Genomic DNA, 57138 nt, shown 5'->3' with positions numbered 1-57138 from the left:
GAATCCATGATCGCAGCGGCTGCCGACCTGTCCGAGCGCCAGGCTGGCAGTGCTAAGGTCGGCGGTTGGCACGAGCGTTCCGGGATTTTCCGCGGGTAACGAGCTGCCGTCTTTCACGCCGCTCACTGGATTCACGCAGAGCATATCCTCGCGGTTGCGCGTGGCGCCGCTGAGACCGCGAGTTCCCACCCAGGCGTCGGTGACGAGCGACATATTGGCTGGCTCGCCAAAGCTCTGCCAACTCAACAGGCAGCCGGTTTCATCGGGCCGCGCGCAGGCGGAAAGTCCGGTTGCCGGCAGGTCCGCTACCACTCCAACCGGCCAACCGGCGACATAGGCGGCGATCAGCCGGCCCTTGATCTGCACCCTGCGGTCGGCAAGCAGCCGAAGCAGATGGAGCGAGCCCTGGCTGTGACCAGCGAGAATGATCGGGCCACTCGGATTCCGCCGCAGGAACTCGTCGAAGGCTGCCACGACATCGCCATATGCCAAGCCGAGCGCCTCGTCGGCATCCTCGCTCTTTAGCAGGAAGGCGCCGTAGGCAGCCTGGCGGTACTTCGGCGCCCAGACATCCGAGACGTCCGCAAATGCGCTTGCCTGACTTCGAACGAACAAGGTCGCCCGATCCTGGCTAGCCTTGTCGTCTAAAGGCGCGTTCCAGCGGTCTCGCTCGAGATAGGTCGTTGGATGAATGTAGAACGCCGCCGCCCTGACAGGCGGGGGCGTCTGGCCCATATAATGGTTCGGCGAATTTGTCGGACCGTTGAGATAGCGTTCAGGCGCCCAGGTCGCTGGATTGCCGGCGATATCCGGCCGCGCGATCCAGTATTCGACCTTGGAATAGTCCGGCCCGGCTCCCGCTTCCGTCGCCACAAAATGGCCCTGCGGCGTTGCGCTCTTGAGCAGCACATTCCCGCCCCATTGGTAGAGCGCGAACGCGCCCCCGACGAATATCAAGGTCAGGATGAAAATCAGCATCAGGAAGCGGCGGGCGCACATGGGGCGAAGCGGGTAGGGGAGCGCCCGGCAATTCGCAATTCAACAATTGCTCACCGCTTGCTCATTGCGGACGGAAACGGGGCCGCTAGGCTGCCTCTGACATTTTGGGGAGAGGGCATGTGGCAGAGCGTTTCGATAGCGAGGACCAGGACTGGCTGGCGCGGCCGTGGATCATGGCACTGGTTGGCGCGGTCGGCGGCCTGATCGTCCATCTGCTGACCGACCGGGCAAGTTACGGCGATCCGTTTCCCGTCTGGCGGCAGGCCGCGACCGCTTTCACCGTCATCGCCACGGTGAGTTTCCTATTGACGGTTGAGCTCCGCCGATGGACCTGGGCGATCGCTTTCGCGCTGGGGTGGGGCACGGTGATCGCGCTGGTCGGTTGGTTCACCGCCCAGTACAATCAGATCCCGGAAATCTTCGAATTCCCCTTTTTCTCCGGCATCCTCGCGGTGCTGATCGCGGCGCCGCTGTTCCAGACCATCCGCGACGAAGGCGCCTGGCGTTTCCCTTATGCGCGCCTCCACCGCCACGCCTGGACCGACGCAGTAATAGGCGCGGCAAGCCTGGCCTTCACCGGCATTACATTCTTGCTGGCATGGCTGATCGCCGGCCTGTTCGACGTGATCGGCATCGATGCGATCAAGGAGTTGCTCAAGAAGGAATGGTTCGACTGGATGCTGGCCGGCTTGGCGTTCGGCGGAGCGATCGGAATCCTGCGCGAGCGTGACGCGCTGGTCGCAACATTACAGAAGCTGGCAATGGTGATCCTGTCCGTCCTGGCGCCGGTACTGGCGGTGGCACTCGGCGCTTTCCTGGTCTCGCTTCCCTTCACGGGACTCAAGGGCCTGTGGGAGTCCGATATCCCGGCGACGCCGATGCTGCTCCTTTCCGGCGCCGGCGCGATCCTGCTGGCCAATGCGGTAATCGGCGATGGCAGGGAGGAGCGCAGCGGCAACATCTGGCTCCGCCGTGCCGCGCTGCTGCTGGTGGTTTGCGTCCTTCCGCTGGCATTCTTCGCCGGTCTTTCGATGGGGCAGCGGATCGGCCAATATGGCTGGACGCCGGAGCGCATCTGGGGCGCGATCGCGGTCGGCATTGCAATTGCTTATGGCGCCGCCGCCTGGTGGGCGGTGTTCAAGGGCCGCCTGGATTTCGACGATGCGCTGCGCCCGCTTCAAACCAAGCTGGCGATCGGTCTGTGCGGCCTGGCATTGTTCCTTGCGTTGCCGATCGTCGATTTCGGCGCGATCAGCGCCAACTCGCAGCTTGCCCGCCTGACGAGCGGCAAGGTCAAGGCCGAGGAGTTCGACTGGACCGCCATGGCGTTCGATTTCGGCAAGGCTGGCCGCAGACACCTCGACGCGATTGCGAAATCAGGACCCGTTGACCGGCGTAGGCTAGCCGACATCGCGCTTAAATCGGACAGTCGATGGGATTTGGCAGAAGAAAACATCGTTGCCGGACCAGAGCCGCAGGAATTGATCGTGACACCCAAGGGTGTCTCAGTCCCCGAAGAGCTTAGAGCCCAACTCCTTGGCGTGCCAGGGAATACCCAAGGGTTCTGTTCGTCGGGAGGCGCGTGCCGCGTCTTTTCGCAAGAAGGCGGGCGGAGTTTTATTGTTTTCATGGACGGTTGCGCCAACCTGTCGCCGGCGCAACGCAATGATCCGAAAAAGCGCTGCACTCGCTTGCCTGCGGTGTTCGAACAGGAAGGCAGTAAGTGGGTCAATGTCTATCTGCGCCGCTTCAAACCGGAACCACCGCTGAGCGATGCTGAGCAATTGGCCTCCCTGCAGCGCGAATCCGACGCGCTCGAACGGGGAGATGTGAAGGTCGCGCCGGTTAGCCAGCGTCGGCTGGTCGTCGGCGGCAAGCCTACAGGTGATATCTTCGAATAGGCGTTGAAGCGCCGCTAAGCCCCTGCTAGCCGCGCCCCCATGTCCGTAAATGCAGATCAGGTGCGGCACGTCGCCAAGCTCGCCCGCATCGCCATGAGCGATGCCGAGGTCGAAGCGATGGTGCCCGAATTCAACAATATCCTCGGCTGGGTCGAACAGCTGGGAGAGGTCGATACCAACGGCGTCGAACCGCTCACCGCGGTAATCGACAACCAGCTCCGGCTCCGCGACGACGTGGTCAACGACGGCGATTGCCGCGATGACGTGCTCAAGAACGCGCCGGATGCCCAGCACGGCTTCTTCGCCGTGCCGAAGGTGATCGAGTGATGAGCGAGCTCACCCTCAAGACGATCACCGAGCTGCGCGAAGGCTTTCGAGCCGGCGATTTTTCGGCGCGCGAGATCGCCGAGGCGTTCAACGCCGCGGTTGCCGCTGCGCGCAGTCTCAACGCTTTCACAGTCGAAACGCCTGAGCTGGCACTGGCGGCCGCAGACGCAGCAGACGCCGCCCGTGCATCCGGCGAGCTGAAACCGCTTTCCGGCATTCCACTCGGCATCAAGGATTTGTTCGCGACCAAGGGCGTTGACAGCACCGCGGGCTCGAAGATCCTCCAGCATTTCAAGCCGACCTACGAAAGCACCGTCTCGGGCAACCTCAAGGCGGCCGGCGCCGGCATGTTGGGCAAGCTCAACATGGACGAATTTGCAATGGGCTCGTCCAACGAAACCAGCGCCTATGGCCCGGTCATTTCGCCGTGGAAGCGCAACGACGGCGGCAACGCAGCGCTGACGCCGGGCGGCTCGTCGGGCGGTTCGGCGGCGGCGGTTGCCGCGGGAATCGCGCCAGGCGTCACCGGCACCGACACCGGCGGATCGATTCGTCAGCCTGCTGCATTCACCGGCATTTCGGGGATCAAGCCGACCTATGGCCGCTGCTCTCGCTGGGGAATCGTCGCCTTCGCCAGCTCGCTCGACCAGGCGGGGCCGATGGCTCGCACCGTGCGCGATTGTGCGATCATGCTTGAGGCGATGGCCGGCTTCGATGCCAAGGACGCAACGTCTCTCAACCTGCCGGTGCCGCAGTGGGAGGCCGGCCTTTCGGCCGACCTGCGCGGCAAGAAGGTCGGCATCCCGAAGGAATATCGCATCGACGGCGTTCCCGAAGAGATCAATGCCATCTGGGACCAGGGGATTGAGTGGCTCAAGGACGCTGGCGCCGAGGTTGTGCAGATCAGCCTGCCGCACACCAAATATGCGCTTCCGACCTACTACATCATCGCTCCGGCCGAGGCTTCGTCCAATCTCGCCCGCTACGACGGCGTTCGCTACGGCCTGCGTGAGATGGGGGTGAAGAGCCTCGACGACATGTATGCCGCGACGCGTGCTGATGGTTTTGGCGCGGAAGTAAAGCGGCGGATCATGATCGGCACCTATGTGCTGTCCGCAGGCTTCTACGATGCCTATTTCACCAAGGCGCAAAAGGTTCGCACCTTGATCAAGCGCGACTTTACCGAAGCGTTTAGGGATTGCGACTTCATCCTGACCCCGACCGCGCCCTCGGCGGCGTTCGGGCTTCAGGAGAAGATGAGCGATCCGCTGGCCATGTATCTGAACGACGTGTTCGCGGTTCCGGCCAGCCTCGCCGGCTTGCCGGCCATGTCGGTTCCCGGCGGACTCGACAGCCAGGGCCTGCCGCTGGGCATTCATTTGATCGGCCGCGAGATGGACGAACAGGGTGTGCTCAACGCCGGCCTCGCCATCGAGGAACGGGCAGGGTTCACGGCGAGGCCGAAGAAATGGTGGTGAAGCGCAACCTTCACCGTTCGTCCCGAGCGAAGTCGAGGGACGTTGGCAGGGCGTGTCTCGACTGCGCTCGACACGAACGGATTTTGTAATGGCAGATTTGAACGCACCATATCGCATCAAGGGCGAAACCGGCGATTGGGAGGTCGTGGTCGGCCTTGAGGTCCATGCCCAGGTCACGTCCAACGCCAAGCTTTTCTCCGGCGCAGCGACGGCGTTCGGGGCCGAGCCAAACAGCCAGGTGTCGCTGGTCGACGCAGCCATGCCCGGCATGCTGCCGGTCCCCAACCGGGAGTGCATCCGCCAGGCGGTGCGTACCGGAATGGCGCTGGACGCGGTGATCAACCGTTGGAGCCGCTTCGACCGCAAGAACTATTTCTACGCCGACCTGCCGCAGGGCTACCAGATTTCGCAGCTCTACCATCCACTGGTCGGGCCGGGCGAAGTCGAAATCCTGCTGGACGAGAAGGACGAGAACAGCGTCAAGCAGGTCGGCATCGAGCGCATCCATGTTGAACAGGATGCGGGCAAGCTGATGCACGATCAGCATCCGACCATGAGCTATGTCGACCTCAACCGCTCGGGCGTCGCGCTGATGGAGATCGTGTCGCGACCGGACATGAATTCTCCCGCCGAAGCAGGGGCCTATCTTCGGAAGCTCAGGGCAATTCTCCGCTATGTCGGCTCGTGCGACGGCAATATGGAAGAGGGTTCGATGCGCGCCGACGTCAATGTCAGCGTGCGCAAGCCCGGCGAGGAATTCGGCACCCGGACCGAAACCAAGAACGTCAACTCGGTTCGTTTCGTTATGGCGGTGATCGAACATGAGGCCCGCCGCCAGGTCGAGCTGATCGAGGGCGGCGGCACGGTCGCGCAGGAAACGCGGCTTTACGATCCCGACAAGAACGTCACCCGCTCGCTCCGCTCGAAGGAAGACGCGCACGACTACCGCTACTTCCCGGATCCTGACCTGCTGCCGCTCGAGCTCGACGATGCTTTCCTTGAGGAATGCCGCGCCTCGCTGCCCGAACTGCCCGACGCCAAGCGCAAGCGGTTCGAGGGGCTGGGGATCAGCGCCTATAACGCCTCGGTGCTGACCGCGGAGGTCGAGACGGCACGCTGGTTCGATGACCTGCTGACTGCAGGAGCAGAGCCCAAGCAGGGCGCCAACTGGACCGTCGCCGAGCTATTTGGTGCATTGAACCGCCGCGGCGAGACCATCTCGACCACCGGCATCTCGCCAGGGGAGGCCGCCGAACTGTTGAAGCTGGTCGCCGACGGTACGCTCAGCGGCACGCTCGGCAAGCAGGTGTTCGAGATCATGCTCGAAACCGGCGAGGCGCCGTCGAAGATTGTCGAGGAGCGGGGGCTAAAGCAGACCAGCGACACCGGCGCGATCGACGCGGAGATCGACAAGATCCTGGCCGCCAATGCCGACAAGGTCGAACAGTATAAGGCTGGCAAGGAGGCTTTGTTCGGTTTCTTCGTCGGCCAGACGATGAAGGCGATGGCTGGCAAGGCCAATCCGCAGGTGGTCAACGAGCGGCTGCGGGCGAAGCTCGGCTAATTCGTCACCATTTCGTCATCGCGAGAAGCAAAGCGACGAAGCGATCCAGTGGCGATGGCATGGCATGGATTGCTTCGCTACGCTCGAAATGTCGGGAGGTACGATGCGTTCAAAGATTTTCGCGGCAGTTGTGGCCACAGCGGTTGCGTCCACGGCCTGCGCTCAGACCATCGCCCAGCAGCCACAGACTGGTGCACCAAAGCTGATCGTCGCCATCTCCGTCGACCAATTTTCAGCTGATCTTTACGACGAATATCGACCGCATTTCACCGCCGGCTTGAAGCGACTGTCCTCGGGCGTGGCATTCCGCAACGGCTATCAGAGCCATAATGCAACCGAGACCTGCCCCGGTCATTCGACCATCCTGACCGGCAGCCATCCATCGCGCACCGGAATCATCGCTAATGGCTGGTACGACCTCAGCCAGGCGCGCAGCGACAAGAGCGTCTACTGCGTTGAGGACGAGCGCGTCCCCGGTAGCTCCTCGATCGCCTATACGGTCTCTCCCTATCACCTTCGCGTCCCGACGATGGGTGACCGATTGAAGGCCGTTTCGCCGACTAGCCGTAATGTCGCGGTTGCCGGCAAGGATCGCTCAGCCGTCATGATGGGTGGACGGGCGGTCGACCAACGCTGGTATTGGGACGGCAAGACCTTTTCGACCGATCTGAAGGGGGTGGCCACTCCGCGCTCGGTCACGGCGGGCAAGCTCGCAATCGCCAATGCGATAGCGCAGGACCGACCGCCGTTGGAATTGCCCGAATTTTGCCAGGGCAAGGCCAAGGATATTCCGATCGAAGGCTATGGGTCTCCAGTCGGCGCAAACAGCTTCGCCCGTAAGGCCGGCGACGTCCGCAGCTTCCGCGCAAGCCCCGAGTTTGACGGAGCAACGCTCGCTTTGGCCGCCGCGCTGATCGACGAGATGCAACTGGGCCATGGAACGGCTACCGATATCATCTCGATTGGCCTTTCAGGGACCGATATCATCGGCCACGGCTATGGCACCGAAGGCGCCGAAATGTGCCTGCAGCTTCTTTCGATCGACCGCGACCTTGGAGATTTTCTTCGGCTGCTGGACAGGAGGGGCATCGACTATTCGGTGATGCTGACGGCCGACCATGGCGGCCAGGACATTCCCGAGCGGCGGCGGCAGCAAGGAGTTGCTGATGCTGCCCGGGTCGATCCGAAGCTTACTGCCAAGGATGTCGGGGCGGCCGTCGGCACGCAACTTGGGCTCAAGGGACCCGTGCTCTACGGTGAGGGTTCGTTCGGTGACATGTACGTTGACCGGGCGCTTTCGCCGGGGGACCGGGCAAGGGCCATGTCGGCGGCTGTGGCAATGTTCCGTGCACATCCCCAGGTCGAGGCCGTATTCACGCATGAGCAGCTCGCCGCGACCCCGGTTCCAACCGAATCGCCGACCGGCTGGAGCCTGATTCAGCGCGCTCGTGCCAGCTTCGACGCCGAACGCTCGGGAGACTTCGTCGTGCTGCTGAAGCGCGATGTGAATGCCGCGACCCGAACACCTGGCTATGTCGCCACCCACGGCAGCCCGTGGGATTATGACCGGCGCGTGCCGATCCTGTTTTGGCGCCAGGGAATGCCCAGCCTTGCACTCGAATCGCCGGTCGAGACCACCGACATCCTTCCCACCCTGGCGGCGACCATCGGCCTTGCAATTCCGGCCGGCTCGATCGACGGGCATTGCCTCGTGGCCGTTGCGGGCGATCGGTGCACGCTCCGCTAACCATTTTAAATCACTTGCCTTTTTCTAACTGACTCGGCAGCGTTGAGTCTGCTGAACTGTGATCGGGGAGAGGGTCATGCGCCGTGTAGCCTTGGCGCTGTTGGGGTCGGTTGCGCTGGCGGGCTGCGTTTCAACCCGCCAATATGCCGATGTTGAATTTGCTCCACCGCACGGCGACTACAAGCTTCTCGTAATGCGGCCCGACGTCAGTGTCGGCTCGGTCACGACAGGCGGTCTGGTTGAGCCTCGGGCCGACTGGACCGAGGGCGCCAGGACCAAGCTGCTGGCCGCCTTGAAGGCGCAGCAGGCTGCCCGCGGCGGCAATGTGCTGATCATGGAGAAGCGCAATTCGCTCCCCGGGGTTGATCCGGAAACCATCGCCGAGCTTGAGCGCCTGCACTATGCGGTCGGCAGCTCGATCGCGCTCCACAAATATGGCGGGGCCTATCTGCCGACCAAGCGGGGCAAGGGCCTCGACTGGACGTTGGGTGAGGACGCCATCGCGCTCGGACGGCATACCGGTTATGACTATGCGCTGTTCCTTCACGCTGAGGATAGCTTCGCTTCGACCGGTCGTGTCGCGCTGCAGGTGCTGGGCATCGCCGGATGCGCTGTTGGATTTTGCGCTCCCACGATCGGCGGCGCTGGCCAGTTCGCCTACGCCAGCCTGGTCGACCTTCGCACCGGCGAAGTCGTGTGGTTCAACGTCGTTCAGGCAGGCAGCCAGATTGCCGGTATCAAGATGGGCGACATCCGCACGGACGAGGGCGCGGCGCAAATGGTCGACCGATTGCTCGACCGAATGAAGCCTGGCCGCAACGTGCAGCATCGGGAAAGGCAGCCATGAGCTGGTCGCGCCGGGCTGTCCTCGCCGCTGGCGGTTCGCTGGCTGCTGCCTCCTCGATCGGTATGGCCGACGCGCGAATCCTGCCCAAGGACATGGTGCCGCTAATCGGCCCCGGATACCGCGCCATCGACGAAGATGAAAAAGGCATGTGGCAGCTGATGGAGCGGGTCGAGGAGGAGGTCTCCGGCTCCAACCTGCTGATCAAGGACCCGGCACTAACGGCTTATCTGGGTGATCTCATCGGCCACGTCGGCGGACCGGCCGCCAAGGATATGCGGATCTACCTGGCTCGAATCCCGGAATTCAACGCCATGATGTTTCCGACGGGATTCGCCGTGGTATTTTCAGGCTTGCTCTTGCGGATGCGCAACGAGGCGCAGCTGGCGGGGGTAGTCGCGCACGAAAGCGCCCACTTCCTGCGCAAGCACCAACTGCGACAATGGCGTGACATTCGTCGCAAGACCGACATTTTTTCGTTCCTGGCGATGGGCGCCGGCGTCGCCGGCGGCGCCGCGGGCATATACGCCGGCGACCTGGTGCAGCTGGCCCAACTCGGCACCATCCTGTCGCTGCTGAAATATAGCCGCACCATGGAAGCCGAAGCCGACGCCATGGGCGTCCGGCTGCTGGCCGAGGCAGGCTACGACCCAATGGCGATGAGCGAGACCTGGGACCAGCTGATCGGCGAGCTCGATCTCTCCGCGAAATATCGCCGCAAGAAGCGCAGTCGGGATTTTTCGCTCTTTTCGACGCACCCCTCACCGGAATCGCGGATGGCCGACCTCAAGATTTCGGCGGCCGAAATGACCCAGCCGGGACGAAGCTACGACGGCTATCGTCAACGTTACCTGCAGGCCCTGGCCAATATCCGGCCAACACTGCTGGACGACCAGATTAAGCTCAACGACCCGGGCGCAAGCCAATATGTCGTCAACACATTGGCCAAGGATGGCTGGACCGGCCTGCTCCGCTTTTACGAAGGGGAGATTTGGCGGCTGCGTAACAGCCAAAAGATGGGCGATGAGGCGCGGGCGGCCCAAGGCTACGCGTCCGCAGTCCTTTATCCTGATGCGCCACCCGACGCCTGGCGTTGGCATGGCATCATGCTGCTCAAGAGCGGCCACAGGGCAGAGGCCAATGCCGCCTTTGCTCGATACCTGCAGCTGGCCCCAGGAGCGCCCGATGCGGCGCTGGTTCGCCAGATGATGACCGGTTGAGGAGAATAGGCATGTCTCGTTGCATTGGGCTTTTCCTGGCCACCTGCGCTCTGGCTCTGGCGGCATGCAGCTCGGTCGGAGGCGGAGGGTTCGGTTCGGGCGGCTATTCGCTGGTCCGCGTCACGGAAGTGCGCGTTGGCGACAATAGTCTTGCCGTGACGCCGCCGCGTGAATGGAACAAGATTTCGGGCAGTCTCTTTACCGATATCAGAACCGTCGAGGACTGGACGCAGAACGGCCCATACCTCGACGGGATCAGCTTCGTTACTGGCCTGAAGGACGGGAAAGCGCTGGTTTATCAGCGTAGCCGGGATGACCGGCAGGTCCCCAAGTTCCGAGCCAATATGACCCCGCCGGAAATTGCGGCGATCATCGAAAGCCTTTTTCGTGTGCGCGGCGGAGCGGTCGACTTCACAACCACCGCTCTCGCGCCCAGGCCTTTCCTCGGCGCCAGCGGCTTTCAGTTTGATTATGAACATCTCGACAGCGATGAGGTTCGGCGCAAGGGCCGCGCCGTCGGTGCGGTGATCGACGGCAAGCTGTACCTGATCCTCCTAGATGCAGCGCGATCGCATTATTACAACGCCTCGCTCCCTGACTTTGAAGCGATCGTCAATTCGGCGCGGCGCGTTTAGCCGGCAACGGGATCGGGCGCGGGTGGGGGCTCGGGTTCGCCAGGAAGTGGCGGAACATGTCCCGGCTCGTCAGCCGGTGGCGGTTCGCCCGGCCGAGGCGGCCGGCTAGCCACTTGCTGCGCCCAATGGCTGCGCGCCCGGTGCCGGAATATCGATGTCGGGAGGCGGTGGCGGCGCCTCCAAGGGTGGCGTTGTCGGCTGGGCCGGCTGACTCGGCGTCGCCGGTACGGGCGCGGGAGTTTCAGGCGGCGGGTTGGCCGGGTTGGGGACATCCTGCATGGAATGCTACTCCTTTGAATGAGATAACCCGGTTGGGACGATGCAGTTGCACGCCGCGTTGCTCTTGCCCCGGCGCTTATCCTTGCTATAGGCCGCGCACTTTCAGGCGTCCGCGCGGGCGTGGCGGAATTGGTAGACGCGCTGGATTTAGGTTCCAGTATCGCAAGATGTGGGGGTTCGAGTCCCTTCGCCCGCACCATTCCGCCACGCAGCCCGTCCGGGGGATGGGCGAGTAGCGGAATCGTTGCGCAGTCCATCCGGGGATGGGCGAGCAGCGGGATCGCCGCGCAGACAGAGATTGATGAACAGGAATACGGCCGTGACCATGAAAACCGTCGAGACGGAAAATAAAGGCCTGACGCGGGCCTATAAGCTGACCATTCCCGCCAAGGATATCGACGCCCGCGTCGATGGCGAGATCAAGCGCATCGCGCCCACCGTGCGCATGCCCGGCTTCCGCCCCGGAAAGGTTCCGCCGAACCTGATCCGCAAGATGCACGGCGAAGCGCTGATGCGTGATGCGCTCAACACCGCGGTCCAGGACAGCGTCCAGAAGCTTCTCAGCGACAAGAAGCTTCGCCCGGCGACGCAGCCGGAGGTCGAGCTCGACCAGGGGTACGAGACCGGCAAGGATGCCGAAGTCAGCGTCCGGCTCGAAACACTGCCTGACGTACCGGCGCCGAAGATCGACGACCTCAAGCTCGAACGCTTCAACGTCGAGGTCGACGAGAAGGCTGTTGACGACCAGCTCGACCAGCTTGCGAAGTCGCAAACCCGCTTCGACGACGCCAAGAAGGGCCACAAGGCCGCCAACGGCGACCAGGTGGTGATCGATTTCGTCGGTAAGGTCGATGGTACCGCTTTTGAAGGTGGTACCGGCGAAGGCATGGCCGTTGTTCTTGGTTCCGGCCAGCTTATCCCCGGCTTCGAGGATCAGATGGTGGGCCTCAAGGTTGGTGACGAGAAGCAGCTCAACGTGACCTTTCCGGCCGACTATCAGGCCGAGAATCTCAAGGGGCAGGCGGCAACATTCGACGTCAAGGTGACTGCGGTGAAGACCGCCGGCGAGACCAAGCTCGACGACGACTTCGCGAAGCAGCTTGGCCTCAATGACCTTGATCAGCTGAAGGGCCTGCTGCGCGACCAGCAGCGGCAGGAGCTGAATGGTCTGACGCGTACGCATATGAAGCGCCGGCTGCTCGACCAGCTGGCCGCGACCCATGATTTCGACGTGCCCCCATCGATGGTAGAAGCAGAATTTGAGAACATCATGGCCCAGCTGCGCCATGAGGCGAGCCACGAAGCCGAACCCGATGCCGCGCTCAAGGAAGTCGAAAGCGACGCAGAGGAATATCGAAAGATCGCTGTTCGCCGCGTCCGCCTTGGCCTTCTGCTGAGCGAAATCGGCGCCGCCAACGGCATTGAGGTCAGCCAACAGGAAATGAACCGGCTGATCGGGCAAGCCGCGGCCCAGTATCAGCCGAAGGATCGCGACGCCTTCGTCCGCTACATCCAGCAGAACGCGATGGCTGCCGCCCAGCTGCGCGCTCCGCTGTACGAGGACAAGGTCGTGGATTTCCTCTTCTCCAAGGCGGATATCAGCGACCTGACCGTTGCTCGCGATATCCTCGAGCATGATCTTGAGAGCGAGGAGGGCCACGTCCATGGCCCAGGCTGCGGTCATGACCACGGTGCGGCGAAGCCCGCGAAAAAGGCGGCCGCCAAAAAGCCTGCCGCCAAAAAGCCTGCCGCCAAAAAGGAGGCAGCTCCGGCCAAAACCGAAAAGCCGGCTGCCAAGAAGGCAGAGCCGAAGAAGGCCGAAGCCAAGCCAGCCGCCAAGAAGACAGAGCCGAAGAAGGCAGAAGCCAAGGCTGCCGCAGCCAAGCCGGCCGCCGCTAAAAAGCCGGCGCCGAAGAAGAAATAATCGTCATTCCCGCGGAAGCGGGAACCCAGTAAGAATCTTTCGCCAGGCTAGGTCCCCGCTTTCGCGGGGATGACGAAAAGGGGGGGGGCGTCTTGGACAGTTTGCGGATTGCCGTCATCCTGCCCTGCTACAATGAGGAAGCAGCGATTGCCGAGACGATCGCCGGCTTTCGCGCTGCCCTGCCTGCGGCAAAGATTTACGTTTACGACAATAACAGCCGGGACCGGACCGCGGAGATTGCCCGCCAATCCGGCGCGACTGTCTGCACCGAACGTCAGCAGGGCAAGGGGCACGTGGTCCGCCGGATGTTCGCCGATGTCGATGCCGATATCTATGTGATGGCCGACGGCGACCTGACCTACGACCCCAAGGCGGCCCCCGAAATGGTCCGGATGTTGATCGAAGAGCAGTTCGACATGGTTGTCGGCATTCGCCAGCACGAGGCGGCGGAAGCCTATCGCGGCGGTCATGTCATCGGCAACAAGCTGTTCACTGGCCTGCTGGCCAGACTGTTCGGACGCAGCTTCACCGACATTTTTTCGGGCTACCGCGTCTTCTCGAGGCGCTTTGTCAAAAGTTTCCCGGTGCTCTCGGCCGGTTTTGAGATTGAGACGGAGATGAGCGTCCACGCGCTTGAACTGCGCATGCCGATTGGCGAACTGGCGACGGCTTATGGCGCTCGACCGGAAGGCTCGTCATCGAAGCTTTCCACCTACAGAGATGGCTGGCGGATCTTGAGGACCATCGGCACGCTATACCGGATTGAGCGGCCGGTACTGTTTTACGGCGGGCTTGGTGCGTTGCTGGTGATCGCCGCGGTCATCCTCGCGATTCCGCTTGTCCTGACCTACCTCGACACCGGCCTCGTGCCTCGCTTCCCGACCGCGATCCTGGCGACCGGCATGGTTATCATTGCCGTATTGAGCTTCTTCGCCGGCCTGATCCTCGATACCGTGACACGGGGCCGGCGGGAGATGCGCCGCCTCGCTTACCTGGCCCATCCGGCGCCTGTTGTGGCCGAAAGGTAACAGTTTCTCCCTAATATTCTGGGTATCTGTTCGGCATACTGACTTGTTTGTTACTCTCCCGTTGCGGCGAAAAACCTTAACCGGTTTTCGTTAAACAGGGAGATAATTGATGGGCCGTTCTCAGGTAGCGCTTCGGGCAGGGGCTGGATTGCTCGCTTTGGTGATTGGCAGCGCCGCTGCCGCTCAAAGTAACGTCCCTCCACCCGACGCAGCTGAAGCTCCGGCCAGTGCAGCCGAGCCAACCAGCGGCGGCGAGATCGTCGTCACCGGATCGCGCATTCGCCGTGACCCCTTGAGCCAGGATGCACCGATTGTCTTCGTCGACCAGGCTGACATTGCCAAAACCGGCCTAAACTCGGTCAATGACGTGCTGCAGCGCCTGCCCAGCTCCGGCGGCGGCCTCAACAGCAAGTTCAACAACTCGGGCAACCTCGGCAACCCGCCCGACGGCGGCGGCGTCGGCGCCGGTTCCGCGGAAGTCGACCTTCGCTATCTCGGGTCGCGCCGTGTCCTCGTGCTGGTCGACGGCCTGCGTTACGTAAACGGCGCATCGGCATCGGGCGTCCCTGGCTCGACCGACCTCAACTCCATTCCCGACAGCATGATCGAGCGGATCGAAGTGCTTCAGGACGGCGCCTCGTCGATCTATGGGTCGGACGCGATCGCCGGCGTGGTCAACATCATCACCAAGAAGAAGCAGAAGGGCCTTCAGGCCGTCGCCCAGCTCGGCGGCTATGACCAAGGCGACGGCTTCACCCAAAATTACCAGATCAGCTGGGGAAATGGCGGCGATGGCCCGACGCAGTTCGTCGTCGGCGGCAACTTCGTGAAGCAAGGTGGAGTGAAATCCCGCGACCGGGACATCTCGGCATTTCCGAGTCCTTATGCCACCAGTTGCGCTGAAGGCGGCTGCTCGGGGACTGCCTTGTTCGGACAGTTCCGACCGTTCGGTGTCCTGGCCCCGGCGGACGATCCGCTGACTGAGGACGTCAACGAGAATCAGCCAATCCTTGCACTCCGCGACGTAGTCTTAGGGCGCCCGGTCTATAATCCGGCAAATCCGTTCGACCCTGCCAGCGACTACAAGCAGTTTGATTTCAATACCGACAGCTTCAACTTCGCGCCCTACAATTTCATCCAGACGCCGCTGAAGCGCTACGGACTGTTCGCCAACGTGCGCCAGGAGCTGGGCGAGAACATCAATTTCTCCGCCAAAGCACTCTGGAACAAGCGCCAGTCGAAAAACCAGGCAGCGCCGCTCCCGTTGCTGGTCGGACAGGCCGCCGGCAACCACAACTTGCTCGACACGATCGAGATCGACGCAGACAACCCCTACAATCCATTCCTGGTCGACCTGGACGATACCAACTACGTCATGTTCCGCCGCCGCGTGATCGAGCTTGGGCCGCGCAGGTATGACCAGACGGTCAAGACGGTCTACGGGGTCGCCACCCTGGACGGTAATTTCAATGCCGCCGGTCACGAATGGTATTGGGACGTCAACGCAAGCTACGGCCGCAACAAGGCCAAGCAGGTCATGCATGGCAACATCAACGCCAATAATCTGAGGATTGCCCTTGGGGATCCCGCCGACTGCGCTCTGGTGGAAGGCTGTGTGCCGTTCAACCTGTTCGGCGGTCCGGGAACGATCACGCAGGATATGCTTGACTTTGTCAGCTTCGTCCAACGTGACTCTAGTGAGCAGAAATCGCTCGATTTCACCGCCAACATCTCGGGCGCGCTGTTCGAATTGCCGGGAGGACCGCTCGGTGTTGCGGCCGGCCTCGAATATCGTGAGCAGAAGGGGCGGTTCGACCCCGATCCGGTCGTAGCGGCCGGCTTCAGTTCCGACATTCCGGCTCAGCCGACCAAGGGCAAGTACAACGTCAAGGAAGCTTACGCCGAAATCAACGCGCCGCTGCTGGCCGACCGGCCGGGCGCCGAACTGCTGGAGCTGACTGGCGCGGTGCGTTACTCCGACTATTCGACGTCGGGGTCGACCACGACGTTCAAGGCCGGTGCAAACTGGAAGCCGATCCCGGATCTCCGGCTACGTGTGAACTGGGCCGAAGGCTTCCGGGCACCGTCAATCGGCGAGCTATTCGGTACCTTCTCCCGATTTGATTCGGCGTTCGACGATCCTTGTTCGACGAACAGCGCACTGGATCGGAGCGTTGCGAATGGTGATCTCGACGTCATTGCCAACTGCACGTTGCAGGGCGGTATTGGTGCAACGACCCGTCCTGACGATCAGCTGTCGGTCATCACCGGCGGCAATGAGGATCTGAAGCCGGAAACTTCGAAGAGCTGGGTGATTGGCGGGGTTTACAGTCCGTCGTACATTCCGCGTCTGTCGCTTGAGGTAAACTGGTACAACATCAAGATCCAGGACGCGATTCAGGCATTCCCGGCGCAATTGACGGTAACCAACTGCGTCTACAACAATGATGCCTCCGCTTGCGACCGCATCACGCGATCCGGGGCTAGCGGCGATATCACCGGGATCGACAGCGTGTTGGAGAACCTCTCGGGCATTGAGACCAAGGGCTTTGACGCAAACCTGGTTTACCGAACGGATGAGACCGGTTTCGGACGCTTCGGCTTCACCTGGAACAACACCTTCCTGACCAACTATGACGTCATCGTTCCGACGGCGGATGGGGATCAGGTGGTAAGTCGCGAAGGTACCGAAGTTGGAAGCCCGTCGCAGGCATTCCCGAAGTGGAAGTCGATCGGCGTCCTCGATTGGGACATGAAGAACTTCGGAGCCTCGCTTACCGGCCGCTACATCAAGAGCGTCCGTGAGACCAACGCCGACAACAAGATCAAGTCGATGTTCTACACTGATCTCCAGCTGCGCTGGCAGTCGCCGGACTTCGCCGACAATTTCGGCTTCGCACTCGGCGTCAACAACCTGTTCGACGTCAAGGCCCCGGCTTGCTTCGGCTGCGACGTGAACGGGTTCGACCCGACGACTTACGACGTTCCGGGGCGTTACCTCTACGCCCGGGCGACCGTGAAGATGTAAGGCGGCTCTACAGGACCGCCAAACGGGGGAGGGCGGCCGGCCATGCGTCGGTCGCCCTTTCGCTTGTTTGGAGAAAGGTCCGGCTTGAACATTGGCGCGAACCTGCCGATGTAGGTGCCAAGCAAATCAAGGACCCGCATTTCCCATGGACCATCAAGATATTGTTTCCGGCCTCGTCCCCATCGTCATCGAGCAATCGAACAGGGGAGAGCGCAGCTTCGACATTTATTCCAGGCTGCTGAGGGAGCGGATCGTCTTCATCACCGGGCCGATCGAGGACCATATGGCCTCGCTGATCACCGCCCAGCTGCTCTTCCTCGAGTCCGAGAACCCGAAGAAGGACGTCTTCATGTACATCAATTCGCCGGGCGGCGTGGTGACCGCTGGCCTCGCGATCCACGATACCATGCAATATATCCGGCCCAAGATCGGCACGGTGTGCATTGGCCAGGCGGCATCGATGGGAAGTTTCCTTCTGGCCGCCGGTGAGCCCGGAATGCGGGTTGCCCTGACCAACAGCCGGATCATGGTCCATCAGCCGTCTGGCGGCGCCCAGGGCATGGCTTCCGATATCGAGATCCAGGCCCGCGAAATCCTGCGCATGCGGACCCGGCTCAACACGCTCTATGCCAAATATACCGGGCAATCGATCGAAGCGATCGAAGCCGCAATGGACCGCGACAAGTTCCTCGAGGCCGACGAGGCCAAGGAATTCGGTCTGATCGACGAGGTGTTCGACCGCCGGCCCGATATTGGTGAAGGCGACAGCAGCGGGGCGGCGGATATCACGCCAGCATAAGGGCGCCATTGTCCAGCAGAGTCCGGTACGCCCTTGCCCGGTTGGGGTAGACGTTCCATATTTGGGACAGGCACTTGGACCGGGAACGGACGTTAACCCATCTGCCATTTTGATTATGCGATAATCCGGTTTAGCATGACCGGTGGCCGCTTTGCGCGGCTTGTAATGAAGACAAGGGACCTGAATGACCAAGCTTTCCGGCGGCGGCGACAGCAAGAGCACGCTTTACTGCAGCTTCTGCGGTAAGTCGCAGCATGAGGTCCGCAAGCTGATCGCGGGCCCAACCGTCTTCATCTGCGACGAATGCGTCGAACTGTGCAACGACATCATCCGCGAAGAGACCAAGTCCGCCTTGGTCAAGACTCGCGATGGCGTTCCAACCCCTTCAGAAATCTACAAGGTGCTCGACGACTATGTGATCGGGCAGCAGCGCGCCAAGCGCGTCCTGTCGGTCGCGGTCCATAATCATTACAAGCGGCTGGCCCACGGCTCCAAGACCGGGACCGATGTTGAGCTGGCCAAGTCAAATATCCTCCTGATCGGCCCGACCGGCTGCGGCAAGACGCTGCTGGCCCAGACATTGGCGCGAATCCTGGACGTGCCGTTCACGATGGCCGATGCGACCACGCTGACCGAGGCCGGCTATGTCGGCGAGGATGTCGAGAATATCATCCTGAAGCTGCTCCAGGCTTCCGACTATAATGTCGAGAAGGCGCAGCGCGGCATCGTATACATCGACGAAATCGACAAGATTTCGCGCAAGTCCGATAACCCGTCGATCACTAGGGACGTGTCGGGCGAGGGCGTCCAGCAGGCGCTGCTGAAGCTGATGGAAGGCACTACGGCCTCCGTCCCGCCGCAGGGCGGGCGCAAGCATCCGCAGCAGGAATTCCTGCAGGTCGACACGACCAACATATTGTTCATTTGCGGCGGTGCCTTTGCCGGGCTCGACAAGATCATTGGCGACCGGCTCCAGGGCAAGTCGATCGGCTTCGGCGCCCATGTCGCCGCGCCGGAAGATCGCCGCCAGGGCGAGCTGCTGAAGGCGACCGAGCCCGAGGATTTGCTCAAGTTCGGCCTCATCCCCGAGTTCATCGGCCGCCTGCCGGTGATCGCCACGCTTGAGGACCTCGACGAGGAAGCGCTGGTCAAGATCCTGGTCGAACCGAAGAACGCGCTGGTGAAGCAGTATCAGAAGCTGTTCGACATGGAGGATGTCGAACTCGGCTTCTCCGACGAGGCGCTGCACGCGGTCGCCAAGAAGGCGATCGAGCGCAAGACCGGCGCCCGCGGCCTTCGCTCGATCCTCGAAGGCATCCTGCTCGATACGATGTTCGACCTGCCGTCGATGGAAGGCGTCGACGAGGTGCATGTCGACAAGGATGTCGTCGCCGGCACCAAGGATCCCGTGCGGGTCTATGCCAAGAAGGAAAAGACCGCTTCCTCGGGCGACGCGGCCTAATCCGTGGCGACGGTCCCGCAGCCCGCCCGGCTGCTTGACGACAGCTTCCTGAAATTCCTTCCGGCACCGCTGCGCGAGCCGCGGCGGGCATGGCTCGCCATCCTGATCGGCGCGGCCATGACGATTGCCGGCAGCCTGGCGCTGGCAGTCGCCTCGAAAGCTATTGCGCCAAACCTGCCGACTCCAGCCTTCCCGATCAAAGGACCGCTCGCGTTATTCCTGCTGGTCGTTTTCGCGCCGGTGCTCGAAACCCTGATCATGGCAGGGTTCCTGACCCTGTTCCTGCGCTTCCTACCTCCGGCGAGCGCTATCCTGTTGAGCGCCGCAGGTTGGGGCATTGCCCATTCGCTCGAGGCACTGGGCTGGGGCCTGGTCATTTGGTGGCCGTTCCTCATCTTCTCGACCCTGTTCGTGGTCTGGCGGCAGCGCGGCTTTTGGGCTGGTGTCGGAGTAGCTGCTGCGACACATGCACTCCAAAATCTCGGTCCAGGACTTAAGGTCGCGTTCGGCTAGGCGTTGCGCTCGTTAAAGGCGCCGCCCATATATCGGACATGACAACTCGTACTCTTCCGGTTCTTCCCCTTCGCGACATCGTCGTCTTTCCTCACCGTATCGTGCCGCTGTTCGTCGGCCGCGAAAAATCCGTCGCCGCTCTCGAGGCCGCGATGGCGGCCGACAAGGAGCTGTTCCTGGTCGCCCAGCTCGATCCCTCCGAGGACGATCCGGACCGCGACGCGCTCTATGACCTGGGCGTCATTGCGACGGCGATGCAGCTCCTGAAATTGCCTGACGGTACGGTCCGGGTGCTGGTTGAAGGCGCGCAGCGCGCCCGGCTGGTCAATCTGAGCGACGGCGAAGGGCATCAGCTGGCCGAAGTCGAGATGGTCGACGAAGAGGCGGCGGAGGGTCCCGAAGCAGCGGCGCTGATGCGCTCGGTGATCGATCAGTTCGACAATTATGCCAAGCTCAACAAGCGTCTTCCGGCGGAAACGTCGATGCAGCTCGGCGAGATCGAAGAGCCTTCGATCCTGGCCGATGCGGTCGCTTCCAACCTGTCGATAAAGGTTGCCGACAAGCAGGCACTGCTCGGCGAGCTCAACCCCGCCCGACGGCTGGAGATGGTGTTTGCCTTCATGGAAGGCGAGCTTGGCGTCCTTCAGGTCGAAAAGAAGATCCGCAGCCGGGTCAAGCGGCAGATGGAGAAGACCCAGCGCGAATATTATTTGAACGAACAGCTGAAGGCGATCCAGCGCGAACTCGGCAATGAAGCCGAAGAGGGCGGGGACGAGCTCAACGAACTAGCCTCCAAGATTCGCAAGACCCGGCTCAGCAAGGAGGCCCGGAACCGCGCAAACGCCGAACTGAAGAAGCTGCGCGGGATGGCACCGATGAGCGCCGAGGCGACGGTCGCCCGCAACTATCTCGACGTGCTGCTCGGCCTGCCCTGGGGAAAGAAATCGCGACTGAAGCGGGATATTGCCGAGGCGCAACGGGTGCTCGACGAGGACCATTACGGGCTGGAGAAGGTCAAGGACCGGATCGTCGAATATCTGGCGGTCCAGGCTCGCACCAACCGGCTCAAGGGGCCGATCCTTTGCCTGGTTGGACCTCCCGGCGTCGGCAAGACCTCGCTTGGCCGCTCGATCGCCCGCGCGACGGGCCGCGAGTTCGCTCGCCAGTCGCTCGGCGGCGTTCGGGACGAAGCCGAGATCCGCGGTCACCGGCGGACCTATATCGGCTCGCTGCCGGGCAAAATCATCGCCAACCTGAAGAAGGCAGGCACCAGCAACCCGCTGTTCCTGCTCGACGAAATTGACAAGCTTGGCCAGGATTTCCGCGGCGATCCCGCTTCGGCACTACTCGAAGTGCTGGATCCCGAGCAGAACAGCCGCTTCCAGGACCATTATCTGGAGCTGGATTACGATCTTAGCGACGTGATGTTTGTCACGACCGCCAACTCGCTCGACATGCCGCAGCCGTTGCTCGACCGCATGGAGATCATCCGGCTCGAGGGTTATACCGAGGACGAGAAAGTAGAGATTGCCAAGCGCCATCTCATCCCCAAGCAGATCGAGGCTCACGGATTGAAGGACGGCGAACTGGTGTTCGCTGACGAAGGCCTCCGCGCGATGATCCGTCATTATACCCGCGAGGCCGGTGTCCGTACGCTTGAACGGGAATTGGCCAAGATTGCTCGCAAGTCGCTGCGGCAGATTCTCGAAAAGAAGACCGAAACGGTAACCCTGACCGCCGAGAATGTTGGCGATTATCTTGGCGTTCGCCGCTTCCGCTACGGGGTCGGAGAGGAAGAGGATCAGATCGGCGCCGTGACCGGACTCGCCTGGACCGAGGTTGGGGGCGAGTTGCTGACGATCGAGGCGGTAACCGTGCCCGGAAAGGGCCAGATCCGCACGACCGGCAAGCTTGGCGAAGTGATGACGGAGTCGATCCAGACCGCGATGAGCTTCGTCAAGGCGCGCTCGCCCACCTACGGCGTCAAGCCTTCGATCTTCGCGCGCAAGGACATTCACGTCCACTTGCCCGAAGGTGCGGTGCCAAAGGATGGCCCCTCCGCCGGTATCGGCATGGTAACGGCGATGATTTCTACCCTTACGGCCATCCCCGTCCGGCGCGATATCGCCATGACGGGCGAGGTGACGCTTCGTGGTCGGGTTCTCCCGATCGGCGGCCTTAAGGAGAAACTGCTCGCGGCGCTGCGCGGCGGCATTCGCACTGTGCTGATCCCGGCCGAAAATGAAAAGGATCTGGCCGAGATTCCTTCATCGGTGAAAGAGGCCCTGGAGATCATTCCCGTCAGCCATGTCGATGAAGCGTTGGCTCGTGCGCTGACCCAACCAATGGTTCCGATCGAATGGACGGATGCCGACGAGCAGGCTACCGAGCCGGTTGTGCATCCAGCCGTTGGTGGGGAAGGACCTGCGGTTCGTCACTAAGGGCTTTGACTTAACGGCCAGAAATTGCCTTAAGTTGGCCGATCTTCGGGCTCGCGAGTCTCGCAGCGCCCATCCTGGGAGTTTGGACATGAACAAGCAGGAACTCATCGGCCATGTTGCGGACCGCGCCGGACTCTCCCGCAACGATGCGAGCCGAGCGGTCGAAACCATGCTCGAGGTCATTACCTCGACCCTCAAGCGGGGAGATGAAGTCCGGCTTGTCGGGTTCGGCAATTTCTCGGTGACTCGGCGCAAGGCATCGACCGGGCGGAATCCGCGAACCGGAGAACCGATGCAGATCAAGGCGACCTCACAGCCCAAATTTAGGCCGGGCAAGGTGCTCAAGGACGCCGTTCAGTAATCGGTCTGGACAGCCGCGACACCCTCATCTAACGGCGTCGCTTCCTGTCTCTCCAGGCAGGTTTTTGGGCATGGGCGCGTAGCTCAGCGGTAGAGCACACCCTTCACACGGGTGGGGTCACAGGTTCAATCCCTGTCGCGCCCACCATGCCTTGCAAGCGAGCTTCCGGGGGGCGTTCGAGCAAGCCATGCCGGGGGCATGGCGGCGCAGGACGGCGAGCAGGGGCATCGCGAAGCGATCACCCGCACAAGTTTGCGCTACTGCAGATAGCCAGGCTGGAATCCGGCGACCCGCCGCAACTCGTTCCAATCCGTAAACAATATCTCGCGCCCGCGACGCTTGATCAGGCCTTGCCGCTCAAGGTCGGCGAATACGCGGTTGACGTTGACCGACGTCTGGCCGGTAATGTCGGCGACCTGCTGCTGGGTGAATGGATTGACCATCGGCTGTTGCCGGACGTCGATGCCCAGCCGCGCGGCGGTCTCGCACAGCAAATGCGCGACCCGTGCCGTGGAGTCGCGCCTTCCGGTATTTACCAGCCATTCGTAACCGATGGCGTTTTGGCGCTGGATCAGCTTCCAGAAAAAGCGTGCAACTTCCGGATTGGCGTCGACAATCGCGTCGAAATCTTCGGCCTTTCCAACCAAAATTTCGCTGCGGACTATGGCCTGGATGCCATAATCGGCCACGCCCTCATGCGGTAATATGCCCTCGCCAGGGAACCGCAGCGCGACGATCTGGCGGCGGCCGCTGCCGTCTGATTTGAATTTGGCCAGGATGCCCGAGCGGACCAGCATGACCTCGTCCCGGCTCACTCCCGGCTCGCGGAATGGGCGGCGCGTTTCGACATGCACGACCTTGTGCGGCATCTCGATAAACAGGTCGACAAATTTGGAGGCCAATCCCGCCTTCAACAAAGTGTCGCGCAGATTCACGCCGGTCTCCGCCGGCGAGCGGGCTCGTCGAATCGTCATCAGTTCTCCCCGAGGGAGGGATGCTCTGCTTGTTACGCTCGCGCAAGCACTAACATAGCACTGAAATATAAAGACAGTTAATAGATTGTTAACCAGTTTTGCATCAACCGATCGCGAACCAAGTCCAAAGCCGGCGGCGTCAATGCAACCGCGGACTTCAGGTCCGGCGGTCCTGGCCAGCCACAATCTTCGACGGTTGCTGCTTCAATGGAGCGCGACCCCTCATAGCGTGGGAAGACGTGGAAGTGGACTTGTGGGTCGACCATCATCAGCATCAGATAGTTGATCCGCTCATACTGGATCTCGGCTTTCAAGGTGGCCTCAATTTGACCAGTGATCGCGGCCAGCTCGGCATGTGCGCCAGAAGGCAGGTCGCCAAAAGCGGTGGCCTCGCCCTTGGCTGCCAGCACCAATGAGCCCAGGGTCACCTGCGCGGGGCGCAGCAAGACCACCCAATGGTCAAATTCGCGGATCAAGCTGCCCGGGTAGCCGAATTTCGTCATCGTCGCGTTGGCCATGCGCCTCTCCCTTGCTATTGCTTGCCAAGCTGAAGGTGCTTCCTTAAGGAGCCCGCGCGTCCCTTCAAAGACGCTTCATGGCGATCGTAGCTCAGTTGGTTAGAGCATCGGTTTGTGGTACCGAGGGTCGCGGGTTCAAGTCCCGTCGATCGCCCCAGTTTTTCATTGCCGGACAGGCGGTTAGGCGATCCATGAACACCCCTTGGGGCTATCCCGATTTCGATGCGCATGAAGCGCTGCATTTTGTCACCGATGAAAAGAGCGGACTTCGCGCAATCATCGCCATGCACTCGACCCACCTTGGGCCGGCGGCGGGCGGTACGCGGTTATGGCACTATGCCGACGATGCCGAAGCGCTGACCGACGCGCTGCGTCTGTCCCGCGGCATGAGCTACAAGAATGCCATGGCAGGATTGCCTCTTGGCGGTGGCAAGGCAGTCGTCCTGGCCAACCAGACCCGAACCAAGACTCCGGAGATGCTGGCGGCCTTCGGCCAGGCAGTGAATTCGCTTGGCGGCAAATATGTGACCGCCGAGGACGTCGGAATGTCGGTCAGCGACATGATCGCAATCTCGCAGCAGACCAGGTTCGTCGCCGGCCTGCCGGTGGCGGGCGGCGCGGTTGGCGGCGATCCGGGGCCTCACACCTCGCTCGGCGTTTTCCTCGGCATCAAGGCCGCGGTGAAGCGCGCGCTTGGCAAGGACAGCCTCAACGGCCTGCATATCGCGCTGCAAGGGGCCGGTAGCGTCGCCGGGGGTGTTGCCCGCCAGGCAGCGGCTGAAGGCGCCCGGCTATCGATTGCTGACGTCGACCGCGCCCGCGCGGAAAAGCTTGCAGCGGAAACCGGTGGCACCGTGGTTGCGCCGGACGACGTTCTTTACGTCGAGGCCGATGTCGTCAGTCCTTGCGCGCTTGGTGCGATCCTGACCGAGCATACGATTGGCCGGCTCAATGCCCCGATCATCGCTGGCGGCGCGAACAACCAGCTGGCAACGGCTGCGGATGGGCGCCGGCTGCAGGCACGCGGCATCCTCTACGCTCCGGATTATGTCATCAACGCCGGCGGCATCATCAACGTGTCGACCGAATATCTGGGTGACGGCGGACCCGATCTTGTGCGCTCGCGGATCGAGGCCATCCCCGGCCGGCTCGAGCAGATCTGGGCGGAAAGCGCCGCGACCGACCAGGATCCCGCCTGCGTCGCCGACGCCATGGCGCAGAAGCTGATCGGGCGCCGCTAGGCACTCCAGGCCAATTGAAGGAAGGGCAGGGGTCCGCTACGTCGCAGGCCAGCTACCATGCACGGTTACGCCAACCCCGCCCGCTTCCTTAAGATCGCCCGGCCTGCCACGGCCTGGCTGCTGGGCATTGGCGTGTTTCTGCTGCTGGCCGGTGTGGGTGGCGGCCTGGCCGTCACGCCGCCCGACTATCTGCAGGGCGAGACGGTGCGCATCCTTTACATCCATGTTCCGGCCGCATGGCTCGGGATGGCGGGGTGGGCCTCGATCGCCGCCGCCTCGATCAGCCAGCTGGTCTGGCGCCATCCGCTTGCCGCGATTGCAGGCAGGGCCGTCGCGCCCGCCGGCGCGACCTTCGCCGCGCTGTGCCTGGCCACCGGGTCGATCTGGGGACGCCCGACCTGGGGCACCTGGTGGGAGTGGGACGGGCGCCTGACGTCGATGTTGATCCTCTTCTTCCTCTACCTCGGCTATATTGCCCTTTCATCGGCTGAGCGGGAGCGGGGCGGGGACGGGCGCATGGCCGCGCTGTTTGGCATGGTCGGCGCCGTGAACCTGCCGATCATCCATTATTCGGTCCTCTGGTGGCGGACGCTTCACCAGGGCCAGTCGATCAGCATTACGCAAGGTTCGTCGATCGCTCCCGAACTGCTTTGGCCGCTACCGCTGACCATGGTCGGCTTTACCGCCATTTTCGCGGCGGTGGCGTTGATGCTGATGCGCGCCGATCTCGCGCGCTCCAAGCTCGAAGCGCGGTTGCGCCGGAGTGCGGCCGAATGAACCAATGGGCCTTTGTCATCGCGGCATATGCCGTGGCCGGCGTGGCAACGATCGGGCTCGTCGCCTCGTCCTATTTGGCGATGCGAAAGGCAGAGGGGGACGCGGAGGCGGCCAAGCGCCGATGATCGTCCGTCCCAAGCATCAGCGCCTGATCCTGATCGTCCTTGCCGCCGCTGCCCTGGTCGGCGCGGTATTGCTGGCGATGTGGGGCTTGAAGGATCGCGCCGCATATTTCGCCACCCCGTCCGACATCGTTGCCGGAAAGGCCGCCCCGGACAAGGCGATGCGGCTGGGGGGCATGGTGGTCAAGGGCTCTCTCAAGCGCGATTCCGACGGCCTTACCCTTCGCTTCGACGTCAGCGACATGAAGGCGGTAACGCCCGTCGTCTTCCGCGGGATCGCGCCCAACCTGTTCAAGGAGGGCAGCGGCGTGGTCGCCGAAGGCCGTCTCCAGCCTGACGGGCTGTTCGTTGCCGACAATATTCTTGCCAAGCATGACGAGCGCTACATGCCACCGCAAATGGCAAACGAAGCAGTGGCTCAATGACCCCCCCCTCCGTCATCCCGGGCTTGACCCGGGATCTGCTTTTTCTTGAGCCGGTCGAAGGCAGGCGGACCCCGGATCAAGTCCGGGGTGACGAGTTTTCGTCATGATTGCCGAGGCGGGTCTTGCCGCTCTGTGGCTGGCGGCCGCGCTGGCGGCCCTGCAACTCGCGCTGGCTTGCGGACTGGGCGGCGAGGACGGGAGGTCGATCCGCACCGTTCGTGCCGTCGCATTGGGGCAGGGGTTCCTCACCATCATCGCCTTCGCAGCGCTGATCGGACTGTTCCTGCGCAGCGACATGAGCGTCTTGCTGGTCGCGGAGAACAGCCACAGCCAGAAGCCCTGGCTCTACAAATTTGCCGGCGCCTGGGGGAACCATGAGGGCTCAATGCTCCTTTGGGTCACCGTTCTGGCCCTCGCCGGGGCAGTGGTCGCCCTTTTCGAGCGGCGTCTCGACCAGCAAACGTTGGGCGCCGCGCTCGGAGCCCAGGCCGCGCTCGCACTCGGCTTTTTCGCTTTCCTGCTACTTGCGTCCAACCCGTTCGAGCGGCTTGATCCTGCACCGCTCGATGGCCGCGGGCTCAACCCACTGCTCCAGGATCCCGGCCTGGCCTTCCATCCGCCGACGCTTTACCTCGGCTATGTCGGCCTGTCGGTGGCCTTCAGCCTCGCCGTCGCCGGCCTGATCCGCGGAAATGTAGGTCCGGCAATTGCCAGGGCGATGCGGCCTTGGGTACTCGCCGCCTGGATATTACTGACCCTCGGCATAACCGCCGGCAGCTATTGGGCCTATTATGAGTTGGGCTGGGGCGGCTGGTGGTTCTGGGATCCGGTCGAAAATGCCTCGCTGATGCCATGGCTGGCCGCCACGGCACTACTTCACAGCGTCAATGTCCTGGCGGCCCGGGGCGGCCTGAGGGCCTGGACCATGATGCTGGCGCTGGTCGCCTTTTCAATGTCGATGATCGGCACTTTTCTTGTCCGTTCGGGCATCCTGACCTCGGTCCACGCCTTCGCGGTAGACCCTCTGCGCGGCACCTTCATTCTTGCCTTGCTGGCGCTCTATATCGGCGCGGCGCTGCTGCTGTTTGCCGTGCGCATCGCTCATGTGAAGGAAGGTGCGCCGTTCGAAATCGTCAGCCGCGAAGGAGGGCTGGTAGCCAATAATCTGCTGCTGTCGGTGATCCTCGGAATCGTCTTTGTCGGTACGCTTTATCCGCTTATTGCCGAAGCTCTCTCCGGGGAGAAGCTGTCGGTCGGACCGCCATATTTCAACAGCGTCGCCAGCCCGCTGGCGCTGTGTCTTGCGGCCCTGATGCTGATCGGCCCCCAGCTCAAATGGCGGCGTGACGCCAAGCCCGTCCTGCCACGCATCGCGCCGGGAGTGATGGCCGCGCTAGCAGTGCTGCTCGCCAGCATTTTGCTCGCACCGCAAATTGGAATCCTGCCCCGGCTCGGACTCGCCCTCGGCGGGGCGCTCATCCTTGCGAGCCTGCTGCCATTGTTGGGTCGTTCGCTGCGCCGCACCCCGCTGGCGATCTGGGGCATGGTCTTAGCTCATTTGGGGGTTGGAGTGGCGATCGTCGGCATGGCTTCCGACAGCGCCTTCACCCAGGAGAAGCTGGCGGTTGCGCGGCCCGGCGATCGGGTCGCGGTCGGACCGTGGCTGGTCGAATTTCGGGAAGTCGGCCCCCTTGCCGGACCCAATTGGACTGCTTTGGAGGCTGAGCTCCGTGCCTCACGCGGGTCCGGCGTTACGGTGCTGAAACCGCAAAGCCGGTTCTTCTCGGAGCCGCCGACTACCACCAACGAAGCGGCAATCGCCACCAGCTGGAATGGCCAGCTTTATGCGGTGCTGGGTGACGAAGCGGGAGAAGGCCGCTGGCAGCTCCGCCTTTGGTGGAAGCCATTCGTCACGCTGATCTGGCTGGGCGGCGTATTGATTGCGTTGGGCGGTACAATGGCCCTTGCGGGGCGCTTGTTCCGGCGTCGGCGGTCGGACGGTTTCTACCGAGCGGAGTCATACGCATGAGCCGGATACTGCGCTTCCTGCCCTTGCTCATTCTGGCCGCGTTCGTCGGCGCGGTATCCTGGCGGCTGAGCAGTCCGGCTGACGAAAAAATCACGTCAAAGATGCTTGGCCAGCCAGTCCCTAGTTTCGCATTGTCCCCCGCTGTCTCAGGCAAGCCGGGCCTGGCGTCATCCGACCTGGCGTCGGGCCGACCGCGCATGGTCAATGTTTTCGCCAGCTGGTGCGTGCCCTGCATCGCCGAAGCGCCGCTGCTGGCCGAGCTAAATGCCAAGGGCGCGGCGATTGATGCCATCGCGGTACGCGACAAGCCCGAGGACGTGGCCGAGTTCCTGGCCGTGCGCGGCGACCCGTTCCAGCGCATTGGCGCAGATCCGGAAAGCAAGGCGCAGCTTGCGCTGGGATCGTCCGGTGTCCCCGAGACCTTCATTGTCGATGGTCGCGGCATCATCCGCTACCAGCATATGGGGCCGATCGAGCCCGCCGACGTGCCGAAGTTGCTAGCGCAATGGGAGGCGGCCAAGTGAAGCGCCTGCTTCCGCTTTTGCTTATTTGCGCCGCGCCTGCCTTGGCCGACTCCAGCTTGCCGCCAGCGCGCTGGGCCAACGAGCAGCTGCCGGACGCGCGCCAAGAAGCCCAGGCAAAGGCGTTGATGGAGGAGCTCCGCTGCCTGGTTTGCCAGGGTCAGTCCATTGCGGACAGCAATGCCGAACTAGCCGGCGACATGCGCGCATTGGTTCGCCAGCGAATTGCCGCGGGTGAGCGGCCAGAACAGGTTCGCTCATGGCTGATTGAGCGTTACGGCGATTGGGTCAGCTACCGCCCGCCGATCGAACCGCTGACTTGGCCATTGTGGGCCGCACCCCTGATGCTGTTGCTTGCTGGAGCATGGCTGTTGCGCAAGCGGCTTGTCAGGAGGGGCCGGTGATGGGTTTCACCTGGCTCGGACTGATTGCGCTGTTGGCGATAGGGTTCTTCTGGCTGCTTAGGTTGCGCGGATCGTTGCTGACCCTGGCGGCTGCGGCAATCGCCTTTGGTTGCGCCGGCTATGCGATGCAGGGAAGGCCTGATCTGGACGGCGTCCCTCGGGCTGCCGCGGGGCATACTCCACCGTTGCCGCTGACCGGCGCACGCCATGCCTTGATGGGCCAGTTCGACGCCGCGGACGCATGGGTGAGCATGTCCGAATCACTGGCGTCGCGCGGCAAGACCGAGGATGCGGCTAATCTGCTCAGGGCCCAGGTCAGGCGCCATCCGTACGACTATCGCCTGTGGGTCGGGCTGGGCAACGCGCTGACCGACCATAGCCGGACACTGTCGCCGGCGGCACGCTTTGCATTCCAGCGTGCGATTGAGTTGGCCCCTGGCTATCCGGCACCGCGCTTCTTCCTTGGCCTGGCCGAAGCGCGATCGGGCAACCCTCCGGAAGCGATCCGGCTGTGGCAGGCTATCCTTGCAGACGCGCCGGCTGACGCCAGCTGGCGGCCGATGATCGAGGATGGAATTCTCTTGATGAAGGCGGGAGCGCCGGCCGTACCGGCGCCCCCCAAATCGGCTCAGGCCGGCTCGTAAGGAAGATCGAGCGCCTCGGCGACCGCTTCGTGGCGGATCTTGCCGCCCGAGACGTTGAGGCCGTTGGCAAGATGCGGGTCCTGCCGCATCGCTTCCTCGGCACCGAGGTTGGCGATCCTGAGCGCAAACGGCAACGTCGCATTGTTGAGCGCGAACGCGCTGGTCCGGGCAACCGCGCCCGGCATGTTCGCAACGCAATAATGAATGACGCCGTCGACCTCGAACACGGGGTCGGAATGGGTCGTCGGATGGCTGGTTTCGAAGCAGCCGCCCTGGTCGATGGCAATGTCGACCAGCACGCTACCGCGCTTCATCGTCTTCAGCATTTCGCGTGTGACCAGCTTCGGGGCCGCCGCGCCTGGCACAAGCACCGCGCCAATCACCAGCTCGGCCTCGTCAACCGCGCGGGCAATCGCATCGCGCGAGGCATAGGCGGTCTTGATCTGCGAACCGAAGAACATGTCGAGCTCGGCCAGGCGCTCGTTGGAAATGTCGTAGATGGTGACATCGGCGCGCATGCCGACGGCCATCTGCGCAGCGTTGACGCCGGAGACGCCGCCGCCGAGGATCGCGACCTTGGCCGGCGCGACGCCTGGGACGCCACCCAGCAGGACGCCGCGTCCGCCGGGTTCCTTTTCGAGATAGTGGGCGCCAACCTGGACCGACATCCGGCCGGCAACTTCCGACATCGGCTTGAGCAGGGGCAGCGCACCGCTGCGCGAGGTCACCGTTTCATAGGCGATGCAGGTCGCGCCCGATTTCATCAGCCCTTCCGCCTGCGGCTTGTCGGCGGCAAGGTGGAGATAGGTGAACAATATGTGCCGAGGCTCGAGCAGCTCGATTTCGGGCAGCTGCGGTTCCTTCACCTTTACGATCATGTCGCTCTTGGCGAAGACGTCGGCGGCGGTCGGCAGGATCGTTGCTCCGGCCTTTTCATAGGCCTTGTCGGGGCAGTCGATGCCGCTGCCCGCCTTGGTCTCGACAAATACCTCATGGCCATGCGCGACCAGTTCGGCCACCGAAGCGGGCGTCAGGCCGACGCGATATTCATGGACTTTGATTTCTTTCGGCACTCCGACGCGCATGATGGGTTCGCTCCAAATTGGGAAAGTTGCGGCCCTATAGCCCCGGCTTGGCGCGATTGCAGCGTCTTTTTGCCGGTGCTAGGGCGGCGCGCCGCGCCTGAGCGCCGTGAGGGCCTTTACAGAGTATGAGCATTACCCCCGCCGGTACCGCAGAGATCGCCACCGGCGACCAAATCCAGGGTCACGGACACGCCCAAGGTTCGCTCCCCAAGCTGATGGTGGGGGCGATCGGTATCGTCTTTGGCGATATCGGCACGTCGCCGATCTACGCCTTTCGCGAGACGTTCTCGGTGCATCATCAGCTCGTTCCGGACACGCTTCACATCTATGGCGTGCTCAGCCTGATCTTCTGGTCGATGCTGATCATCGTCGCTCTCAAATATGTGACGATCATCATGCGCGCAGACAACAAGGGGGAGGGCGGCAGCCTCGCCTTGCTGGCGCTGATCAACCGCACCGCGGCGGAAGGCGAAAAAAAGAAATGGACGCTGGGCATCGTCATGCTCGGCGTGTTCGCCACCGCCTTGTTCTACGGCGACAGCATGATCACCCCGGCAATCTCCGTTCTCTCCGCGGTCGAGGGCCTGACCACCGTCCAGGCGGGTTTCGAGCCGTACGTCGTGCCGACCGCGATCGGCATCCTGGTCGGCTTATTCGCCATTCAAGCGCGCGGCACCGCCAAGGTCGGCCTTTTGTTCGGCCCGATCATGCTGGTCTATTTCGTCACCATTGCGGTTCTGGGCGGCATGCACATCGTCAAGCATCCGGCGGTCTTCGTCGAGATGTTCAATCCATGGAATGCGATCGAATTCTATATCTCGGAGCCGCTCAGGGCATTCATCGCCATGGGCAGCGTGGTTCTCGCCGTAACCGGCGCCGAGGCGCTCTATGCCGACATGGGCCATTTCGGGCGCCGCCCGATCAAGTTCAGCTGGCTGGTCTTCGTCATGCCGGCGCTGCTGATCAACTATATGGGACAGGGAGCTTTGCTGCTCTCGCTGCCCGCTGAACAGGCGATGGAAACGGTCAAGAATCCTTTCTTCTTCCTCGCTCCTGACCAGTTCCGCCTGCCGCTCGTCATTCTAGCGACGCTGGCGACAATCATCGCGAGCCAGGCGGTCATCTCGGGCGCCTTTTCGGTCACCCAGCAGGCGATCCAACTGGGCTTCATTCCCCGCCTGCGCATCACCCACACCAGCGAACATGCCGCCGGACAAATCTACATCCCGGTGGTCAACTGGGCGCTGATGATCATGGTCATCTTGCTCGTGCTGACGTTCCAGTCGTCGTCAAACCTGGCCGCGGCCTATGGCATCGCCGTCACCGGCGCGATGGCGATCGATACGGTCTTGATCTCGGTGGTGCTGTTCAACCTGTGGAAGTGGCCGGCGTGGAAGGCATTCCCGCTGCTGGTGATCTTTGCCACCATCGACATCCTCTACTTCAGCGCCAACCTGCTGAAGGTTCCCGCCGGCGGCTGGTTCCCGCTGCTGGTCGGCGCCATCGCCTTCACCTTCCTCACCACCTGGGCCAAGGGCCGCAAGCTGATGATCGACCGGATGGCCGAAGCCAGCCTGCCGATCGAGGTGTTTATCAAGTCCGCGGCCACCAGTGCCGCCCGCGTCCCAGGTACCGCCGTCTTCATGACGACGTCGATGACCGGCGTGCCCCATGCCCTGCTGCACAACCTCAAGCACAACAAGGTGCTGCACGAGCGGGTGATGCTGCTGACGGTCAGGATCGAGGACGTGCCCTTTGTCGCCGGGGAACGCCGGATCGAAACCAAGGATTATGGCGCGGGCTTTTTCCGCATCATCCTTCGCTATGGTTTCATGGAGGAAATCGACGTTCCGGCAGCCCTGGCACAGGTCAAGAAATGCGGCCCGCAGTTCAAGATGATGGACACCAGCTTCTTCCTCGCCCGCCAGACGCTGATCGCCTCCGCCCGCCCGGGCATGGCGATCTGGCGCGAAAAGCTGTTCGCATGGATGCTGCGCAACGCGGAAAGCGCGATGGAATTCTTCAAGCTGCCGACCAACCGCGTCGTCGAGTTGGGCTCGCAAGTCGAGATATAGTCGGGTGTCCGGCCCGCTGATCGTCACTGCCGACTTCACCGCAGACGATTTCGCATGGCTGGAAGGGTTGAGGCGCGCCCATTACCCCGCCGAGCATAATCGGGTTCCGGTCCATCTGACGATGTTCCAGGGCTTGCCGCCATCAGCTATCGATGAGGTCAGGCAACAGCTCTCGATGCACGCCGCCGAACTTCCTCCGAGGGCGACGATCGCAGGCCTGATGAACCTTAGCACCGGCGTTGCCTTTCGCGTCGTGAGCGAAGAGTTGGAAGCAGTTCGCGAAGCCATTGCGGATCATTTCCATGGCTTGCTCACCGGTCCGGACGCTGGCGGATGGCGCCCGCACGTCACGATACAGAACAAGGTTGCCGCGAGGAACGCGAAGGCGTTGCTGGATCGATTGAACACTGATTTCCGGCCGCGGCCGCTCGGCATCGCGGGCCTATCGGTGCATCGCTATCTAGGCGGGCCGTGGGAAACGCTCGGAAGCTACCGGTTCCGGGGCTAGCTGAGGTCGCCGATTCCGTCGCAGCTGAGGTCGAACGCCGCCAACCCGGCTTCCAGCACTGACGCAAGCATCGGCATGTCCATCAACTCTTCGACGATATTGGCTTCTTCGGACGCCGCCTCGAACGCTTCGTCCCAGTCGGCGGCGTCATAAGTACCCTGGCCGACCCAGGCGAAGGCAAGCAGCTCGGCCTGCTGGTCGTCGGCCAGATCCTCCAGCGAGGCGATCAGCTCTTCCTCGACACTGGTATTGATCGAGTCGTCGAGCACCGACAAGGCCTCGCCGCTTCCCTCGTCATCGACGTTCTCGGGGGCCTCGCCGCCGTCATAGTCGGTTGGAACCTGCGCTTCATATTCCTTCGCGCGGAGAATGATGCGGCAAAGCGTGTCGAGCGGTGTTAGTGGTTCCATCGAACTACAGGCCTCCAGTTCCTCGCCCTTGAACGAGGGGAGGGGTGGCGGGTTCCACCCCGTGTTGACGCCCAGATACGTGGCTCTTATAGGCCCGCCACGCCCCCATCGGGCAAGGCCTTTTAAGTCAGTGATGCGGTCAGCGAGACCGCTGACCTTGGGGCGGAGTAGCTCAGCTGGTTAGAGCAGCGGAATCATAATCCGCGTGTCGGGGGTTCAAGTCCCTCCTCCGCTACCATTTTCACGCGCAGCATGTCCGGGGGACATGCGAGCATTAAAATCGGCGCGCTGCATGTCCGGGGGAGCATCTGAGTACGTCGCGCCGGGCGCGCGACGGCGCGAGATGGCGATCATGCGGCAAATCCGGCAAAAACAAAAACGCCCGGGCGCTAGTCCCGGGCGTCCTTGCGTGACGATTGCTCGTCAGCCCCCTTGGAAGTTTCGAAGCGCCTCGGCCCCCTGACCGGCGTCGGCTCCTCCCCGGACTTCCGGCCTGACGACCACGTCCGTGGGGCATTGGCTAGGCTCGAATATCGGCGCTTGTCACGCCGATTCGCGCATGGCGGACACATTCTCCATCAAGCTGTGACCATCGCGCCACAGCGTCTGGGATCATTGCGTTGCAGCAACCGCCTCTCTAGGACTGCCCGGAAATATCCTGCCGAATAGCCAGAAAGTCCTCTCCCTTGCGTCTCTCCCGCTGCTTCCTCCCGGTTCTGAAGGAAAGCCCTTCGGATGCGCAGATCGTCAGCCACAAGCTGATGCTGCGCGCGGGGCTGGTCCGTCAGACTGCCGCCGGCATTTACGCCTGGCTGCCGATCGGCTGGCGAGTGCTGCAGAAGATCGAGCAGATCGTGCGCGAGGAGCAGGATCGCGCCGGCGCCATCGAGATGCTGATGCCGACCCTGCAGTCGGCCGACCTGTGGCGCCAGTCGGGCCGCTACGACGCCTATGGACCGGAGATGCTGCGCCTCAAGGACCGGCATGATCGCGAAATGCTCTACGGCCCGACCAACGAGGAGATGATCACCGACATCTTCAAGGAAGGCGCGAAAAGCTATCGCGACCTGCCGCGCACCCTCTACCACATCCAGTGGAAGTTCCGGGACGAGGTCCGCCCGCGGTTTGGCGTGATGCGCGGCCGCGAATTCCTGATGAAGGACGCATACAGCTTCGATCTTGACGAAGCGGGCGCCCGACTCAGCTATTACAAGCAGTTGCTGGCCTATCTGCGCACTTTCCAGCGGATGGGCATTCGCGCCGTGCCGATGAAGGCCGCTTCGGGGCCGATCGGCGGCGACCTCAGCCATGAATTCATCGTGCTCGCCCCGACCGGCGAGAGCGAAGTATTCTACGATGCCGCATTCGAGGAGTTCGACTGGGCCCAGGCCAGCCTTGCCTATGACGATGCCAAGGGCCTCGAGGCGCTCTTCAATCAGGTGAGTTCGACCTATTCGGCGACCGACGAGACCCACGATCCGGCCCGCTGGAGCGAGGTGGCTGCAGACCGGCAGCGGCAGGGCCGCGGCATCGAGGTCGGGCATATCTTCTACTTCGGCACCAAATATTCGGCGTCGATGGGCCTCAAGGTGTCAGGTCCCGACGGGGCGATGGTGACGCCGGAGATGGGCAGTTACGGCGTCGGCGTCTCGCGCCTGGTCGGCGCGATCATCGAGGCCAGCCACGACGACAATGGCATAGTCTGGCCCGAAGCGGTGGCACCGTGGAAGGTCGGACTGGTCACGATGCGCGGCGACGACGAGGCGTCAATTGCGGCGGCCGAAGACATTTACGACAGGCTGACCCTGGCCGGGGTCGAGGTGCTTTATGACGACCGCGACGAGCGGGGCGGCGTAAAGCTTGGCTCGATGGATTTGATCGGATTACCCTGGCAGCTGATCATCGGCCCGCGCGGGCTGGCCCAGGGGTTGGTCGAACTCAAGAACAGGGCAACCGGCGAGAAGCAGGAACTTTCGATCGACTCTGCGCTAGATCGGCTAACTGCATGATATTAAACGCCCATGAAAAGATGATCGCCAAGCGATACCTCGTCCCGGTCAAGGGCGAGCGCTTCATCTTCGTCGTGGCCGGCTTCTCGATCGGGGCGGTTGCCCTCGGCGTCGCCGCGCTGATCATCGTCATGAGCGTGATGAACGGTTTTCGCGCCGAGCTGTTCGACAAGATCGTCGGCCTCAACGGGCATGCCATCATCCAGGGCTATGAGGGCCGCCTGCCAAATTGGGAGGAAATCGTCGATGCCGCCCGCAAGACGCCGGGGGTCACGTCGGCCACGCCGCTGATCGAGCAGCCGCTGATGGCGTCGGCCAATGGCCGGGTCGAAGGCGTGCTGGTCCGCGGCAACACCGTAGAGGACATCCGCACCAATCCGATCCTCAACGACAAGGTAATTTCGGGCGATCTCAAGTCGATTACGCCGGGTAGCGGGCGAGTGGCGATCGGGGCCCGGCTGGCGGAGGCCTTGGGCGCCTATCCGGGCGCGGAAATCTCGTTGATCAGCCCCGAAGGCCGCTCGACTCCGGTCGGCACGGTCCCGCGGATCGTTACTTACACGGTTGGCGCCATCTTCGAGGTCGGCATCTACGAATATGACCAGGCATTCGTCATCATGCCGATGCAGGACGCGCAGACGCTACTGCTGCTCGGCGACCAGGTCGGCATGGTCGAGGTGCAGGTCGATAATCCCGATAAGGTCGGTCAGGTGCTTGCCCCGCTCCAGCCGCTGATCCAGGGCAGGGGCGTCATCGTCGACTGGAAGAAGATGAACTCGGCGCTGTTCGAGGCGCTGGAGGTCGAGCGGATCGCGATGTTCGTGGTGCTGTGCATCATCATCCTGGTGGCGGCGTTCAACATCGCCTCGTCGCTGATCATGCTGGTCCGCGCCAAGACGCGCGACATCGCCATTTTAAGGACCATGGGCGCCAGTCGCGGCTCGATGCTCAAGATCTTCATGACCGTGGGCCTCAGCATCGGGATGATCGGAATTGTCATCGGAGCCATTCTCGGCGCGGTTTTCCTCTTCTTTCGCCAGGGCGTGGTGAACTTCATCCAGCTGGTGACCGGGCAGAATATCTGGGACCCCTCGGTCCGCTTCCTGACCGAGCTGCCATCGAGGACTGACCCGTTCGAGGTCGCGGCAATCGTCGCCGTGACGCTGGTGTTGACCTATTTCGCGACCCTGTTCCCGGCGCGCGGCGCCGCCAACACCGATCCGGTGCAGGTGCTGCGCTATGAGTGAGGCGGTACTGGCAACCCGCGGGCTGAAGCGCAGCTTCACCCAGGGCGGGGTCACAATCGATGTGCTACGGGACGTCAATCTCGAAGTCCAACCCGGTGAAATCGTTGCGCTTCTCGGGCCATCCGGCTCGGGCAAATCGACCCTGCTGCAGGCCGTCGGCCTGCTGGAAGGCGGCTTCGAAGGTTCGATCCGCATTGCCGGGGAAGAGGCAGCTTCGCTCGACGACAATGGCCGAACCGCGCTCCGCCGCGACACGCTTGGCTTCGTCTATCAATTTCATCACCTGCTGCCCGACTTCAACGCGCTGGAAAATGTGCTGCTGCCGCAGATCATCCATGGCGCCGACGCTGTCACGGCCCGGGCGCGCGCAACCCAGCTGCTGGATAAGCTGGGGCTCGGCCAGCGGCTCAATCATCGCCCTTCGAAGCTGTCAGGCGGCGAGCAGCAGCGCGTCGCGGTCGCTCGCGCGCTCGCCAATCGCCCGCCGCTGGTGCTGGCCGACGAGCCGACCGGCAACCTCGACGAGGCCACGGCCGACCGGGTGCTGGGCGAATTCCTGGCGCTGGTCCGCGGCGAGGGCAGCGCCGCCCTGGTCGCGACCCATAATGAGCGCCTTGCCAGCAAGATGGACCGGGTGGTGAGGCTGCATGAGGGGGTTTTGGAGTAATTCGTCATTGCGAGGAGCGTAGCGACGCGGCAATTCAGCTGGATTGCTTCGCTTCGCTCGCAATGACGGAGGAAATTATGTCCACCGAGATAACAACCATTCCCGTCACCGCTCCGAACGGGTTGCCGACCGACCTCGGCTCCCACAAGGGCGAGGTGATGCTGATCGTCAACGTCGCCTCGAAATGCGGCTTCACTCCCCAATATGAGGGGCTGGAAGCGCTGCAGCGCAAATATGAGGAGAAAGGTTTCTCCGTCATCGGCTTCCCCTGCAACCAGTTCGGCTCGCAGGAGCCCGGAAATGCCGAGGAAATCGCCAATTTCTGCAAGCTGACCTATGACGTCAGCTTCCCGGTGATGGGCAAGATCGACGTCAATGGCGACAAGGCCGCGCCGATCTACCAATACATGAAGGACGAGGCACCGGGCCTGCTCGGCTTCAAGGCGATCAAGTGGAACTTCACCAAATTCCTCGTCAATCGCGCCGGCAAGGTGGTGAAGCGCTATCCGCCCCAGGCCAAGCCCGAGGATCTTTCCCGCGATATCGAGGCGTTGCTTTAGGCCGTTCGGCCATCGGTCGATAATCGCTTGCCAGCGGTGCATGAAGGAACAAGCCTGGCCGGGTCATGGTCAAGGGGGAAATTCGCCATGCTTGCACCGATCGTTGGACTGTTGCTGATCCAGGCAGCGTCGCCTGCTCCTCCGCCGCCCGCCTGTACGGGGCCGGAGCATAGCCAGTTCGACTTCTGGGTCGGCGAATGGTCGGTAACGCCGACCGGCAAGGCCAATGTCGTCGCAACCAGCCTGATCGAAAAGCTCTACGGCGGATGCGCGGTCCGGGAAAATTGGATGCCGCTGAAAGGGACACCGGGCGGAAGCCTCAACAGCTATGTTGACGGGCGTTGGCGCCAGACCTGGGTCGACAGCTCCAATTCGCGGGTCGATTTCGTCGGCGGGCTGGTCGACGGCAAGATGGTTCTCACCGGTGACTGGAAGGGCGTGAACGGGCCCGGCCAGGACGCCATCATCCGCATGACCTATTCGAAGAATGCCGACGGCTCGGTCCGGCAGCATGGCGAGCAATCGACCGACTATGGCCTGACCTGGTCGACCAATTTCGATTTCACCTACCATCCCAAGGCGAAGGTGGCGCAGCGGGTTAGCCCGGGGGGTTGATCCGACCGGCACCCGGACGATGAAGCTGCGGCAGGCAGCTTCCCCCATTGAGAACTAAAGTTCTTCTGTTACGCTGCCGCAACGCTTGGGGGCCGACCGGATGCGCTTTCAGCTACCACAACCGTTGCATGGCTGGCGCGTCTTCGCGGGCGAAGTCGGCGTCATCGTGCTCGGCGTCCTGCTCGCGCTCAGCGCACAGCAGGTTGCCGAAGGTTTCCAGATGCGGTCCGAGGTGCGCGAGTTTCGCCGGACGATCGACCATGAGATCGGCCTCAACCTCTTCGTCTACGAGGTCCGCAACCGGGGAAGCGCCTGCAATATGCGGCGCATCAAGGAACTGCTGAACTGGGTGCGGAAGGCGCAGGACGGCCAAGCATTGCCGCAGATCAGCGCGTACGGACCTGGTACTATGGCGCCCTATCGCAGCGCCTGGGACTCTCGCGATGGCACCATTTTTGCCTATGTGCCGGCGAAAGCCCGCCAGAAATATGCTGAATTCTACGATGAGCTCGACGGCAATTCGGCACGGCTCAATGAAGAGGCAGATGCGTGGCTCCCCCTCAAGGGCTATGAACTTGCCGGACCGATTTCGATTGACGACCGGCGGACGATTTACCGCCATTTGGCGATGGCACTTGCTGCAGATCGAACTTGGGCAGGGAATATGCCTGTTTCGAAGGAGATTGCCGACGAACTGGGGGTGAAGCCCATTCAGCCGGACGGTCTTAGCAGGGAATTCCTAGCCTCACTCGATCAGTGTGAGTCGATCTTTGTTCCGGAGAAGGCGGCCAAATCCGGCGGCGGTGCCCCCAAGCGTTGAAGCCATCGAAGCGGTTTTCGATATCCGCTTTCCACCCATTTCGGCCATTTCTCATCCAAGGCAGAATGCTGGGGATAAGTCGCTGCCCGACGCTGGCGACTCAACAGCTTATTCCCCATAGTCGCCGACAATGTCCGCGCCATACGTTCCGCTTCGCGTTTTTTCATGCTTCACCATGCTCGAAGGTGCGATCGAGCCCAAGGCGATCGCCAAGCACGCCAAGAAGCTCGGCTTCCCGGCAATTGCCCTCAACGACCGCAATGGCCTCTATGCGGCCATGCCGTTCGGCGAGGCCTGCATGGGCGAGGGCGTGCAGCCGATTGTCGGGGCAATGCTGGCGGTCGCACGGCCCGATGAGATCGGCCCGGCGGGCGCAATCGACTGGCTGGTGCTGCTGGCCCAGGACGAAACGGGCTACGACAACCTCTGCCGGCTGGTATCGTCGGCGCATCTCGATCGCCCGATCGAGCAGGACCCGCATGTTCCCTTCACCTTGCTCGATGGCGCGACTGAAGGGCTGATCGCATTGACGGCGGGCGGGGAGGGCGCACTGGCTCGCCTGTACGCCGATGGACAACAGGACAAGGCAGTCACCTATGCCCGGCGATTGACGGGGCTTTTCCCCGACCGGCTCTATGTCGAGCTGTCGCGGCGGGGCGATGCGGTCGAGGTCGCCGCTGAAGCCGCGCTGATCGACCTCGCCTATGCATTGGACCTGCCGCTGGTCGCGACCAATCCGGCTCAATATGCCGAACCGCATTTCCACGCGGCGCACGATGCCATGCTGTGCATCGCCGGGTCGACCTATGTCGAGAACAGCGAGCGGCGGACGTCGTCCCCGGAGGCATGGCTGAAATCCGGCCCGATGATGGCGGAGATATTCGCCGACCTGCCCGAGGCCATCGCCAACACATCCGTCATCGCCCAGCGCTGCGCAGTGGCCGCGCCGAACCGCCGGCCGATCCTGCCACGATTGAGCGACGACGAAGACGAGACGCTTCGGCGTGAGGCGAGGGCAGGTCTGGAGCGCAGGCTCGCGCAAAAACGGGCGTTCGCCCCGAGCGAAGTCGAGGGGCAGCGTGTCTCGACTTCGCTCGACACGAACGGCGCTGGGGATTGCTTCGACCACTATCGCGAGCGGCTCGACTTCGAGATCGACGTCATCACCCGCATGGGTTTCGCCGGCTATTTCCTGATCGTCGCCGACTTCATCCAATGGGCCAAGGCAAGCGACATACCGGTCGGGCCGGGCCGCGGATCGGGCGCCGGCAGCGTCGTTGCCTGGTCGCTGACCATTACCGACCTCGATCCGATCGAACTGAACCTGCTGTTCGAGCGCTTCCTGAACCCGGAACGCGTGTCGATGCCCGACTTCGACATCGACTTCTGCGAAACCCATCGCGACAAGGTGATCGCCTATGTCCAGGGCAAGTACGGCCGCGACAAGGTGGCCCAGATCATCACCTTCGGGCGGCTGAAAGCGCGCGCCGTGCTCAAGGATACCGGGCGCGTCCTGCAGATGAGCTACGGGCAGGTCGACCGGCTGGCCAAGCTTGTTCCCAATCACCCGACCGACCCCTGGACGTTGGAGCGCAGCCTCAACGGCGTTGCCGAGCTGGAGAAGGAGTATCGCTCAGACCCGGAAGTGAAGCGGCTGTTCGACCTGGCGATGAAGCTGGAAGGCCTGCCACGGCATAGCTCGACCCACGCCGCCGGCGTGGTGATCGGCGATCGGCCGCTCAGCGAGCTTGTCCCGCTTTACCGCGATCCGCGTTCCGACATGCCGGTAACCCAGTTCGACATGAAATATGTCGAGGGCGCGGGCCTGGTGAAGTTCGACTTCCTCGGGTTGAAGACCCTGTCCGTCTTGAAGGAGGGTCAGCGGCTGCTGGCGCGGCGCGGGATCGAGGTCGATTTCCTGGCGCTCGCGTGGGACGATCCGGCGGTCTACGAGCTGCTGCAGCGTGGCGACACGGTCGGCGTGTTCCAGCTGGAATCGGAGGGCATGCGGCGAACGCTGGCCCAGGTCCGCCCGTCCAATTTCGGCGACATCATCGCGCTCGTTTCCCTCTACCGTCCCGGCCCGATGGACAACATCCCGCTGTTCGGGGACCGCAAGAATGGCCGCGTGCCGATCGCCTACCCGCACCCGATGCTCGAAGGCGTGCTCAAGGAAACCTACGGCATCTTCGTCTACCAGGAGCAGGTCATGCAGGCCGCGCAGGTGCTGGCCGGCTACAGCCTCGGCGAGGCCGACCTGCTGCGGCGGGCGATGGGCAAGAAGATCAAGTCGGAGATGGATGCCCAGCGCGCGCGCTTTATCGAGGGCGCGGCGAAGAACGATATCAAGTCGGCCAAGGCCAATGAGCTATTCGACTTGATCGACAAGTTCGCCGGCTATGGTTTCAACAAGAGCCACGCCGCGGCCTATGCGCTGGTGGCCTATCAGACCGCCTGGCTGAAAGCGCATCACCCGGCCGAATTCTTTGCCGCCTCGATGAGCTTCGACATGGCCCAGACCGACAAGCTGGCGCTGTTCGTCGAGGACATCAGACGCAGCGGGATCGAGTGCCTGCCACCCGACGTCAATGCGTCCGAGGCTGCGTTCAGCGTCGAGGACGGCCCGAAGGGACTGAGCGTGCGCTACGCATTGGGCGCGCTCAAGGGTGTCGGCGAAAAGGCGATGGAGGCGCTGGTAGCCGAGCGGAATGGGCGCGGCGCCTTCAATTCTCTCGACGAATTCGCCGAGCGGATCGATCCGCGGCTGCTCAATCGCCGCCAGCTGGAGAGCCTCGCCGCCGCCGGGGCGTTCGACAAGATCAACCCGGACCGTCCGTCGGTGTTTGCCGCGGCCGAAACTATTCTCGCCTACGCCGCTTCCGCCCATAGCCAGCGGACCAGCGGCCAGCATGGACTGTTTGGCGGCGGCTCGGACAGCGGCGTGGCGCCGATCCGCCTGCCGCGCGACGTGCGCTGGACCCTGGCCGAGAGGATGGCCGCGGAGCGCGAGGCGTTCGGCTTTTACTTCTCTGCCCACCCGGTCGATGCCCAACGCCACCTGCTTGCGGCGCACAAGGTCCGCAGCTTCGCCGAGCTGTCCGGGCTCCCGCTGGCGGAGGGCCGCTCGTCGGCAACCATGGCCGGCCTCATCGAAAGCACCCGGTGGCGCACGTCGGCCAAGGGGCGCCGCTACCTGATGGCGACGATATCGGACGCTTCAGGCCAGTATGAAGCGATGGTGTTCGACGACGAGCCGTCGGCGGCGTTGGAAAGCGCCGCCAAGTCGGGCGCCTGCGGCCTGCTGACGGTAGAGCTGGATCGCCGGCCCGGCGATGAAACTCCCCGGGTCGCGATCAAGCGCTTTCAGCCCCTCGAAAGCCTGGCCAAGCGATCGCGCCTGCAGCTGACGCTCAACCTCCCCGATGCCGCCCTGATCCCGGCGATCGCCCGTGAATTGGCGGCGGCGAAGGGCGGTAATGGCCTGGTGCGCGCGGTCGTGCCGGTCAGCGAGGGCAGGGAGGCCAGCCTGGTGCTAGGCCGTGAATTCAGCCTCGATGCGGACCTCGCCGCAAGGCTGACGCGGATCCTCGGCGATGGCGCTGTCGAGCTCAGCGCCCTGGAACCGCCCCGGCTTGCCCTCGTCGGCTAGTTAGACGGGGTCTCGGGCGGCTGCTGTTCCTCCACCGGCGGCGGGGTTTCGACCGGCTGAGTGACCTCAGGCTGGGGCGTCGCCGCTACCTCATTTTCCGTGGACGTTAGCGGCGCCTGCTCGATTGGCGTCTCGTCGACCGTCGCTTCGGGCGGCGGCGGAGTGGCCGTTTCATATTCCTCGCCCGGCAGCTCGCGCGGTGCCTTGCTCGGCGGCGGCGCCTTGTCCTTGGGCACGGTCGAGCCGGCGTAGACGCAGGAATCGAGCCCGTCGCGGCGGACTTGGCCGATCCGCGCGGCAATGGTGTTGCCATAGCGGCGGGTGAAGCCCTTGGGCGCAATCGCCCCACGCTTCTTCGGCAGCGGCAGGATCGCCGCGATCCGAGCCGCTTCGGTCGCCGACAGGGCGCTGGCGTCATGGCCGAAATAGCGCTCCGCCCCGGCATTGGCGCCATAGGTGCCGATCCCGGTTTCGGCGACGTTCAGATAGACCTCCATGATCCGCCGCTTCCCCCACAGATGCTCGATCAGGAAGGTGAAGTAGGCCTCAACCCCTTTGCGGGCATAGCCGCCGCCCTGCCACAGAAAGACATTCTTGGCGGTCTGCTGGCTGATCGTCGAACCGCCGCGGATCCGGCCGCCCGAGGCATTGCGCCGGGCGGCATCGCTGATTGCGTCCCAATCGAAGCCCGAATGCTGGCAGAATTTTCCGTCCTCGGCGGCAATCGCGGCACGGACCATATCACGGTCCATCTCGCCCAGGCTCATCCAGTCCTTGGCGACCCCTCGCCCGGCGAAGAAGTCGCCAAGCATGGTCGCGGTAATCGGTGGCGGAATGAATCGGTAGGCCGCGACCCAGGCGATGCTGAGCAGGAGCAGGCCAAGGATAATCCGCCACAGCCAGCCGAAGAAGCCGCGGCCCTTGCGCTTGCGGCGGTAGCTCGGGATGGTGGACGAACGCTTGGCCATGGGCGATGCCTAATCAGGCTTTGGCGCGGAGGCAATTAGGGGAGGGAAATGCGCGTCCTGGTAACCGGTGCGGCGGGGTTGATCGGCAGCGGGGTCGTGGCCCGGCTGGCCGCCCGACATGACGTCATCGGCCTCGACCTGCGGCCCGGCACGCAGGTTAGCATCGTCGGCGACTGCCACGATGTGGCGGAGTGGCGTCATCGGCTGGGGACCATTGACGCAATCGTCCACACCGCGGCGCTACATGCGCCTCACGTGGGCAGCCGCAGCGACGCCGATTTCCACCGGACCAATGTCAAGGCGACCGCAAGGCTGCTCGACCTGGCCGTTGATTCCGGTGCCGGCCATTTCGTCCTGACCAGCACCACCTCGCTCTACGGCCATGCGCTGGAGCCCGACGGCGTGTCGGTCTGGGTCGACGAACGGCTCGATCCGGAGCCGCGCGACATTTACGACCAAACCAAATTCGACGGCGAGCGATTGGTGGCCTCGGCAGGCGGGAAGATGACCGTGACGTCATTGCGCATGTCGCGTTGCTTCCCCGAGCCTGCGCCGGACATGGCGTGGTATCGGCTGTATCGTGGCATCGACCGCCGCGACGTGGCCGAGGCGCATGCGCTCGCGCTCGAACGGTCCGGACCCCCTGCAACCTATGTGATCAGTGGCGCGACGCCTTTCCGGCGCGATGATTGCGAAGAATTGGCTCGCGAAGCTTCAGCGGTCATCAAGCGTCGCTGCCCCGGCCTGATCGAGCGGATGGCGCGAAAGGGCTGGCAACCTCCCAATTCGATCGACCGCATCTACGATGGGGGGCTAGCGGCCAGAGAGCTCGGCTTTATCCCGCGCCATGGCGTCGATTCCTGCCTAGCCGGCGACTGGGACCCGCCCCCGCCGCAATGACGGCACGTCTTGCCGCGTTGCAGCAAGAACCGTATCTGACACGGCATGACATCGACTAACGACATCCGCCGCAGCTTCCTCGACTATTTTGAGAAGAACGGCCACGCGCGGGTGCAGTCGGCGCCACTGGTTCCGCACAACGATCCGACCCTGATGTTCGTCAACGCCGGGATGGTGCCGTTCAAGAATGTCTTCACCGGGCTGGAAACGCGTCCATATTCGACCGCGGTCAGCAGTCAGAAGTGCGTCCGCGCCGGCGGCAAGCATAATGACCTCGACAATGTCGGCTACACGTCGCGCCATCACACCTTCTTTGAAATGCTGGGGAATTTCTCCTTCGGCGACTATTTCAAGGAGCAGGCGATCCACCATGCCTGGACGCTGATCACCAAGGAGTGGGGGCTTCATCCCGACCGGCTGACCGCGACGGTCTACCACACCGACGACGAAGCCTATGACTTGTGGAAGAAGGTTGCCGGGCTGCCGGAAAGCCGCATCATCCGCATCCCCACAAAGGACAATTTCTGGGCGATGGGCGATGACGGCCCATGCGGCCCCTGTTCCGAGATTTTCTTCGACCATGGCGACCATATCCCCGGCGGACCTCCGGGATCGCCCGATGAGGACGGTGACCGGTTCGTCGAGATCTGGAACCTCGTGTTCATGCAGTTCGAACAGGCGGCGGGCGAAATCGTCTCCGAACTGCCCAAGAAAAGCATCGACACCGGCATGGGCCTCGAGCGGGTGGCGGCCGTGCTTCAGGGCGTCACCGACAATTATGACACCGACACGTTCAAGGCGCTGATCGCCGCCAGCGAGGAGCTGACCAGGACCCGCGCCGAAGGCGATCAGCAGGCCTCCCACCGGGTCATCGCCGACCATCTTCGCGCTTCGGGCTTCCTGGTCGCCGACGGAGTTCTCCCGGCCAATGAGGGGCGGGGCTATGTCCTTCGCCGAATCATGCGCCGCGCCATGCGCCACGCCCATCTGCTCGGCGCCAAGGATCCGCTGATGTACCGGCTGGTCCCCGAACTTGTGGCGGAAATGGGCAGCGCATTCCCCGAGCTCATCCGTGCCCAGCCGCTGATCGAGGCGACGCTGTTCCAGGAGGAAACCCGCTTCCGCCAGACGCTGGCCAACGGCCTCAAGCTGCTCGACGAGGCGACCTCCGCCATGAGCGACGGGGGCACCTTGCCGGGCGAGACCGCCTTCAAGCTCTATGACACCTTCGGCTTTCCGTACGACCTGACCGAGGATGCGCTTCGCGCCCGCGGGTTGCACGTCGACCGGGCCGGCTTCGACGCTTCCATGGCTGAGCAAAAAGCCGCTGCTCGCGCGGCCTGGAAGGGCTCGGGCGAAAAGGCGTCCGACGATCTTTGGTACGACATCGTCGAAGCGCTCGGGCCGACCGAATTTACCGGCTATTCCGGCCATGACGGCGAAGGCGTCGTGCTCGAAATGATCAAGGACGGGCTCCGCGTAAACGAGGCCAAGGAAGGCGACACGGTCACCATCATATTGAACCAGACGCCCTTCTATGCCGAAAGCGGCGGGCAGGTCGGCGACTCCGGAAAACTAAGCTCCCTCATTGGCTTCGAAGGAATTGTTGAGGCTACTTCGAAGCCGCTTGGAAAGCTTCACGCGCTTCGGACCAAGGTCGCCAAAGGGGCGGTCAATGTCGGTGACGTGCTGCAGCAGAAGGTCGACGTCGAACGGCGGACCGCGACCCGTGCCAATCATAGCGCGACGCACCTCCTCCATGCCGCGCTGCGTAACCGCCTTGGTGAGCATGTGACCCAGAAAGGCAGCCTGGTCGCTCCTGACCGCTTGCGGTTCGATTTTTCGCACCCCCAGGCGCTGACGACCGAGGAAATCGCCCGGATCGAAGCCGATGTGAACGCCGAAATCCGCGCCAATGAGCCGGTCGTCACCCGGCTGATGACGCCCGACGAGGCGGTGCAGTCTGGCGCGCTTGCCCTGTTCGGCGAAAAATATGGCGACGAGGTTCGCGTGCTCAGCATGGGGCGCGAAGACGACAGCCGCTATTATTCGGTCGAGCTGTGCGGTGGCACCCACGTCGCCGCGACCGGCGACATCGGTATCTTCAAGATCATTTCCGAAAGTGCCGTTTCGTCCGGGGTCCGTCGCATCGAGGCGCTGACCGGCGAGGTGGCGCGCCAATGGCTCAACTCGCGCGACGAGAAGCTTAGGGAAACCGCTGCGGCATTAAAGGCGTCCCCGGAAGAGGTTCCGGCCCGCGTCGCCGCGCTGGTCGAGAATGCCCGCAAGCTGGAGCGCGAGCTGGCCGACGCCAAAAGGGCGCTGGCGATGGGCGGCGGTGGCGGGTCCAAGGACGAAGCCGCCGGGCCGGAGCAGGTCGGCGGTCACGCCTTCCTGGGGCAGGTCGTCGAAGGGCTCGATCCCAAGAGCCTGCGGAGCGAAATCGATGGCATGAAGCAGCGGCTCGGCAGCGGCGTGGCTGCATTGGTGGCCGTCAACGAAGGACGCGGCAGCGTGGCCGTCGGCGTGACCGAAGACCTCGCCGGCCAGGTCAGCGCGGTCGAACTGGTCAAGGCCGCGGTAGAGGCGCTGGGCGGACAGGGCGGCGGTGGCCGGCCGGATATGGCCCAAGGCGGCGGGCCGGATGGGTCCAGGGCCCAGGAAGCGCTTCAGGCCGTGCGGGAGGCCCTTGAAAAGGTCGCGGCATGATTGACGTCACGTCGAACGATCCGCTCACACTCAACGGCCAATGCCATTGCGGCGCGGTGAAATTTACGGCGGAACTGCCACTTGGACTGGCTTCGGCCCGGCGCTGCACCTGCAGCATCTGCCGAATGCGCGGTGCGATCGCCGTTACCTCGACCCACGACGGGTTCAAGATAGTTGAAGGCGCGGACAAGCTCGCGACATACCGCTTCAATACCCGCACGGCCGAACATCATTTCTGCATCCAATGTGGCATTTACACGCACCACAAGCGGCGTTCGAACCCCAACCAGCTCGGGGTCAACGTGGCTTGCCTGGACGGGCTGTCGCCGTTCGATTTCCATGAAGTGGTGGTCTATGACGGGCAGCGCCATCCCGGCGACAATCCGACCCATACGACCTTCACCGCGGGAACGCTGACCTTCACTCCGGCGAGCTGACCGAGTCCCGCATCCTGCGCCGCCCAAGGCTAGGCTCGACGTCCAGCTGGCCGGCTTCCATGATCCGGCTGCGTAGCTCGCTGCGCTTTTCGTGGATCGAGGCGATCACTGGCCCCATCGCGACGCCAATGTCGACGAGGACCGCTTCCGAGAGCTGGAGCGATGCTTCCAATGCTTCCGGGACCGCATCGGTTACGCCGGCGCGATATAGCGCCGCGGCATGGTCGGTGTCCCGTGCCCGGGCAATGATCGGCGTTGCCGGATGATCGGCTCTCAGGCGTTTCGCTATTCGGGCCGTCAACACGGGATCGTCCATCGTCAGGACCACGGCCTTGGCCTGGTCGAGGTCGAGCTTCACGATCAGTTCGCGTCTCGAAACATCGCCGTAAATAACGGAATAGCCCTGCTTTCTCGCTTCAGAAAACCCATCGATGTCGCTGTCGATCGCAAGGTAGGGCCGGTCATGCTCGGCCAGCATGTCGGCCACCATTTGCCCGACGCGGCCGAAGCCGAAAATCACCGTCTTCCCTGCGGCAGGGCCAAGATCCACGTCCTGGGCGTCGGCCTGCCTGACCCGCCGTGCCATGTAGCGGCCGATGCTCGCCAATGCTGGGGTAAGCGTGAGGCCGATGGCGGTGGCCGCCGACCAAAAGCTGACCGTCTCGGTTGAAAGGATGCCGGCAAGTCCTGCTGCTCCCAGGACGATCAGGGTGGTTTCGGAGGGGCTGGCCATCAAGATCCCGGTTTCGCGGGCCACGGCGGGAGACGCTCCGGCCAATTTCAGCAACAGGCCGGTCACAATCGCCTTTATCACCAGTACGCCGGCCAGCGCGCCCAGTAGCATTGGCCATTGCCCGACCAGCGCGCCGACATCGATCATCATTCCGACCGAAATCAGGAAGATGCCCAGGGCAAGCCCCTTGAACGGCTCGATCACCACTTCGACCTCGTTGCGGTAATCGGTCTCCGCGATGACGAGACCCGCGACCAGCGCGCCCATGATGGTCGACATGCCAGCAGAGGCGCTGACCGCGGCCGACAGGATGACCACGAGTAGGGTGATGGCCATGAACAGTTCGGGCTTCTTTGCTCGCGCGGCCTGGGCGAACAGGGCCGGGAGGATGAAACGGCCGATCACCAGGATGGCGATGACCACTGCCACTCCCTGAAGCGCGATTAGGCCAAGCCCGCTGGCGGCCTTGCCCGCAGCCCCGACCAGGAACAGCATCGGAACCAGCGCCAGATCTTCGAACAGCAGCATCGCAAGCGCCGCTCGGCCGACCTGGCTGTGCGTGCCCGAAATCGGCAGCACGAGTGCGGTGGACGACAGCGCCAACGCCAGCGCCAACCATAGCGCCGGCTCAAGCTGCCAGCCGAACAGGACCAGCGCGCCGCCGATCAGTGCGGCGGTGAGGAGCAGCTCGGCGGCTCCGATCCCGAACACCATCGTCCGCATTCCGACCAGGCGGCGGAAGCTGAGCTCAAGCCCGATCGAAAAAAGCAGGAAGACAATGCCGAGCTCGGCAAATCGCTCGATCCCTGCCGGGTTGGAGATCGATATCCAGTCGAGCCAGGGGTAGCGGTCGGAGAGGGCGCCGAGCGCGAACGGGCCGGTGATTATCCCGACCAGGATGAAGCCGATGACCGGGTTGATTTTGAACCGGGCGAAGGTGGGAATGACGATGCCGGCGGCACCAAGGATGGTCAGCGTATCGCTGAGCGCCGGGGTAATGTGGAATCCGCCTGCCATGCCCTCTTGAAGCACGGCAGGCGGGTTGAGTCGATTATGCTCCGACCGCTTCGACGGTCATCGCCGCTTCGAGATTCTCGCGGATCGCCTCGAAGAATTGCTCGGTCGTCATCCAGGCCTGCTCCGGGCCGACGAGGAGCGCCAGGTCCTTGGTCATCTTGCCGCTCTCGACGGTTTCGACGCAGACCCGCTCCAGCGTCTCGGCGAAGCGAACCACGTCCGGCGTATCGTCGAGCCGGCCGCGGAACTTGAGCCCGCCGGTCCATGCGAAGATCGATGCGATCGGGTTGGTCGACGTGGCCTTGCCCTGCTGGTGCTGGCGGTAATGGCGGGTGACCGTGCCATGTGCCGCCTCCGCCTCGACTGTCTTGCCGTCCGGCGTCATCAGCACGGAGGTCATCAGGCCCAGCGAACCGAAGCCCTGGGCCACCTGATCCGACTGCACGTCGCCGTCATAATTCTTGCAGGCCCAGACGAACTTGCCGCTCCACTTCAGCGCGGAGGCAACCATGTCGTCGATCAGGCGATGCTGATATTCGATCCCGGCCTTGTCGAACGCCGCCTTGAACTCGGCGTCGTAGATTTCCTGGAAGATGTCCTTGAACCGCCCGTCATAGGCCTTCAGGATGGTGTTCTTGGTCGACAGATAGACCGGCCAGCCCCGCTGCAGCCCATAGTTAAGGCTCGCCCGCGCGAAATCGCGGATCGACGCATCCAAATTGTACATGCCCATGGCGACGCCGGCCTCGGGAAAGTCGAACACTTCATGCTCGATCACTTCGCCGCTCTCGCCGACCCATTTGATGGTGAGCTTGCCCTTGCCGGGCACCCTGAAATCGGTCGCCTTATACTGGTCGCCGAAGGCATGGCGGCCGACGACGATCGGATCGGTCCAGCCCGGAATCAGCCGCGGCACGTTCTGGATGACGATTGGCTCGCGGAAGATCGTGCCGCCAAGAATGTTGCGGATGGTGCCGTTGGGCGATTTCCACATCTTCTTGAGGCCGAATTCCTCGACGCGGGCCTCATCCGGCGTGATCGTCGCGCATTTCACGCCGACGCCATATTGCTTGATCGCCTCGGCGGCTTCGACCGTGATCTTGTCGTCGGTCTCGTCGCGCTTCTCGACGCCGAGGTCATAATATTTCAGGTCGATATCGAGGTAGGGCAGGATCAGCCGTTCGCGAATCCACTGCCAGATGATGCGGGTCATCTCGTCGCCGTCGAGCTCGACGACCGGGTTCTTCACCTTGATCTTGGCCATTTTTCTTACCTGTGCGGATTGGAGCGTCGGCGCGGGCCTTAGGCAGTCGTTATGCGATAGGCAACAGTCGCGCATTGCTCGGCGTTCCGGTTCCTCTTAAGGACTGCGCCCATGCCCGAAATTGACAAGCCCAACAGCCACCTCACGACCGTCAAGTGGCGCTTCCCTTCGGTCCATCCCGAAGGCCGCAAATATACGCTGATCGCCGCATTCGTTGCCTTGCTCAGCTACAGCATTGTGAGCCATTTTCTCGGCTGGCTGCTGGTTGGCCTGACGATCTGGGTCGCAGCCTTCTTTCGCGATCCGGTGCGCACCACGCCGGTCGACCCCAAGCTGATCGTGGCCCCGGCCGACGGATTGGTGACGATGATCAGCCGCGTGACCGCGCCGCCCGAGCTGGCGGGTGAGGGCGGCCTTAGCGGCGAATTCACCCGCGTATCGATTTTCATGAGTGTGTTCGACGTGCACATCAACCGCTCGCCCATTTCTGGAACCGTGCGCCGGATCCAGTACGTCCCGGGCAAATTTCTCAATGCCGATCTCGACAAGGCCAGCGAGGATAATGAGCGGCAGCATTTCCTGGTCGAGCGCGATGACGGCGCGCAGGTCGGCTTCACCCAGATCGCGGGCCTGGTCGCCCGGCGGATCCTGTCCTTCGTCAAGGAAGGCGACCGGGTCGAGGCCGGCGAGCGCATCGGCCTGATCCGCTTTGGCAGCCGGGTCGACGTCTACCTGCCGGCCGGAACGGGCAGCCAGGTGCTGCTCGGCCAGCGGACAATCGCCGGCGAGACGATCATTGGCGAGATTGGAATCGATCCGCAGCGCGGCGGCAGGAGCCAATGACCGGGGCAGGGGATCGCGGCGGGCTGCCGATCAGGGCATTCGCGCCCAACGCGATCACCGCGCTCGCTCTGTGTTTCGGCCTGACCGGGGTAAGGTTCGCGATCACCGGTGAATGGGCCCAGGCGCTGATCTGTATCGTCGGTGCTGGCGTGCTCGACGGTTTTGACGGGCGCATCGCCAGGCTGCTTCGTGCCCAGAGCAAATTTGGGGCCGAGCTCGACAGCCTCAGCGACAATATTGCGTTCGGCACCGCGCCCGCACTGATCATCTTTCTCTGGTCGTTGAAGGATGCGCCGCGGTTCGGCTGGATCGCGGCGCTGGCGCTGGCGGTTTGCTGCGCGCTCAGACTGGCGCGGTTCAATGCCCGAATCGATATCGACGAGCAGCCGCACAAGTCAGCCGGCTTCAATACCGGCGTTCCGGCGCCGGTCGGGGCAGGGCTGACCTTCGTACCCGTCTATCTGTGGCTGATCAGCGGCAATGAGATATTCCGCAATTGGCAACTGGTCCTGCCGTGGACGCTGTTCATTGCCATGCTGATGATTTCCAGCGTCCCAACCTACACCTGGGGCTCGATCCGAATCCGCCGCGGCTGGCGGCTTTCAGCGCTCGCCGGCGTGGCATTGCTAGGAGCCGCGCTTCTCAACGAGCCCTGGTGGACCCTGTTGGGCATTTCGGCGCTGTACCTCGCTTTGCTGCCCTTCAGCCTGGCCAGCTACGCCCGGGTCAAGCAGCGGCGCGCAGCTCTGGCTGCCAGGCCGGTCCAGACTCCGTAAAGGTCGAGGTGATGCGGATCACAGCCGGGCGAGCGGGGCGCGGCTCGGCCGCCCAGGACTGACCCCGCATCGCAGCGATAATCTTGGCTCCATCCTGCCGTGCCAGATCGCGTAAGCCCGCAATCGCGAAGCTGATCAGGGCAAGGGTGACAAAGGTAGCGAACATCGGCAATTCCTCCCTGTGTTGCCGCCAATGTTCTTATAATGTTCTCATCAGGTCAAGCATTTTTGTTCTGTGTTCGTTCCAACATGCGCCGCCACGCGGAAGCGCTTGAAATCGCTGGCTTCATCGGCTAGGGGGCCCCGCATCCCACAGGTGGAACCACCATACCGGTGCCAGCCGAACGGCTGGTGACACGGTTCCACCGAGGCATAACCGGAGGAGATATCCCTATGGCGACCAATGTCGTCACGATGCAGCAATTGCTCGAAGCTGGCGCCCATTTCGGCCACCAGACCCACCGCTGGAACCCGCGGATGAAGCCGTACATCTTCGGCGACCGTAACGGCGTTCACATCATCGACCTGTCGCAGAGCGTTCCGCTGTTCGCCCGCGCGCTCGATTTCGTTCAGCAGACCGTCGCCCGCGGCGGCAAGGTGCTGTTCGTCGGTACCAAGCGCCAGGCCCAGGATGCGGTTGCTGAGGCGGCCCGCGTCAGCGGCCAGCACTTCGTCAACCACCGCTGGCTCGGCGGCATGCTGACCAACTGGAAGACCATTTCCAACTCGATCAAGCGCTTCAAGAGCCTTGAGGAGCAGCTGTCGGGCGACACCGCCGGGCTCACCAAGAAGGAAGTGCTCCAGTTGACCCGCGAGCGCGACAAGCTCGAGAACTCGCTCGGCGGCATCCGCGACATGGGCGGGCTTCCCGATGTCATGTTCGTGATCGACACCAACAAGGAAGAGCTGGCGATCAAGGAAGCCAATGTCCTTGGCATCCCGGTCATTGCGATTCTGGATTCGAACTCGAACCCGCAGGGCATCGCTTTCCCGGTACCGGGCAACGACGACGCCAGCCGTGCCATCCGCCTCTACTGCGAAGCGATCGCCAATGCCGCCAACAGCGGCAAGACCGGCGGCGCCCAGGCTCGCGGCGAAGACATCGGCGAGATGGCTGAGCCGCCGGCCGAAGTGGCTCTGGAAGCTTAAGCGGACGAACACCATCTTTCGTTCGTCCCGAGCGAAGTCGAGGGACGCATCTCGACTTCGCTCGATGCGAACGGTTTTAGTTTCAAAGGAAGATCACATGGCTGAGATCACCGCTGCTTCGGTGAAGGAACTGCGCGAGCGCACTGGCGCCGGCATGATGGACTGCAAGAAGGCGCTGGCCGAAAATAACGGCGAGATGGAAGCGTCGGTCGATTGGCTGCGCGCCAAGGGCCTCGCCGCCGCCGCCAAGAAGGCCGGCCGCACCGCCGCCGAAGGTCTTGTCGGAGTTGCGGTCGAGGGCACCAAGGGCGCGGTCGTCGAGGTCAACTCGGAAACCGACTTCGTCGCCAAGAACGAGCAGTTCCAGGATTTCGTCCGCAACGTTGCCGGCCTCGCGCTCGCTACCGGCGGCGACGTCGAGGCACTTAGGGTAGCTGCCTATCCGACCGGCGGCACCGTCGAAGAAAAGCTGACCGACAACATTGCCACGATCGGCGAGAACCAGTCGCTGCGTCGCACTGCCGTCCTGGAGGTAACCCAGGGCGCGGTAGTCAGCTACGTCCATAATGCGGCGGCACCGGGCATGGGCAAGATCGGCGTTCTGGTGGCGCTGGAAAGTGCCGCTTCGGCCGACACGCTGACCGCGCTGGGCAAGCAGATTGCAATGCACATCGCCGCGGCCAACCCGCTGGCGCTGGACGCCGACGGCCTCGATCCGGCGATGCTGGAGCGCGAGCGCGCCATTGCGATCGAAAAGGCCAAGGAAAGCGGCAAGCCGGACAATATCGTCGAGAAGATGGTCGAAGGCACGATGGCCAAGTTCCGCAAGGAGAATGCCTTGCTGAGCCAGCTGTTCGTGATCGACAACAAGACCCCGGTCGCCGACGTCGTCGCCCAGGCCGGCAAGGACGCCGGCTCCACGATCGTGCTGAAGGCGTTCGAGCGCTTCCAGCTGGGCGAAGGCATTGAAAAGGCGGAAAGCGACTTTGCCGCCGAAGTCGCCGCCGTGGCCGGCGTCAAGAAGGACGAGCCGGTGGTTTAAGCCAACCAGGCCAGACTATTCAGGGGGCGGTCAGGCGTTGAGCTTGGCCGCCTCTTTTTTGCAGTCATAGGGAAGGTCGGGGTCAGCGCAAAAGTCCGGCCAGTCGCCGCTACGTTGCCAATAATCGAGCAGGCCCAGATGTGCCGCCACCTGCATGAAACGCGGATCAGCGCGAAGCTGCGCCTGCGGCGGGCGGAACAACATCTCGACAAAATAGGGAAATTGCCTCTCGTCCCTTGTGGCCAAGAGGACGTCGATCAGCTCAGCCGTTCGATCGAATTCGCCGAGCGTGACGATAACCTCCCCTGTCTCATTAATCCCCGGCCGGGATCGGTAAGTCGATAATGCCTGCGCTACCGCATGATCGACATTGGCTTTCGTTGGCTCAAGCCGTGCGCGCAGAAACGCTTCCTGCGTCCGGTTTCCTTCGACCTTGCCCGACTGGATGAGAAGTAGCGCATGTGCCGCCTCGGCCGCGTTCCCATAGCGCAAATCGAGCCGGTATCGAGAGTCCAGGATGGTACTGGCGTCCGGCCACAGCCGCTCGGCCTCGGCAAGCTCCGAACGCGCCGCATCGGTTCGGCCGGAATAGATGAGCGCTTGCAGATATGCACTGCGAATTGCGGGCGAGAGGGGATCGAGGCTGGCGGCGTGGCGCGCATCTTCAACCGCCGCGTCCATCCTCCCGACCAGCAGCATGACCAGGGAACGCCCCGCAAGGACAAATACATTGTCAGGATCGGCTTTTGCCGCGCGGTCGATCAGCTTGACCTCGCCATAGAAGTCTCGCCCCGGCAACAGCTCGATCTCGGCGACGTCTGCTTCGGGAATATTGGGATAAAGCCTTCGCGCTGACGCAATCAGTTGCCGATATTCGGGTGCGGCCTGCTCCTTTCCACGCTCGTCCAGGCCCTGATAGCGATTTGTTTCCGCTATCAGCAGCTTGGCCCATCCCGGCCTGAACTCCGGCGCATCCTTTGTGACCTGCAGAAGCATCGCGGACGCGCGGCTCGTGTCGTCGAAGAAGGTTTCGTCGAGCAGGGCGCAAGCATTGAGATAGGATTTGAAGACCGCTGGCTTGAGCGAAGTCGTTTTCGAAGAAAATCCGTCGAGCGCGCAGCCGAGGACCCGGGCCGCAGTGTAAGACGCCTGTTGCTTCAGGTCGGCGAACCCACCCGATCCCTGCCTGAAATCCCCCGACCAAAGAACAGTCCGATTCTTGCCCGCCAACAGCATAAGGCTTGCCGCGGGCGTAGTCTGACTGTCTGCCGAAACCTGAAATATGAAATCCGCTTCCTTCCCGCCTGACGCGCTCAGCTGCATCGACCCTGATTTGGCGGATTGAAGTGTCGTGAGCTTTACCAGCAGGTCACGGGCGAGCGGTTCAGCGTTCGGGTCGGAAGCGGTAACGGTCACGGACGGAACAGCAGCTTTGGCCTGCCAGGGGCGT

At 63.0% G+C, this 57138-nt stretch carries 49 protein-coding genes, 4 tRNA genes and 1 pseudogene (2 of these 54 running past the window's edge); 44 read left to right on the top strand and 10 right to left on the bottom strand.

Annotated features, from left to right (window positions below):
• On the bottom strand, nt 1–999 hold the 5' portion of the coding sequence (locus tag LZ518_RS04330; RefSeq protein WP_249914792.1) for a DUF3089 domain-containing protein. 135 nt of this gene lie to the left of the window's left edge; only the first 999 of its 1134 coding nucleotides appear in the window; the start codon lies at nt 997–999; its stop codon lies beyond the left edge, outside the window.
• A 119-nt stretch (nt 1000–1118) separates the two neighbouring features.
• Between LZ518_RS04330 and LZ518_RS04325 the strand changes: the two genes are divergently transcribed.
• From LZ518_RS04325 to LZ518_RS04235, 18 genes are all read left to right on the top strand, one after another.
• Nucleotides 1119–2900 carry a DUF4153 domain-containing protein gene (locus LZ518_RS04325; RefSeq protein ID WP_249914791.1) on the top strand — a complete coding sequence of 594 codons (1782 nt, stop codon included), beginning with the start codon at nt 1119–1121 and terminating at the stop codon, nt 2898–2900.
• 39 nt (nt 2901–2939) lie between these two features.
• Nucleotides 2940–3227, top strand: a complete 288-nt coding sequence (gatC, locus tag LZ518_RS04320) for an Asp-tRNA(Asn)/Glu-tRNA(Gln) amidotransferase subunit GatC (RefSeq protein WP_249914790.1) — start codon at nt 2940–2942, stop codon at nt 3225–3227.
• The gene (gene gatA, locus LZ518_RS04315; protein ID WP_249914789.1) at nt 3227–4705 is read left to right on the top strand and encodes an Asp-tRNA(Asn)/Glu-tRNA(Gln) amidotransferase subunit GatA; all 1479 of its coding nucleotides are present in this window, start codon (nt 3227–3229) and stop codon (nt 4703–4705) included. Before gatC ends, gatA begins: the two co-directional genes overlap by 1 nt.
• Nucleotides 4706–4793: 88 nt before the next feature.
• A complete protein-coding gene (gene gatB, locus LZ518_RS04310; protein WP_249914788.1) occupies nt 4794–6269 on the top strand; it encodes an Asp-tRNA(Asn)/Glu-tRNA(Gln) amidotransferase subunit GatB in 1476 nt (491 codons plus the stop codon).
• 103 nt (nt 6270–6372) lie between these two features.
• Nucleotides 6373–8016, top strand: coding sequence for an alkaline phosphatase family protein (locus LZ518_RS04305; RefSeq protein WP_249914787.1), 1644 nt, complete (start codon nt 6373–6375; stop codon nt 8014–8016).
• A 76-nt stretch (nt 8017–8092) separates the two neighbouring features.
• Nucleotides 8093–8863, top strand: a complete 771-nt coding sequence (locus LZ518_RS04300) for a hypothetical protein (RefSeq protein ID WP_249914786.1) — start codon at nt 8093–8095, stop codon at nt 8861–8863.
• Nucleotides 8860–10080 (top strand): M48 family metallopeptidase, encoded by a 1221-nt coding sequence (locus LZ518_RS04295; protein ID WP_249914785.1) that lies wholly within the window; start codon nt 8860–8862, stop codon nt 10078–10080. Before LZ518_RS04300 ends, LZ518_RS04295 begins: the two co-directional genes overlap by 4 nt.
• Before the next feature lie 11 nt (nt 10081–10091).
• Nucleotides 10092–10715, top strand: a complete 624-nt coding sequence (locus LZ518_RS04290) for a hypothetical protein (protein WP_249914784.1) — start codon at nt 10092–10094, stop codon at nt 10713–10715.
• Between the two features lie 393 nt (nt 10716–11108).
• A tRNA-Leu gene (locus LZ518_RS04285) sits at nt 11109–11193 on the top strand.
• A gap of 126 nt (nt 11194–11319) precedes the next feature.
• Complete coding sequence (gene tig / locus LZ518_RS04280) at nt 11320–12918, top strand: trigger factor (RefSeq protein WP_249916497.1); 1599 nt, start codon at nt 11320–11322, stop codon at nt 12916–12918.
• A gap of 92 nt (nt 12919–13010) precedes the next feature.
• Nucleotides 13011–13946 carry a glycosyltransferase family 2 protein gene (locus LZ518_RS04275; protein WP_249914783.1) on the top strand — a complete coding sequence of 312 codons (936 nt, stop codon included), beginning with the start codon at nt 13011–13013 and terminating at the stop codon, nt 13944–13946.
• Between the two features lie 109 nt (nt 13947–14055).
• A complete protein-coding gene (locus tag LZ518_RS13385; RefSeq protein ID WP_283938154.1) occupies nt 14056–16974 on the top strand; it encodes a TonB-dependent receptor in 2919 nt (972 codons plus the stop codon).
• Nucleotides 16975–17119: 145 nt separating this feature from the next.
• A complete protein-coding gene (locus tag LZ518_RS04260) occupies nt 17120–17773 on the top strand; it encodes an ATP-dependent Clp protease proteolytic subunit (RefSeq protein WP_249914782.1) in 654 nt (217 codons plus the stop codon).
• 184 nt (nt 17774–17957) lie between these two features.
• Complete coding sequence (clpX, locus tag LZ518_RS04255; RefSeq protein ID WP_249914781.1) at nt 17958–19235, top strand: ATP-dependent Clp protease ATP-binding subunit ClpX; 1278 nt, start codon at nt 17958–17960, stop codon at nt 19233–19235.
• 3 nt (nt 19236–19238) lie between these two features.
• Complete coding sequence (locus LZ518_RS04250; RefSeq protein ID WP_249914780.1) at nt 19239–19748, top strand: hypothetical protein; 510 nt, start codon at nt 19239–19241, stop codon at nt 19746–19748.
• A gap of 38 nt (nt 19749–19786) precedes the next feature.
• Complete coding sequence (gene lon, locus LZ518_RS04245) at nt 19787–22189, top strand: endopeptidase La (protein ID WP_249914779.1); 2403 nt, start codon at nt 19787–19789, stop codon at nt 22187–22189.
• 88 nt (nt 22190–22277) lie between these two features.
• Nucleotides 22278–22550 carry an HU family DNA-binding protein gene (locus tag LZ518_RS04240; protein WP_119530479.1) on the top strand — a complete coding sequence of 91 codons (273 nt, stop codon included), beginning with the start codon at nt 22278–22280 and terminating at the stop codon, nt 22548–22550.
• Nucleotides 22551–22622: 72 nt separating this feature from the next.
• Nucleotides 22623–22697 (top strand) — tRNA-Val (locus LZ518_RS04235).
• Nucleotides 22698–22807: 110 nt separating this feature from the next.
• Here LZ518_RS04235 and LZ518_RS04230 read toward each other — a convergent pair.
• Together LZ518_RS04230 and LZ518_RS04225 are read right to left on the bottom strand one after the other, a co-directional pair.
• Nucleotides 22808–23524, bottom strand: a complete 717-nt coding sequence (locus tag LZ518_RS04230; RefSeq protein ID WP_249914778.1) for a Crp/Fnr family transcriptional regulator — start codon at nt 23522–23524, stop codon at nt 22808–22810.
• A gap of 77 nt (nt 23525–23601) precedes the next feature.
• Nucleotides 23602–24042: an HIT family protein gene (locus LZ518_RS04225; protein ID WP_249914777.1), complete on the bottom strand. Its 441-nt coding sequence runs from the start codon at nt 24040–24042 to the stop codon at nt 23602–23604.
• 80 nt (nt 24043–24122) lie between these two features.
• On the opposite strand from LZ518_RS04225, the gene LZ518_RS04220 reads away from it, so the two are divergent.
• From LZ518_RS04220 to LZ518_RS04185, 9 genes are all read left to right on the top strand, one after another.
• Nucleotides 24123–24199: transfer RNA gene (locus tag LZ518_RS04220), tRNA-His, on the top strand.
• Nucleotides 24200–24233: 34 nt separating this feature from the next.
• Nucleotides 24234–25283, top strand: a complete 1050-nt coding sequence (locus LZ518_RS04215) for a Glu/Leu/Phe/Val family dehydrogenase (RefSeq protein ID WP_249914776.1) — start codon at nt 24234–24236, stop codon at nt 25281–25283.
• Nucleotides 25284–25340: 57 nt separating this feature from the next.
• A complete protein-coding gene (gene ccmC / locus LZ518_RS04210; RefSeq protein ID WP_249914775.1) occupies nt 25341–26060 on the top strand; it encodes a heme ABC transporter permease CcmC in 720 nt (239 codons plus the stop codon).
• Nucleotides 26057–26185 carry a hypothetical protein gene (locus LZ518_RS13380; RefSeq protein ID WP_283938153.1) on the top strand — a complete coding sequence of 43 codons (129 nt, stop codon included), beginning with the start codon at nt 26057–26059 and terminating at the stop codon, nt 26183–26185. Before ccmC ends, LZ518_RS13380 begins: the two co-directional genes overlap by 4 nt.
• The gene (gene ccmE / locus LZ518_RS04205) at nt 26182–26607 is read left to right on the top strand and encodes a cytochrome c maturation protein CcmE (protein WP_249914774.1); all 426 of its coding nucleotides are present in this window, start codon (nt 26182–26184) and stop codon (nt 26605–26607) included. Before LZ518_RS13380 ends, ccmE begins: the two co-directional genes overlap by 4 nt.
• Before the next feature lie 103 nt (nt 26608–26710).
• Nucleotides 26711–28636, top strand: a complete 1926-nt coding sequence (locus LZ518_RS04200) for a heme lyase CcmF/NrfE family subunit (protein WP_249914773.1) — start codon at nt 26711–26713, stop codon at nt 28634–28636.
• The gene (locus tag LZ518_RS04195) at nt 28633–29160 is read left to right on the top strand and encodes a redoxin family protein (protein ID WP_249914772.1); all 528 of its coding nucleotides are present in this window, start codon (nt 28633–28635) and stop codon (nt 29158–29160) included. Before LZ518_RS04200 ends, LZ518_RS04195 begins: the two co-directional genes overlap by 4 nt.
• Entirely contained in the window at nt 29157–29561 is a 405-nt protein-coding gene (locus LZ518_RS04190) for a cytochrome c-type biogenesis protein (protein ID WP_249914771.1), read from the top strand. Before LZ518_RS04195 ends, LZ518_RS04190 begins: the two co-directional genes overlap by 4 nt.
• Nucleotides 29558–30205, top strand: a complete 648-nt coding sequence (locus LZ518_RS04185) for a tetratricopeptide repeat protein (RefSeq protein WP_249914770.1) — start codon at nt 29558–29560, stop codon at nt 30203–30205. The genes LZ518_RS04190 and LZ518_RS04185 overlap by 4 nt, the downstream gene beginning before the upstream one ends.
• Here the strand turns inward: LZ518_RS04185 and ald are convergent.
• Nucleotides 30190–31290, bottom strand: a complete 1101-nt coding sequence (gene ald / locus LZ518_RS04180; protein ID WP_249914769.1) for an alanine dehydrogenase — start codon at nt 31288–31290, stop codon at nt 30190–30192. The genes LZ518_RS04185 and ald overlap by 16 nt on opposite strands.
• A gap of 125 nt (nt 31291–31415) precedes the next feature.
• On the opposite strand from ald, the gene LZ518_RS04175 reads away from it, so the two are divergent.
• Both LZ518_RS04175 and LZ518_RS04170 read left to right on the top strand, forming a co-directional pair.
• On the top strand, nt 31416–33365 hold the full coding sequence (locus LZ518_RS04175) for a potassium transporter Kup (RefSeq protein WP_249914768.1): 1950 nt from the start codon (nt 31416–31418) through the stop codon (nt 33363–33365).
• A gap of 4 nt (nt 33366–33369) precedes the next feature.
• Entirely contained in the window at nt 33370–33873 is a 504-nt protein-coding gene (locus tag LZ518_RS04170) for a 2'-5' RNA ligase family protein (protein WP_249914767.1), read from the top strand.
• Here LZ518_RS04170 and LZ518_RS04165 read toward each other — a convergent pair.
• On the bottom strand, nt 33870–34283 hold the full coding sequence (locus tag LZ518_RS04165) for a DUF3775 domain-containing protein (RefSeq protein ID WP_249914766.1): 414 nt from the start codon (nt 34281–34283) through the stop codon (nt 33870–33872). The two genes, LZ518_RS04170 and LZ518_RS04165, sit on opposite strands and share 4 nt — an antisense overlap.
• A 161-nt stretch (nt 34284–34444) precedes the next feature.
• Between LZ518_RS04165 and LZ518_RS04160 the strand changes: the two genes are divergently transcribed.
• The 8 genes from LZ518_RS04160 to dnaE all read left to right on the top strand — a co-directional run bounded on the left by LZ518_RS04160 (nt 34445) and on the right by dnaE (nt 43850).
• Nucleotides 34445–34521: transfer RNA gene (locus LZ518_RS04160), tRNA-Met, on the top strand.
• Nucleotides 34522–34969: 448 nt separating this feature from the next.
• A complete protein-coding gene (proS, locus tag LZ518_RS04155) occupies nt 34970–36292 on the top strand; it encodes a proline--tRNA ligase (RefSeq protein WP_249914765.1) in 1323 nt (440 codons plus the stop codon).
• Nucleotides 36289–37539 (top strand): lipoprotein-releasing ABC transporter permease subunit, encoded by a 1251-nt coding sequence (locus LZ518_RS04150; protein WP_249914764.1) that lies wholly within the window; start codon nt 36289–36291, stop codon nt 37537–37539. Before proS ends, LZ518_RS04150 begins: the two co-directional genes overlap by 4 nt.
• Nucleotides 37532–38206 (top strand): ABC transporter ATP-binding protein, encoded by a 675-nt coding sequence (locus LZ518_RS04145; RefSeq protein WP_249914763.1) that lies wholly within the window; start codon nt 37532–37534, stop codon nt 38204–38206. The genes LZ518_RS04150 and LZ518_RS04145 overlap by 8 nt, the downstream gene beginning before the upstream one ends.
• A gap of 77 nt (nt 38207–38283) precedes the next feature.
• Nucleotides 38284–38766 (top strand): glutathione peroxidase, encoded by a 483-nt coding sequence (locus LZ518_RS04140; protein ID WP_249914762.1) that lies wholly within the window; start codon nt 38284–38286, stop codon nt 38764–38766.
• An 87-nt stretch (nt 38767–38853) separates the two neighbouring features.
• The gene (locus LZ518_RS04135) at nt 38854–39381 is read left to right on the top strand and encodes a hypothetical protein (RefSeq protein WP_249914761.1); all 528 of its coding nucleotides are present in this window, start codon (nt 38854–38856) and stop codon (nt 39379–39381) included.
• Between the two features lie 100 nt (nt 39382–39481).
• A complete protein-coding gene (locus tag LZ518_RS04130) occupies nt 39482–40201 on the top strand; it encodes a hypothetical protein (RefSeq protein WP_249914760.1) in 720 nt (239 codons plus the stop codon).
• A gap of 130 nt (nt 40202–40331) precedes the next feature.
• Nucleotides 40332–43850: a DNA polymerase III subunit alpha gene (dnaE, locus tag LZ518_RS04125; protein WP_249914759.1), complete on the top strand. Its 3519-nt coding sequence runs from the start codon at nt 40332–40334 to the stop codon at nt 43848–43850.
• 251 nt (nt 43851–44101) lie between these two features.
• Here dnaE and mtgA read toward each other — a convergent pair.
• A pseudogene (gene mtgA / locus LZ518_RS04120) lies at nt 44102–44818 on the bottom strand (monofunctional biosynthetic peptidoglycan transglycosylase); the annotation flags it as partial.
• Nucleotides 44819–44866: 48 nt separating this feature from the next.
• Here mtgA and LZ518_RS04115 point away from each other — a divergent pair.
• From LZ518_RS04115 to LZ518_RS04105, 3 genes are read left to right on the top strand one after another with little or no spacing between them, the layout of a single operon-like run.
• Nucleotides 44867–45718 carry an NAD-dependent epimerase/dehydratase family protein gene (locus LZ518_RS04115; protein ID WP_249914758.1) on the top strand — a complete coding sequence of 284 codons (852 nt, stop codon included), beginning with the start codon at nt 44867–44869 and terminating at the stop codon, nt 45716–45718.
• A 45-nt stretch (nt 45719–45763) separates the two neighbouring features.
• Entirely contained in the window at nt 45764–48427 is a 2664-nt protein-coding gene (alaS, locus tag LZ518_RS04110) for an alanine--tRNA ligase (RefSeq protein ID WP_249914757.1), read from the top strand.
• Nucleotides 48424–48864: a GFA family protein gene (locus LZ518_RS04105; protein ID WP_249914756.1), complete on the top strand. Its 441-nt coding sequence runs from the start codon at nt 48424–48426 to the stop codon at nt 48862–48864. The genes alaS and LZ518_RS04105 overlap by 4 nt, the downstream gene beginning before the upstream one ends.
• Here the strand turns inward: LZ518_RS04105 and LZ518_RS04100 are convergent.
• Both LZ518_RS04100 and LZ518_RS04095 read right to left on the bottom strand, forming a co-directional pair.
• Complete coding sequence (locus tag LZ518_RS04100; RefSeq protein WP_249914755.1) at nt 48848–50614, bottom strand: cation:proton antiporter domain-containing protein; 1767 nt, start codon at nt 50612–50614, stop codon at nt 48848–48850. The two genes, LZ518_RS04105 and LZ518_RS04100, sit on opposite strands and share 17 nt — an antisense overlap.
• 34 nt (nt 50615–50648) lie before the next feature.
• Nucleotides 50649–51878, bottom strand: a complete 1230-nt coding sequence (locus LZ518_RS04095) for an NADP-dependent isocitrate dehydrogenase (RefSeq protein WP_249914754.1) — start codon at nt 51876–51878, stop codon at nt 50649–50651.
• Nucleotides 51879–51989: 111 nt separating this feature from the next.
• On the opposite strand from LZ518_RS04095, the gene LZ518_RS04090 reads away from it, so the two are divergent.
• A complete protein-coding gene (locus LZ518_RS04090) occupies nt 51990–52721 on the top strand; it encodes a phosphatidylserine decarboxylase (RefSeq protein WP_249914753.1) in 732 nt (243 codons plus the stop codon).
• A complete protein-coding gene (locus tag LZ518_RS04085; protein ID WP_249914752.1) occupies nt 52718–53497 on the top strand; it encodes a CDP-alcohol phosphatidyltransferase family protein in 780 nt (259 codons plus the stop codon). Before LZ518_RS04090 ends, LZ518_RS04085 begins: the two co-directional genes overlap by 4 nt.
• Here the strand turns inward: LZ518_RS04085 and LZ518_RS04080 are convergent.
• Nucleotides 53448–53663 (bottom strand): hypothetical protein, encoded by a 216-nt coding sequence (locus tag LZ518_RS04080; protein WP_249914751.1) that lies wholly within the window; start codon nt 53661–53663, stop codon nt 53448–53450. The two genes, LZ518_RS04085 and LZ518_RS04080, sit on opposite strands and share 50 nt — an antisense overlap.
• A 227-nt stretch (nt 53664–53890) precedes the next feature.
• Here LZ518_RS04080 and rpsB point away from each other — a divergent pair, with 227 nt between their 5' ends.
• A complete protein-coding gene (rpsB, locus tag LZ518_RS04075) occupies nt 53891–54646 on the top strand; it encodes a 30S ribosomal protein S2 (protein ID WP_249914750.1) in 756 nt (251 codons plus the stop codon).
• A gap of 97 nt (nt 54647–54743) precedes the next feature.
• The gene (gene tsf, locus LZ518_RS04070) at nt 54744–55688 is read left to right on the top strand and encodes a translation elongation factor Ts (protein WP_249914749.1); all 945 of its coding nucleotides are present in this window, start codon (nt 54744–54746) and stop codon (nt 55686–55688) included.
• Between the two features lie 30 nt (nt 55689–55718).
• Here the strand turns inward: tsf and LZ518_RS04065 are convergent, their stop codons facing one another.
• On the bottom strand, nt 55719–57138 hold the 3' portion of the coding sequence (locus LZ518_RS04065; protein ID WP_249914748.1) for a toll/interleukin-1 receptor domain-containing protein. The gene runs 524 nt beyond the window's last position; only the last 1420 of its 1944 coding nucleotides appear in the window; its start codon lies beyond the right edge, outside the window; it ends in the stop codon at nt 55719–55721.

This window comes from Sphingomonas brevis, assembly GCF_023516505.1.
Classification (GTDB): domain Bacteria; phylum Pseudomonadota; class Alphaproteobacteria; order Sphingomonadales; family Sphingomonadaceae; genus Sphingomicrobium; species Sphingomicrobium breve.
Note: the sequence above shows the minus strand (reverse complement) of the source record. Positions and strands in the feature narration are given on the sequence as shown.

Excerpts from the sequence above, each read along its gene's own strand:
- gatC (WP_249914790.1), top strand. The coding sequence starts at position 2,940 with ATGTCCGTAAATGCAGATCAGGTGCGGCACGTCGCCAAGCTCGCCCGC.
- gatA (WP_249914789.1), top strand. The coding sequence starts at position 3,227 with ATGAGCGAGCTCACCCTCAAGACGATCACCGAGCTGCGCGAAGGCTTT.
- gatB (WP_249914788.1), top strand. The coding sequence starts at position 4,794 with ATGGCAGATTTGAACGCACCATATCGCATCAAGGGCGAAACCGGCGAT.
- LZ518_RS04305 (WP_249914787.1), top strand. The coding sequence starts at position 6,373 with ATGCGTTCAAAGATTTTCGCGGCAGTTGTGGCCACAGCGGTTGCGTCC.
- LZ518_RS04300 (WP_249914786.1), top strand. The coding sequence starts at position 8,093 with ATGCGCCGTGTAGCCTTGGCGCTGTTGGGGTCGGTTGCGCTGGCGGGC.
- LZ518_RS04295 (WP_249914785.1), top strand. The coding sequence starts at position 8,860 with ATGAGCTGGTCGCGCCGGGCTGTCCTCGCCGCTGGCGGTTCGCTGGCT.
- LZ518_RS04290 (WP_249914784.1), top strand. The coding sequence starts at position 10,092 with ATGTCTCGTTGCATTGGGCTTTTCCTGGCCACCTGCGCTCTGGCTCTG.
- tig (WP_249916497.1), top strand. The coding sequence starts at position 11,320 with ATGAAAACCGTCGAGACGGAAAATAAAGGCCTGACGCGGGCCTATAAG.
- LZ518_RS13385 (WP_283938154.1), top strand. The coding sequence starts at position 14,056 with ATGGGCCGTTCTCAGGTAGCGCTTCGGGCAGGGGCTGGATTGCTCGCT.
- LZ518_RS04260 (WP_249914782.1), top strand. The coding sequence starts at position 17,120 with ATGGACCATCAAGATATTGTTTCCGGCCTCGTCCCCATCGTCATCGAG.
- clpX (WP_249914781.1), top strand. The coding sequence starts at position 17,958 with ATGACCAAGCTTTCCGGCGGCGGCGACAGCAAGAGCACGCTTTACTGC.
- lon (WP_249914779.1), top strand. The coding sequence starts at position 19,787 with ATGACAACTCGTACTCTTCCGGTTCTTCCCCTTCGCGACATCGTCGTC.
- LZ518_RS04240 (WP_119530479.1), top strand. The coding sequence starts at position 22,278 with ATGAACAAGCAGGAACTCATCGGCCATGTTGCGGACCGCGCCGGACTC.
- LZ518_RS04230 (WP_249914778.1), bottom strand. The coding sequence starts at position 23,524 with ATGACGATTCGACGAGCCCGCTCGCCGGCGGAGACCGGCGTGAATCTG.
- LZ518_RS04225 (WP_249914777.1), bottom strand. The coding sequence starts at position 24,042 with ATGGCCAACGCGACGATGACGAAATTCGGCTACCCGGGCAGCTTGATC.
- LZ518_RS04215 (WP_249914776.1), top strand. The coding sequence starts at position 24,234 with ATGAACACCCCTTGGGGCTATCCCGATTTCGATGCGCATGAAGCGCTG.
- ccmC (WP_249914775.1), top strand. The coding sequence starts at position 25,341 with ATGCACGGTTACGCCAACCCCGCCCGCTTCCTTAAGATCGCCCGGCCT.
- LZ518_RS13380 (WP_283938153.1), top strand. The coding sequence starts at position 26,057 with ATGAACCAATGGGCCTTTGTCATCGCGGCATATGCCGTGGCCGGCGTG.
- ccmE (WP_249914774.1), top strand. The coding sequence starts at position 26,182 with ATGATCGTCCGTCCCAAGCATCAGCGCCTGATCCTGATCGTCCTTGCC.
- LZ518_RS04200 (WP_249914773.1), top strand. The coding sequence starts at position 26,711 with ATGATTGCCGAGGCGGGTCTTGCCGCTCTGTGGCTGGCGGCCGCGCTG.
- LZ518_RS04195 (WP_249914772.1), top strand. The coding sequence starts at position 28,633 with ATGAGCCGGATACTGCGCTTCCTGCCCTTGCTCATTCTGGCCGCGTTC.
- ald (WP_249914769.1), bottom strand. The coding sequence starts at position 31,290 with ATGCGCGTCGGAGTGCCGAAAGAAATCAAAGTCCATGAATATCGCGTC.
- LZ518_RS04175 (WP_249914768.1), top strand. The coding sequence starts at position 31,416 with ATGAGCATTACCCCCGCCGGTACCGCAGAGATCGCCACCGGCGACCAA.
- LZ518_RS04165 (WP_249914766.1), bottom strand. The coding sequence starts at position 34,283 with ATGGAACCACTAACACCGCTCGACACGCTTTGCCGCATCATTCTCCGC.
- LZ518_RS04150 (WP_249914764.1), top strand. The coding sequence starts at position 36,289 with ATGATATTAAACGCCCATGAAAAGATGATCGCCAAGCGATACCTCGTC.
- LZ518_RS04145 (WP_249914763.1), top strand. The coding sequence starts at position 37,532 with ATGAGTGAGGCGGTACTGGCAACCCGCGGGCTGAAGCGCAGCTTCACC.
- LZ518_RS04140 (WP_249914762.1), top strand. The coding sequence starts at position 38,284 with ATGTCCACCGAGATAACAACCATTCCCGTCACCGCTCCGAACGGGTTG.
- LZ518_RS04135 (WP_249914761.1), top strand. The coding sequence starts at position 38,854 with ATGCTTGCACCGATCGTTGGACTGTTGCTGATCCAGGCAGCGTCGCCT.
- LZ518_RS04130 (WP_249914760.1), top strand. The coding sequence starts at position 39,482 with ATGCGCTTTCAGCTACCACAACCGTTGCATGGCTGGCGCGTCTTCGCG.
- dnaE (WP_249914759.1), top strand. The coding sequence starts at position 40,332 with ATGTCCGCGCCATACGTTCCGCTTCGCGTTTTTTCATGCTTCACCATG.
- LZ518_RS04115 (WP_249914758.1), top strand. The coding sequence starts at position 44,867 with ATGCGCGTCCTGGTAACCGGTGCGGCGGGGTTGATCGGCAGCGGGGTC.
- alaS (WP_249914757.1), top strand. The coding sequence starts at position 45,764 with ATGACATCGACTAACGACATCCGCCGCAGCTTCCTCGACTATTTTGAG.
- LZ518_RS04105 (WP_249914756.1), top strand. The coding sequence starts at position 48,424 with ATGATTGACGTCACGTCGAACGATCCGCTCACACTCAACGGCCAATGC.
- LZ518_RS04100 (WP_249914755.1), bottom strand. The coding sequence starts at position 50,614 with ATGGCAGGCGGATTCCACATTACCCCGGCGCTCAGCGATACGCTGACC.
- LZ518_RS04095 (WP_249914754.1), bottom strand. The coding sequence starts at position 51,878 with ATGGCCAAGATCAAGGTGAAGAACCCGGTCGTCGAGCTCGACGGCGAC.
- LZ518_RS04090 (WP_249914753.1), top strand. The coding sequence starts at position 51,990 with ATGCCCGAAATTGACAAGCCCAACAGCCACCTCACGACCGTCAAGTGG.
- LZ518_RS04085 (WP_249914752.1), top strand. The coding sequence starts at position 52,718 with ATGACCGGGGCAGGGGATCGCGGCGGGCTGCCGATCAGGGCATTCGCG.
- LZ518_RS04080 (WP_249914751.1), bottom strand. The coding sequence starts at position 53,663 with ATGTTCGCTACCTTTGTCACCCTTGCCCTGATCAGCTTCGCGATTGCG.
- rpsB (WP_249914750.1), top strand. The coding sequence starts at position 53,891 with ATGGCGACCAATGTCGTCACGATGCAGCAATTGCTCGAAGCTGGCGCC.
- tsf (WP_249914749.1), top strand. The coding sequence starts at position 54,744 with ATGGCTGAGATCACCGCTGCTTCGGTGAAGGAACTGCGCGAGCGCACT.